The following is a 57,671-nucleotide window of genomic DNA, read 5'->3' as shown; positions in this document are numbered from 1 at the left end:
CAGCACGACGTCAACCAGTCGCGCCTCGCGAAGAGCCTGGATGCCGTCGTCGAGGACTGCGTGAACGCCGTCGGTGTCGACGTGAACACCGCCTCGGCGGCGCTCCTCGCGCGCATCTCCGGCCTCAACGCCACGCTCGCCGGCAACATCGTCGAGCACCGCGACGCCAACGGCCCCTTCGCGAGCCGCGACGCGCTGAAGAAGGTGCCGCGCCTCGGCCCCAAGACCTTCGAGCAGGCCGCCGGCTTCCTGCGCATCCCCAACGGCGACAACCCGCTGGACGCCTCGTCCGTGCACCCCGAAGCCTACCCGGTCGTCGAACGCATCCTCGCCAAGGTGAGCAAGAACGTGCGCGAGCTGATGGGCAACGCGAGCTTCCTGAAAACCCTGCGCCCGGTCGAATTCACCGACGAGCGCTTCGGCCTGCCGACCGTGCAGGACATCCTCGCCGAGCTCGAGAAACCCGGCCGCGACCCGCGCCCGGAATTCCGCACCGCCTCGTTCCGCGATGGCGTCGAGACACTCAAGGATCTCGCCCCGGGGATGATGCTCGAAGGCGTCGTTACGAACGTCACCAACTTTGGTGCCTTCGTCGACATCGGCGTCCATCAGGACGGCCTCGTGCATATCTCGGCGCTGTCCGAGCGCTTCGTGAAGGATCCGCACAGCGTCGTGAAGGCCGGCCAGGTCGTGAAGGTAAAGGTGCTGGAGGTCGACCTGCCGCGCAACCGCATCGCGCTGACGATGCGCATGAGCGACGAACCGTCCGCAGCCCGCCCGGCCGGCGGGGCGCGCGACAACGCCCCGCGTGGCCGCAGCGACGCACCGCGCCAGGACCGCAATGCGCAGCGCGGAACGTCGCGCGGCAACGACCGCCCCGCCGCCGCCGGCGCGATGGCCGACGCGCTGGCCCGCGCGCTGCGCAAGTAAGCGCCGCCGCCCCACCGAAAGCACGACGATGAACACGACGATCTACGGCATCAAGAACTGCGATACGATGAAAAAGGCCTTCGCCTGGCTCGACGCGCAGGGCATCGCCTACACTTTCCACGATTACCGCAAATCCGGCATCTCCCCCGATACGCTCGCGCGCTGGTGCGACCGCCTCGGCTGGGAGGCCCTGGTCAACACGCGCGGCACGACCTGGCGCAAGCTCGATCCCGCGCAGCAGACGATCGCCTGCGCCGCGGACGCCATCGCACTGATGGCCGCGCACACCAGCGTCATCCGCCGGCCGGTGATCGAGACCGCATCGGGCGAGACCATCGCCGGATTCGACCCCGAACGCCTCACGGCGCTGTTCGCCCGGGAAGGAGCCCGACCATGAAGGACCACAAGAGCTACGTGCGCCGTTTCCTGCTCGAAGACCTCGACATCCGCGGCGCCGTGGTGCGCCTGGACGACGTCTGGCAGGCGCTGCAGAAGGGGCGCAACTACCCGCGCAACGTCGGCACCCTGCTCGGCGAGATGAGCGCCGTGTCCGCGCTGATCTCCGCCAACCTCAAGCAGTCGGGCCGCCTCACCTTCCAGGTGCAGGGCCACGGCCCGGTGCGCCTGCTCGTCATCGACTGCAACGAGGCCCTGAACCTGCGCGGCTTCGCGGCCTTCGAAGACCACGTTCCCGACGGCGATCGCCTGTCGGAACTGGTCGGCGACGGCATCCTGCAACTCACGCTCGACGTCGCGGGCATGGACCAGCCGTACCAGAGCCTCGTCCCGCTCGAAGGCAACAGCATCGCCGCGGTGTTCGAGCATTACCTGCAGCAGTCCGAACAGCAGCCGGCCGGCCTGTGGCTCGCGTGCAGCAAGGACGCCGCCGCCGCGCTGTTCCTGCAGAAGCTGCCCGGCGCGGATGCGTGCGACGAGGACGGATGGTCACGCGCGCACCAGTTCGCGCAGACCGTCACGCGCGAGGAACTCCTCGCGCTCGATCCCGAGACCCTGCTCGGCCGCCTGTTCGCCGAGGAAACGGTGCGCCTGTACGACGCACGCCCGGTAATCCATGACTTCCCGCCCGACCGCGACAAGATCATCGCGATGCTGCGCGCACTCGGCGAAAGCGAAGTCCGCCGCATCTACGCCGAGCACGGCGAGCTGATCGTGCGCGACGACCTGTCGAACCACGAATACCGTTTCGAACCCGACGAAATAGACGAATTCTTCGACGCGGGCCCTGGCAGCATCGAATCGCCTCCGACCCTGCACTGAGACGCCCCGCAAGGTGCTGACGGCGCATGACAACATGCACCGCGAGAACCTTGCCCGATTCCCTTGTCGTCAGTAGACTTTAAAGCTTTTCGGCCTCTTCGCACCCATGTCCGCACCCAACGCCGCCCGTTCGATCGAGTTCCGCAACGCAACGCTCGGCGCCACCATCGCGGTCCTGCGCGAAACCGAACCGGCACGGCTCGCCGATGCCCTGCACCTGATGCTCGGCGGCATGCCCGACTTCTTCAACGGCGAAGCGGCCGTGCTGGATTTCTCCGGCGTGAGCGCGCATCCCGAACGCATCGACTGGGTCGGCCTCGCGAGCCTGTTCCGCCGCTACCGGCTGCAACCCGTCGGCGTGCGCAGCCTGCCCGAGGCGCTCGCCGCGTCGGCGCGTCAGGCAGGCCTGGCGATCCTGGACGACGCCGAACTGCGTGAGCGCCAGGGGGCCGCTCCCGCCCCACCGGCGCGCCCGGACCCTGCTCCGGCCGCACAGCCCGCGCCGGCTCCCGCCGCGGCGCCGGCACCCGGCGGGAACACGCTCTACATCGACCGCCCGCTGCGTTCCGGCCAGCAGGTGTATGCCCGCGGCGGCGACCTCGTGCTCCTCGCCGGCGTCAGCAACGGCTCCGAAGTCATCGCCGACGGCAGCATCCACTGTTACGGGCCACTGCGCGGCCGCGCACTGGCCGGCGCTCGCGGCGACACCGAAGCCCGCATCGTGACGACCAATTTCGGCCCCGAACTGGTGTCGATCGCAGGCATCTACCGCACCTTCGAACAAGGTATTCCCGCCTCCGTCGCGGGCCGGGCGGCACTCGTGCGCCTCACGGCCGGCGGCACCGAACAGAAACTTGACATCGAATCGCTGCAACTCGGCTGAGCGCAGCGCACACTTTCAGGAAGGACATACCGTGACTCGTGTCGTCGTCGTAACTTCGGGCAAGGGTGGCGTGGGCAAGACCACCACCAGCGCCGCCTTTTCCTCCGGCCTGGCCCTGCGGGGCTTCAAGACGGCCGTCATCGACTTCGACGTCGGCCTGCGCAACCTCGACCTGATCATGGGCTGCGAGCGCCGCGTCGTGTATGACCTCATCAATGTCATCAACGGCGACGCCAAGCTCAACCAGGCGCTCATCAAGGACAGGCACTGCGACAACCTCTTCGTGCTGCCCGCATCGCAGACGCGCGACAAGGATGCGCTGACCGAGGAAGGCGTCGAGAAGGTCATCCACGACCTCGAGCACATGGGTTTCGACTACATCGTGTGCGACTCCCCCGCCGGCATCGAACGCGGCGCGGTGCTCGCGCTGACCTTCGCCGACGAGGCGATCGTCACGACCAACCCGGAAGTCTCGTCGGTGCGCGACTCCGACCGCATCCTCGGCATCCTGCAGTCCAAGTCCCGCCGCGCCGCGGAAGGCAAGGAGCCGGTCAAGGAACACCTGCTCGTCACCCGTTACTCGCCCAAGCGCGTCGACGAGGGCGAGATGCTGTCCTACAAGGACGTGCAGGAACTGCTGCGCGTGCCGCTGATCGGCGTGATCCCCGAGTCCGAATCCGTGCTCCAGGCCTCGAACCAGGGCACGCCCGCCATCCACCTGAAGGGCTCCGACGTCTCCGAAGCCTACACCGACGTGGTCGCGCGCTTCCTCGGCGAAACCCGCGAACTGCGCTACGTGAACTACGAGAAGCCGGGCCTGATCAAGCGCCTGTTCGGAGGCAAGTAAGATGTCCTTCCTTGCCCGCCTCTTCGGCGAAAAGAAGAAGACGGCGGAAATCGCCAAGAACCGCCTGTCGCTGCTGATCGCGCACGAGCGCAGCGGCGATGCGGCCAAGGCCGACTTCCTGCCCGCGTTGCAGCGCGAGCTGATCGAGGTGATCTCGAAGTACGTCGCGGTCAATCCGGACGACATCAAGGTGCATCTCGACAAGCAGGAAAACTACGAGGTCCTGGAAGTCAACATCGTCCTGCCCGAACAGGCACGCTGACTCCACGCGCGGCAGACGCCGCACGCGACCGGGCGCGCGACGGCGCCCGGCGGTTCTCCCGCTTATCGTCCCGCGATCAGCGCCTCGGCCGTCAGGCCGACACGCACGTTGCCCCAGTGGCGACCGCCGACCATCACCGGCATCGCCAGATCGCACAGGATTTCGCCCGTATCGCGGCGGAACGTCTGCAGCAGCAGCGGTTCCGTATTGCGCGCCCCGCGGATCTCGGCGGGGCTGTCGAACTTGCGGCAGGTACGGTTGCCCGCGAGATCGGTGTCCCGGTTGCCCGTCAGGGGCTTCGAATACTTCAGGTTGTGCGCGGATAGGTAACCATCGGTGTTCACCGCCACCGCATAGACGCAACCGGGAATCGAGCCCAGGCACTCCTCGAGCAGCTTCTGGCAGCGACGGCCATACTCGTCACCCCAGGACACCTTGAATTTCTGCGGGAACGTATCCGGGATCGGCTGGTAGCGCCGATCGAACACATCCACACGGCCGTCCCGCATCTCATCCAGCTGAGCCTGGACGCGGTCGCGGAAGCTGCGCACCTGATCGACCGCATGATCGAACTCGCCGGTGCCGGTCTTGAAGCGCGACACCAGTTCCTGCACCGACTCGGTCGCGCGCGCGAGCTTCACCGCGCAGTCTTCCGATTCGTCCATGTGCTCCGCGACGGTGCCCGAAAGATCGTGGATCGCGGTGACGTTCTCATGCACCTGGGCATTCGTCGCCGACAGCTCCTCCATCGCGGTCGCAATCTGCAGCAACTGCTCGCCGGTCACCTCGAACTCGCCGACCATGTGCCGGAAATGCGTTGCCGAGCGCGTCACCACCTCGCGCGCCTGCAGCACGTCGGCGTTGATGATCTCGTTTTCGGCGCGCGTGGTCAGCACCCGGCCGATCATGCCGTCGATGTTCCCGGTAATCTCCACCGCCGCCGTATTGACCCGCTCCGCGAGCTTGCGCACCTCGTCGGCAACGACGGCGAAGCCCCGCCCCGCTTCCCCCGCGCGCGCCGCCTCGATCGCGGCATTGAGCGCCAGCAGATTGGTCTGATCGGCAATCTCGCGAATCAGCGAGGCGATCTTCTTGACGCTTTCCGAACGCACCGAAAGATCGTCGACGGTCGCGTTGAAGTGCAGCACCTTCTCGCTCACGTCGTTGATCTTGCTGGCGATTTCGTGCATCTCACCGAGCGAGTTGCGCGCGATCTCGAGATTCTTGGTCGTCGAAGCCGAAATCTGCTGGGTGCTCGCCGACACGCTTTCGATCGCGGAGGTCGATTCGGTACTGGCGCTGAACACAACCTCGGTCAACTGCCCCTGGCGACGGGCATCCCGCGCGGACTCCTCGACGCACGAGCGCACGATCACCGAATCGCGGGCGATGTTCACGCTCATCGTGCGCACATCGCCGATGATCTGCCGCATCTTCGTGGCGAAATCGTTGTACCCGCTCGCGAGGTCGCGCAGTTCGTCGTGCGTGACGAGCGGCAGGTCGCGCGAGAAGTCGCCCTCGCCACGCGCGATCTCGTTGAAGATGTCCGTGATGAGACGTACCGGCCGCACGATAAGGTGGCGCAGATAGAGGATCTGCCCGGTGCACGCGACCAGCGCGATCGCCGTCAGCCCGAGCATCAGGTACCACCCTGCATCGAGGGTCGTCATCGCCTGAGTGAGCAACTCCGGCGGAACGCGGCCCTTCTCGAGAAGCGTCCGGAGGTTCGCCTGCTGGCTGGCGTAGACGCCCAGGTAGACAAGATTGATGACCCATAGCAGCAGGAAGCTGCACAACTTTTTCGTGAGCGAATTCCAGAAGGTCTTCTCTATGGATACATACAGGCTCTCGGGCGAGCTCATGGGGACTCTCCGGCTTATTTTTGTCCAAACATGGCAGCCTCTATCGGCCGCAAAGGCGGACACTTTAGGCCAAATGCAAAAGCGACGCACCGCGCCGGCGCATGCCGCACGATCGCAGGGGCAAACGTCCCGCGCCGTCCTAATTTGCCCGGTATCCCGCGGCATGCCACAATTGCCTTTTTTCGCCGCAACCAGCCGATTCGATTCATGAGCGACCAGAACAACAACCCCGCCACCGCGCCCGACGAGAACCACATCATCGCCGAGCGGCGTGAAAAACTGGCCGCCTGGCGCGCCACCGGCCGCGCCTTCCCGAACGACTTCTCGCGCGAAAACACCGCCGGCAAGCTCGACGAGCTGTATGGCGACAAGGAGCCTGAAGCCCTGGACGCCAATCCGGTCGAAGTCCGGGTCGCCGGCCGCGTGATGCTCAAGCGCGTCATGGGCAAGGCCAGCTTCATCACGATCCAGGACCTGTCGGGCCGCATCCAGCTCTACGTCACCCGCGACGCCGTCGGCGAAGACGTCTACGCCGACTTCAAGCACTGGGACATCGGCGACATCGTCGGCGGGGTCGGTACGGTATTCAAGACGCGCACCGGCGAGCTGTCGGTCAAAGTGACGGAAGTGCGCCTGCTCACCAAGAGCCTGCGCCCGCTGCCCGACAAGTTCCACGGCCTCACCGACGTCGAGCAGAAGTACCGCCAGCGTTACGTCGACCTGATCATGAACGAGCAGACGCGCTTCACCTTCGTCGCGCGCAGCCGCATGGTGCAGTCGATCCGCAACTACATGGTCAGCCACGGCTTCCTCGAAGTCGAAACGCCGATGATGCACCCCATCCCCGGCGGCGCAGCGGCCAAGCCCTTCATCACCCACCACAACGCGCTGGACATGGAACTGTTCCTGCGCATCGCGCCCGAGCTCTACCTCAAGCGCCTGGTGGTCGGCGGCTTCGAGAAGGTGTTCGAGGTCAACCGCAACTTCCGTAACGAGGGCCTGAGCCCGCGCCACAACCCCGAATTCACGATGATGGAGTTCTACGAGGCCTACGCGGACTACCGCAGCCTGATGAACTTCACCGAAGGCCTGCTGCGCCAGGCGGCCCGCGAGGCGCTGGGCACCGAGGTGTTCGTGTATCAGGGGCGTGAGCTGGACCTGTCCAAGCCCTTTGCGCGCCTGACCATCGTCGAGGCGATCCGCAAGTATCACCCCGGCTACACCGTCGAGCAGCTCAACGACGCCGCCTGGGTGCGCAACAAGCTCAAGGACCTGAAGGCCGAACCGCGCGACGGCGCCGGCCTCGGCACGCTGCAGCTGATGCTGTTCGAAGAGACCACCGAGGCGGAGCTGTGGGAGCCGACCTTCATCATCGACTACCCGGCCGAAGTGTCGCCGCTCGCGCGCCGCAATGACGCGAACCCGGAGATCACCGAGCGTTTCGAGCTTTTCATCGTCGGCCGCGAAATCGCCAACGGCTTCTCCGAGCTGAACGACCCGGAAGACCAGGCCGCACGCTTCCTCGAGCAGGTCAAGGCAAAGGAAGCCGGCGACGAGGAAGCGATGTTCTTCGACGCAGACTACATCCGCGCGCTCGAGTTCGGCCTGCCCCCGACCGGCGGCTGCGGCATCGGCATCGACCGCCTCGTCATGCTGCTCACCGACAGCCCGAGCATCCGCGACGTGATCCTCTTCCCGCAGATGCGGATGGAGTAAGCCGGATATGGCAACGAAGACAGGGCGCCGAAAGGCGCCTTGTCTTTTTCGAGGCGCCCTTTTTCTTCACCGTTCTTCCCGACGCCCATGCCGATCGAACCCGCCCGCCTGAACTTCACCGAGGACGGCACGCCCTGCTCGGACGCCTTCGGCGACGTCTATCACTCGCGCGACGGCGGGCTCGAGCAGGCACGGCACGTGTTCATCGGTGGCAACGGCCTGCCGGAACGCTGGCGCGGGCGCGAGCGCTTCACCATCGTCGAGACCGGCTTCGGGCTGGGGCTCAACTTCCTTGCGACCTGGGCAGCGTGGCGTGATGATGAGCGGCGCTGTGACCGGCTGCACTTCGTGTCGGTCGAACGTCATCCCTTCCGTCGCGACGATCTCGCCGCACTGCACGCCCGCTGGCCCGTACTCGCGCCGCTCGCGGCGGAGCTGCAGGCACACTGGCCGGTGCTGACGCCGGGCATCCACCGCCTGCATCTCGACGGCGGCCGCGTCGTCCTGACGCTGCTGTTGGGCGACGCGCCGGACCTGATCCCCGAACTGCAGTGCCGCGCGGACGCCTTCTATCTTGACGGCTTCTCGCCCGCGACGAACCCGGACCTGTGGTCGGCCGGGCTGCTGCACGAGCTATCGCGCCTGGCCGCACCGGGCGCGACCCTCGCAACCTGGTCGGTGACGGGCGCAGTGCGCCGCGCGCTGGAAAAACTCGGTTTCCGCTGCGAGAGGGCCGCCGGGTTCGGCGGCAAGCGCCAGATGCTGCGTGCCCGGTTCGGTGACGCCGGCGACGCTACCGCAGCGGCCTCGCCCCGCCATGCGCTCGTGATCGGGGCCGGACTCGCCGGCAGCAGCATCGCAAACCGCCTTGCCGAGCGCGGCTGGACGGTCGACGTCGTCGACGCGGCCGCCGGGCCTGCGCAGGGCGCGTCGGGCAACCTCAGCGGCGTGCTGCGCCCGCTGCCCAGCCTCGACGACAACCGCCTCGCCCGCATCACCCGCGCCGGCGCCCTGTACGGCCTGCGCCACCTGCAGCGCCTGAGCGCCCGCGGCCTGGCCGTGCGCTGGGATGCCTGCGGCGTGCTGCATCTGGCACGCGACCCGGTGCATGAGGAAAAGCAACGGCGCGTCGTCGAAGCACAGCAGGCTCCCGCGGAGTACCTGAGATTCGTCGAGCACGACGAGGCGTCGCGCATCGCCGGCTGGCCGCTGCCGCTGGGCGGGTGGTGGTTTTCCGGCGGCGGCTGGGTCAATCCGCCCAGCTTGTGCAGGGCGAACCTGGCTGCCTTCCCGGACGCGATCCGCTGCCACTTCGGCCGCGGAGTCGCCGCGCTGGAATCGGGCGCCGGGGGCTGGCGCGCCCTCGACGCCACCGGTGACGTGATCGCCGCCGCACCCGTCGCGATACTCGCGAACGGCGTCGGCATCCGCCAGTTCCCGCAGGCCGCCGCCCTGCCCGTGCGCAGCGCACGCGGCCAGGTAAGCCATCTCCCGGCGCAGGCGGACAGCGCGCCGCGCGTGGTCGTGTGCCGCCTCGGCTACGTCAGCCCGGCCATCGACGGCGTGCGCTGCGCAGGCGCGACCTTTTCCGTCGACGACGAGGATCCGTCGCTGCGCGTCTCCGATCACCGCGAGAATCTCTCCAAGCTCGACTTCATCCTGCCGGGCTTCGCCGCCGGTTTCGACCCCGCCCGTCTCGACGGGCGGGTCGGCTTCCGCCCCGCATCGCCGGACCGGCTGCCGATGGTCGGCGCGGTTCCGTCCGTGCAGCAGGCCGATCGCGCGAGCCCGCTCTCGTCCATTCCGCGCCATCCCGGCCTCTACGCCGTCGAAGGCTTCGGTGCGCGCGGACTCGTCTGGGCGGCACTTGCCGCCGAACTGCTCTCGAGTGAGCTCGCAGGCGACCCCCTGCCGCTGGAGCGTTCGCTGGTCGAGGCGCTCGATCCGGCGCGCTACCTCCTGCGCCCGCCTCGCCGCGCCGTGGCCGACGAATGAGGCGCGCCGGGCGAAACATTGCGTTACGTTTTGCTACGGGGTTCCGGGTATAGGTCCGAGGTACTCCCGCCGGTATGATCGACCGCTTCGAAGCTGGCGCGGATGTCATTTTCTGCCATGCTGCACGAATGACATCGGAACGCGCCGCCGCGGGACACGCACCTCCGCAGGACGATGTGCGGCGCGCGGGCCCAGACTGTTCCCGATGTTGATGACGATGCGGCTGGACCGGACAGGCAGCCGCAGGCGTGCCACGTCCGTATCTTCCGGTCGCGGCGAACGTATCGGCAGGAGACCCGATCGAGTGCTTTGGACGAGTGCGATTCCTATAAATATTCCCGACCGGCGCACTAGAATGAAAGCGGTACCCCCGGATTTCGCGCCGCCCGGAGACGCGCACGCGAATGTCGGTGCGCGCGCGGACTCCGTCGCGGCGCCACGCGTTTTCATGTCCCCTGCGTCGATTTCGATGCAGTGAGGTTGTCATGCCCCGGGAGATTGCCGACCCACCCAATGCCGAAGAGGTTCTGCGCGCAAGCGAGGCTCGCCTGCACGAAGCGCAGGCCGTCGGACGCATGGGCGACTGGGAACTGGATCGCGACACCGGCGCGATGAGCTGGTCACCGCAGCTGTTCCGTCTTTTTGAGCGCTCCAGCGCGCAGGGCACACCCGACCTGAACGAGGCGCTGGGCTATTACTCGCTGGAGTCCGTGGAGCACACCCGTGCCGCGTTCTGGGAGGCGATCGACTTCGGCGCGCGGCAGGAGCTGGAACAGACCGTACTCCTGCCGTCGGGCGCCCGACGCTACCACGCGACCACGATCGTTCCGGTCAAGGATCTCCGCGGGCGTGTTTACAAGCTTTACGGTACGACGCAGGACATCACCGAACGCAAGCTCGCGGAACAGGAACTGCGGCGCCAGACCTTCGAGATCGAAGATCTCTATCAGAATGCCCCCTGCGGCTACTACTCGCTCGACGCGGACGGAATGATCATCCGCATCAACGACACGCAACTGCGCTGGCTGGGCTACGCGCGCGAAGAGGTCGTCGGGCGCATGCGGGCCTACGAACTGTTCTGCCCGGCGAGCCGGGCGCTGTTCGGACAAGTGTTCCGCCGATTCAAGAAGACCGGCCTCATGCACAACATGGATATGGAGCTGCTGCGCAAGGACGGCTCGTCGATGCCGGTGCTGCTCAGTTCGACGGCCATCTTCGACGCGCAGGGCGAATTCGTCGCGAGCCGGACCGTGCTTTCGGACAACTCCGACCGCAAACAGCTGGAACTCGAGCGCGCGGCCCACGCGACGCGACTCGCCGAGCTCTCGCGCCACATGGTCGATGTGCAGGAAAACGAGCGCCGCAAGTTCGCCGCGGAACTGCACGATCACACCAGCCCCAATCTGGCCGCGCTGCAGCTCACGCTCACGAACCTGGCGCACGCGCTGCCCGCGCCCGTTCACGCGGAACTCGAACCCCTGCTCGACGACGCGCAGGCCCTGCTGCTCGACACCACCACGGGCATTCGCGACATCTGCACCAACCTTCGCCCGGCAACACTGGACTATGCCGGCCTGATCCCGGCGGTACAGGACTACGCGCAGCAGTTCCGCCAGCGCACCGGCATCGCGGTACACCTCGACACCACCAACTTCACGATGCAGCTGCCTTCGAATGTCCAGTCCCTGCTCTTCCGCATCACCCAGGAGGCGCTCACGAATTGCGCGAAGCATGCGCACGCAAGGAACGTCCGCATTCATCTGGAGAATTGCGACACCCGCCTGCTCATGGAGATCGCCGACGACGGCATCGGCTTCGACCCCCGGCACCTCGGCGAGTCCGGAACCGCACCGGGATTGGGGCTGATCACCATGAAGGAACGCGCCGAATTCGCCGGGGGAACGTTCGCACTGACGTCTGGCCCGCGGACCGGTACCGGGATCCGGGTCAGCTTCGATCTCCAGGCAGGCGAATTCCGCAAGCAGCCGCGCCCGGCGAGAAGCCCGGCGAATGAGCGAACCGCAAACACGAGGTCGACATGAACAACCCGAAAGTGCATATCGCCCTGGCGGACGATCACCGCATGTTCCTGCATGCGTTGCGTGCGCTGCTGGAGAAGGAACCCGACATCGACGTGATCGGCGTCGCCGGCACCGGCGACGAACTGCTGGCCCTCGTTGCGGACAAGCCGGTCGACATTGCGTGCGTAGATATCGGCATGCCCGCGATGAACGGAATCGAGACGACCAGACGCCTGCTGGCCCTGCGGCCGAACCTCAAGGTGATCGGCGTGTCGGCCTTTTCCGACCGACAGTTCGTGCTCGACCTGCTCAATGCCGGCGCACGCGGTTACGTCACCAAGGCCGAGGCGGGCGAGGAGCTGCTGCGGGCGATCCACACCGTGCAGCTCGGCAAGACCTATCTCTGCCCCGACGTCGCCGCAACGGTCGCGAGCGCGCTGCTGGACCACACGCCGCGCGACACCTCGACGCCGCGCATCACCGCACGCGAGCGCCAGGTGCTGCAGCTGATCGCGGAGGGGCACACCTCGGGACGCATTGCCGAACGCCTGCACCTGGCCGCATCCACGGTCGAGGTGCATCGCCGCAACATCATGCGCAAACTCGACCTGCATAGCGTCGCGGAGCTCACCAAATATGCCATCCGCAACGGCCTCACGACAATTTCAGGATAACGCCCGTGGCGGGAAAAATACCTGAAAGCAGGTATCCAAAACACGCGGAAAGATGTATGTCACCGGCAAGGCCCGCAACGTAGGATGCCTGTTCCGCACTGCCGGGCGCCCAGACGACGGAGATCCGAGAGCGCCCACGATCACCTACAGCCGAGGAGAGCTTGACGTGAATAACCTGGTAAACACGCAGAAACTGGCGAAAGCCGCGAACGGCAACATCGAAGCCTTCCAGTCCCTCGCGGACACCATCCTGAACGCGACCGAACGCCTGATGGCGCTCAACATCGACGCCGCACGCAGCGCCTGCGCGTGCGTGTCGGTAAGCGCTGCGCCGCTGGTCGAGGGTGACATGCGCGAGCAGTTCTCCTCGCGCCTCGCCGCCCAGAACAAGTCGCTGGAACAGGCCGCCGACTACTTCCGCAACGTGAACGAGTTGTTCATCCAGACCCAGGGCGAGATCGCCGCCTTCGGCACCCGCCAGTTCGACGAAGCCGCGCGCGGCCTGGGCGAATTCGTGGAGCATTTCGCCCACACCGCCCCTGCCGGTACCAACGACTTCGTCAATGCGATCAAGACCGCGATGAGCAATGCCAGCGCGGCCTACGAGAGCTTCGTCAAGACCAGCCGCGACGTGGCCGAGACCAATCTGGCCGCGGCCAGCAACGCGATGCAGCCCATCCTGACGGCGCAGGCGAGCAACGCGAAGAGCCGCAAGGCTGCCTGAGCGGGCGCCTGAGGCATCGACACGAGGGGGCCGCCGGCCCCCTTTTTCATGCCTGCGCGGCGCTCAAGCCCGCGACGGGGAATCCGCCGGTTCGAGCTTCAGCAGCTCGATACGGAAGGTCGGCTCGTAGGGCGGCACGTTGCATTCGACGACATCCGGCGGCGCGACCTGCAAGCGGACGCCCACGACATCGGCGTGGATCGGCAAACGCGTGACGCAGCGGTCCGCCAGCGTGACGACCAGGATCCGCCGCGGCTGTTTCTGCGCCAGCCAGGCCACCGCCCGCAGCATCGAATTCCCCGTATATAGCACGTCATCGACGACGACGACGGTGTAGTCCTGCAAGTCCAGCGCGCGCTGTTCCTCGTTCTCTTCCAGGCGGGTTTCCGGGTGCAGCAGCGTCAGGTCGTCCTCGTAGCGCTTGATCCCGAGATCGAGGCGCAGCGGCGCCGGCAGGCCGTGATGGCGCTGCAGGGCGGCAACCAGGCGGTCCGCGAGCGGGGCGCCGCGACGCAGGATGCCGACGACTGCGACAGGATCGGCGCGGTCAAGGCGCGTGACGAGCCCTTGCGCCATTTCCGCGAGGACCAGTTCGAGCTGGGTCTCGTCGTACAGGCAGGTACGCAATCCATGTGGGCGTTCCATGGGCGACTCCAGGCTGGCCCGCGTATGCTGCAGGCAATACGAATACTATAGCGCCGCTCGCGCAGTGCTGCGCGCCGTCGTCGCCCCTGTGCCGGAAGCCCGGCTTTTTTGCTTGACCTCAAACGGTTTTACTTCCATCCTGCAGACATTCCGTGACACTTCCGCAGGATCCGCATGAAGACCCTCGACAGCAGGACGACGCTGGCGCTTCTCGCCGGTTGCCTCGCCTCGGCCCAGGTCGGCAAGATGCCTCCCGCACTCGCCGAAATCAGGGATCAGCTCGGGGTGGGCCTCGTTCATGCCGGCTGGATCGCGACAGCGATCAATGCCGCAGCCGCTACGCTCGGTGTGCTCGTCGGGCTGGCGCTCGCACGCATCGGGGCGCAGCGCGGACTTCTGGCGGGGCTGCTGTTCCTGGGGCTGGGCTCGGCGCTCGGCGCAGCGGCGGCCGACGGGCTGGCCCTGATCGCGGCGCGCGCGTGCGAGGGCGCGGGATTCGTGCTGCTCGTCGTCGCGGCCCCTTCGCTGCTGGCCGCCGCCGCGGCCGACAACCCTGCGCGGCGCAGACGACTGCTGACGCTGTGGAGTTGCTACATGCCGGCCGGGATGGGGCTGATGATGGCCGTCGCGCCATACATCCTCGAACACCACGGCTGGCGCGGCCTGTGGTCGGCGAATGCATTCGCGATCGCCGCGTGCCTGCTCGTCGCACTGTCCCTGCACCGCGGGACGGAACGGGCAAGCGGCCCGCGTCCGCTACCGGTGGCGATGTTCACGCGCGCGCGCCTCTCGCAGCCGGCGCCCTGGCTGATGGGGGTGTGCTTCGGCTGCTATGCGGCGATCTGGTTCATGATCGCGACCTGGCTGCCCACGTTCGCCGTCGAGCACATGGGCTACACACGGGACGGCGCGACCTGGCTTACGGCCCTCGCTGTGGGCGGCAACATCCTCGGCAACCTGACGACCGATTTCTGGCTGGCGCGGGGCGCTCCGCGATGGGCGCTGCTCGCCGGCGTCATGATCATGATGGGTGCATTCGGCTGGTTCGTGTTCACGTCCGGCTACGATCCGGTGTTGCGCTCGGTCGCTGCGGTGTTCGTCTGCAGCGCCGGGGGGGTACTGCCGGCCGCAGCGATGGGGGGGATTCCGCTGGTCGCGCGCACGCCAGCCGACATCGCGATCGCCAACGGTATCCTGATGCAGTGCGCGAACGTCGGCACCTTCGTGGGGGTTCCCGCCATCGCCGCGCTGGCGACCGCGCTCGGCGGCTGGGACGGCGGCCGCTGGCTGATCCCCGTGCTCGCGGGCATCGGGGTGCTGGCAGCGTGGGCGTTTCGCGGGGTCGAGCTGCGCCCCGCTGCGGATCCGGTCCGGGAGTCGCCGGCGGGAATGCTGGCGGAGCAGAACTGAAGCGGATGTATCGGTGGCCTGCCGGACAAGCCCCTACGGCGGGTTGAAGCACTCGACGGCTTCGCGGCGGCCGAAGCCGGCCGAGTTGTCGATGAAGTACAGGCTTTCGGGGTCGAAGCGGTACCAGCGCACCTTCGCCAGCGCTTTCACGATGAAGGCGGGCGCCTGGGCGATCTTGCCGACCACCGGATACTTTTCGCCGTAGAGCTCGCGAGCACGGCTTTCCTCGGCGCCGCTGACTTCGACCGCCCGCCCTTCGGCCTGGATGCCCTTGATCTCGGGCCAGTCCGCACAGTCTTCCTGGATGGTGATCGCGATCCGGCCGTCGTGGGCGATATTGCGGCTGTGGCGCGTGGTCGGCGCGGACAGGAAATACAGCCGGAAACCGTCGTGCACATAGAACACCGTCGCCGCCCAGACGCCCTCCTCGCCATGTGAGGCGATGGTCATCGAATGGCGCGCCATCAGGTAGTCGAGCACCTTTTCGCGCAATGCGCTCATCTCATGTCGTCCCCTCTGCGCCCCCCGGAGCCGCGTCGCGTGTCGCGGCCTCCTCCTGCAGGCGCTTGAGGCGATAGGCGAGCTGGGGACGGGTCAGGCCGAGCATGCGGGCAGCCGAAGACAGATTGCCGCGCGCCTTGTCCATCGCGGCCTCAAGCAGCATCGCCTCGACCTCGTCGAGCGTCATCGCGCCGTCGCACACCGCATCGCACAGCGCACGGCCAACCGTCGGGCCGTTGATGTCGAGCTTGCCGTCGGAGTCGAGGCCCAGTTCCTGCACCTCGTCCTCGCTGCGCGACAGGAACAGGTGCTCGATCTCGACGCGCCCGCCGTGGGGTGCGAGGATCACGCCGCGCTCGATGGTGTTCTGCAGCTCGCGGATGTTGCCCGGCCAGGCGTAGCCGACCAGCGCCTTCTTCGCCTTGTCGGTGAAGCCGAGCAGCTTCTTGCCGTTGATCGCGGCGTATTTCTCGAGGAAGTGCCTGGCCAGCGGCGAGATGTCGTCGCGCCGCTCGCGCAGCGCCGGGATGTCGATCTGGAAGGCGTTGAGGCGGTAGTAGAGGTCGGCGCGGAAGCGCCCTTCCTTGACGAGCTGCGCAAGGCCGGCGTTGGTCGCGGCGACGAGGCGGACGTTGATCTTGCGCACCTTGTCGTCGCCGAGGCGCTCGACTTCGCCTTCCTGCAGCACGCGCAGCAGCTTGCTCTGCGCGGTGAGCGGCAGATCGCCGATCTCGTCGAGGAACAGGGTGCCGCCGTCGGCGCGCTCGAAGCGCCCCGGGCGCGAGACCTGCGCGCCGGTGTAGGCGCCCTTTTCGACGCCGAAGAGTTCGGATTCGACGAGGTCGTGCGGAATCGCAGCGCAGTTGATCGCCACCAGCGGCTTGTCGCGGCGGTTGCTCATTTCGTGCAGCGCGCGGGCGAAGAGCTCCTTGCCGACGCCGGTCTCGCCCAGCAGCAGGACCGTGATCTGGCCGGCGGCGGCCTGCTTGAGGAGGTCGAGCGCGTGCCGGAAGCCCGGTGAATTGCCGATCATGTCGGCGGGAAGGTTTTCCTTCTCGGCGATCGTCGAGCGCAGTTGCACGACCTGGGTCTGCAGGTCGATGAGCTGGTCCGCGATGGGATCGGGGGCGAAGTAGCGCATGTGCTCGTCGGCGTCTTCCCATTCCTCGATGGGCTTGCCGACGATGCGGCAGCAGTCGTCGCCCATGCCGGCGCATTCGACTTCCTTGAACAGGATCCGGCGCCCCATGAAGGCGGAGGAGTAGCCGCAGGCGTAGCCGATCTGCGTCCAGCACACGGGTTCGTGGTGGGTGCCGAAATGGCGCCGGTGCGAGTGGCCTTCCCACGAGTTGATCCAGCGGAATTCGCAGTGGAACTTCCCCGCCTCGCGGTCGACTTCGACGCGGATCGGGATCACGCCGACGATGCCTTCGAGCGAGTGCAGCTGCGGGCCCGTCATGAAGGCGTCCGTCTCGCTGAGTTCGGGCATGCGCGTGCGCACGAGTTCGGCGTCGCGCATGCCCGACGCGTAGCCCATGCGCAGCAGCAGACCGCGCGCGCGGTTCATGCCGAGCGTGTCGATCAGCTCCTTGCGCAGCGAGGACTGGGCCTCGGCGTGCACGAGGAGCATGCGGTGTTCGTGAAGCCAGATCTGGCCGGTTTCGGCGCAGAAATGGACGCGCGCGCGCAGGTCGTCCGCCTTGATGCACGGCTTGGCATGGGCCCTGGTCATTGCCTGGTCCTCATTGGCTGTCTCCTCCTGGATCGTACCTTCTACGCGTCGCCGGAGGGGGTTGTATTGACAAAGGTCAAACGATTGGAAGTCGCTCTATAACACCCGTCGCAGAGGGCCCCGCCGCGGCTTTCACCAAATGATGAGATCGCTCCGGAACGAGCGAAAAAACTCATCAAATGATCAAGCGATGCAAAACGCCGACGAGCCTGAACCCCGCATGATTACTGGCTAAACGCGCGATTTTCGACCCGATTTTCCGCACCTGCACCAAGTGCGCGACTTCCCCGCCCACAGGCGATCCGCGCGCCCCGGAACATTCCATTTGCATTGTCATTTGCTGCACTGCGCGATGGCGTGGTGGCACACCGCTTGCGATGGCTGTCCGGCAACCGGTCGCAAAACGAGTCCGGCCACACCCAAAAAACTACAGCACGAGGGGACACACGATGAAGTTTCCTGTTCCGCACGACGTGAAGGGCAAGACGATCCCGGGGACCGAGGGTTGGGAGCGGATGTATCCGTACCAGTACCAGTTCGTGTCCGACGATCCGCAGCGCAACCAGTACGAGAAGGAGACGTTCTGGTTCTACGACGGCCTGCATTACCCGGAGCCGCTCTACCCCTTCGACACGATCTGGGACGAGGCCTGGTACCTCGCGCTGTCGCAGTTCAACAACCGCATCTTCCAGGTGCCGCCGGTGCGCGGCGTCGACCACCGCATCATCAATGGCTACGTCTATATCTCGCCGGTGCCGGTGAAGGACCCCGAGGAGATCGGCCGCCGCGTGCCGAACTTCATGGAGCGCGCCGGCTACTACTACAAGAACTGGGACGAGCTCGAAGCGAAGTGGAAGGTGAAGATGGAGGCCACCATCGCCGAGCTCGAGGCGCTGCAGATCCCGCGCCTGCCGGAGGTCGAGGAGCTGCGCGTGGTGACGGACGGGGTCGGCGAATCGACCGGCTATCACCTGATCAAGAACTACGACGACCTGATCAACCTCGGTATCAAGTGCTGGCAGTACCACTTCGAATTCCTGAACCTGGGCTACGCGGCCTACGTGTTCTTCATGGATTTCACGCAGAAGCTGTTCCCGAGCATTCCGCTGCAGCGCGTGACGCAAATGATCTCGGGCATCGACGTGATCATGTACAAGTCCGACGACGAGCTGAAGGAGCTGGCGAAGAAGGCGGTCGCGCTGGAAGTCGATGACATCGTGACCGGCCATCGCGACTGGGCGGACGTGAAGGCGGCGCTGCAGGGTCGCCGCCACGGCGACGAGTGGCTGGCGGCCTTCGAGAAGGCGCGCTACCCGTGGTTCAACATCTCGTCCGGCACGGGCTGGTTCCACACCGACCGCAGCTGGAACGACAACCTCAACATCCCGCTCGACGGCATCCAGACCTACATCTCGAAGCTGCGCACCGGCGTGACGATCGACCGGCCGATGGAGGCCGTGCGCGCCGAGCGCGACCGCGTCACCGCCGAGTACCGCGACCTGATCGACAACGACGAGGACCGCAAGCAGTTCGACGAGCTGCTGGGCTGCGCGCGCACGGTGTTCCCCTACGTCGAGAACCACCTGTTCTACGTCGAGCATTGGTTCCACTCGGTGTTCTGGAACAAGATGCGCGAAGTGGCCGCGGTCATGCAGGAACACGGCCTCATCGCCGAGATCGAGGACATCTGGTACCTGCGCCGCGACGAGATCAAGCAGGCGCTGTGGGACATCGTCACCGCCTGGGCCACGGGGGTGACCCCGCGCGGCACCGCGACCTGGCCGGCCGAGATCGAGTGGCGCAAGGGCGTGATGCAGAAATTCCGTGAGTGGGCGCCGCCGCCGGCGATCGGCATCGCGCCGGAGGTGATCCAGGAGCCCTTCACGATCGTGCTGTGGGGTGTGACCAACAGCTCGCTCTCCGCCTGGGCCTCGGTGCAGGACGTCGCCGATCCCGACAGCATCACCGAGATGAAGGGCTTCCCCGCCAGCGCCGGCATCGTCGAGGGCAAGGCGCGCGTGTGCCGCAGCGCGGAGGACATCCGCGACCTGCTGGAAGGGGAAATCCTCGTCGCGCCGACGACCTCGCCGTCCTGGGCGCCCGCCTTCGCCAAGATCAAGGCCTGCATCACCGACGTCGGCGGCGTGATGAGCCACGCCGCAATCGTGTGCCGCGAGTACGGCATGCCGGCGGTCGTCGGCACCGGCCATTCCACGCGGGTGATCAAGACCGGCATGACGCTGCGCGTCGATGGTTCGTCCGGAATCGTGACCATTGTCCAGTAAGCGGGAGACCAGCATGGGAAGCGCTCTGATGGTCGAGGAAGCTCGCCTCGCGCCCGGCATCGACAGCCGGGCCCCGAAGGTGTGCTTCTTCGAGGACTGCAACAAGGACTCGGTGCCGCTCGTGGGAGGCAAGTGCGCCTCACTCGGCGAACTGATCAATGCCGGCGTGCGGGTGCCGCCCGGCTTCGCCCTGACCACCGCCGGCTACGGGCAATTCATGCGTGACGCGGGTATCCAGGACGAGGTGAACGGGCTACTGCAGGGGCTCGACCACGACGACATGGACAAGCTGGAGGCCGCCTCCCGCGCGATTCGCGAAATGATCGAGTCGCGGCCGATCTCGATCGAACTGGAGGACCTGATCGCGGAGGCCTACCGCAAGCTGTCGGTGCGCTGCTACCTGCCGGCAGTGCCGGTGGCGGTGCGCTCCAGCGCGACGGCCGAGGACCTGCCGGGCGCGAGCTTCGCCGGGCAGCAGGACACCTACCTGTGGATCCGCGGCATCGATGACGTGATGCACCACGTGCGCAAGTGCATCTCCAGCCTGTACACGGCACGCGCCATCGCCTACCGCATCCGCATGGGCTTCCCGCACGAGCAGGTGGCGATCAGCGTGGGCGTGCAGAAGATGGCGAACGCCTACACCGCGGGGGTGATGTTCACGCTGCATCCATCGACCGGCGACCGCTCGGTGATCGTCATCGACTCGAACTTCGGCTTCGGCGAATCGGTGGTGTCGGGCGAGGTGACGCCGGACAACTTCGTGGTCAACAAGGTCACGCTGGACATCATCGACCGCACGATCTCGACCAAGACGGTCTGCTACACGGCCGACCTCAAGCTGCAGCGCTCGGTCGCGATGGAGGTGCCGGTCGAGCGCCAGAACATCCAGTCGATCCTCGACGACGAGATCACCGAGCTGGCGTGGATGGCCAAGAAGATCGAGAAGCACTACGGCCGTCCGATGGACATCGAGTGGGCGATCGACAAGAACCTGCCGGCCGGCGGCAACGTTTTCATCCTGCAGGCCCGTCCCGAGACCATCTGGAGCAACAGGCAGAAGGCGCCGGCAACGACCGGGGCGACTTCGGCGATGGATTACATCGTCTCGAACCTGCTCGTCGGCAAGCGCCTGGCCTGAGGAGGACATCATCATGATCGTGCGCAACTGGATGCAAGCCAACCCCGCTGTGCTCGGCAGCAACACGCTGCTGTCGGAAGCGAAGCGGATTCTCTCCGAAACCAACCTGCATGCGCTGCCGGTCGTCGATGACGGCCGCCTGCGCGGACTGATCACCCGCGCCGGCTGCCTGCGCGCCGCCCACGCGGCGATCCGCAGCCAGAGTCCGGATGAGCTCAACTACTTCTCCAACCACGTGAAGGTGAAGGACATCATGGTGCGCAACCCCGCCACCATCGATGCCAACGACACGATGGAGCGCTGCCTGCAGGTCGGCCAGCAAGCGGGCGTCGGCCAGCTACCCGTGCTGGACGACGGCCATGTCGTGGGGATGATCTCGGCGATCGAGATGTTCTCGCTCGCGGCGCATTTCCTCGGCGCCTGGGAGCGCCGCAGCGGCGTGACGCTCGCGCCGACGCGCATCGGCCCGGGCACGATCGGCCGCATCGCCGACATCGTCGAGGGCACCGGCGCCGAAGTGCATGCGATCTATCCCATCAGCCTTGGCCCGAAGGGCGTCGCGAGCGGCGACCAGGAGCGCAAGGTCATCGTCCGCTTCCATCACGCCGATACCGCCGAAGTCACGCGCGCGCTCACTGCCGCCGGCTACGAGGTCATCGAATCGGTGCAGGCCACGCACTGATTCCCGTCACTTTCAAATCCCGCTTTCCCGCCAAGGAGTCATCCGAATGGATCTGAGATATTTCATCAACCAGTGCGCCGAAGCCAAGGAACTCAAGCGCGTCACGACCGAGGTCGACTGGAATCTGGAGCTGTCGCACGTCTCCAAGCTCACCGAGGAGAAGAAAGGCCCGGCGCTGCTGTTCGAGAGCGTGAAAGGCTACGACACGCCGGTCTTCACGGGCGCCTTCGCGACGACCAAGCGCCTGGCGATCATGCTCGGCCTGCCGCACGACCTGACGCTGTGCCAGTCGGCGCAGCAGTGGATGAAGAAGACGATCACCTCCGAGGGCCTGATCAAGGCCAAGGAAGTGAAGGACGGGCCGGTGCTGGAAAACGTTCTCACCGGCGACAAGGTCGATCTGAACATGTTCCCGGTGCCGAAGTTCTTCCCGCTCGACGGCGGGCGCTACATCGGCACGATGGTATCGGTGGTGCTGAAGGACCCCGAAACGGGCGAGGTGAACCTCGGCACCTACCGCATGCAGATGCTCGACGACAAGCGCTGCGGCGTGCAGATCCTGCCCGGCAAGCGCGGCGAGCGGATCATGAAGAAGTACGCCAAGATGGGCAAGAAGATGCCCGCGGCGGCGATCATCGGCTGCGATCCGCTGATCTTCATGGCCGGCACGCTGATGCACAAGGGCGCGAGCGACTACGACATCACGGGCACGGTGCGCGGCCAGCAGGCCGAGTTCCTGATGGCGCCGCTGACCGGCCTGCCGGTGCCGGCGGGTGCGGAGATCGTGCTCGAAGGCGAGATCGACCCGAACAACTTCCTGCCGGAAGGCCCGTTCGCGGAATACACCGGCTACTACACCGACGAGCTGCACAAGCCGATCCCGAAGCCGGTGCTGGAAGTGCAGCAGATCCTGCATCGCAACAACCCGATCCTGTGGGCGACGGGCCAGGGCCGTCCGGTGACCGACGTGCATATGCTCCTCGCCTTCACGCGTACGGCGACGCTGTGGACCGAACTCGAGCAGATGCGCATCCCGGGCGTGCAGTCGGTATGCGTGCTGCCCGAATCGGCGGGACGCTTCTGGACGGTGGTGTCGTTGAAGCAGGCCTATCCGGGCCACTCCCGCCAGGTCGCGGACGCCGTGCTCGGAACCAACACCGGCAACTACGGCATGAAGGGCGTCATCACGGTCGATGAGGACATCCAGGCCGACGACCTGCAGCGCGTGTTCTGGGCGCTGTCGTGCCGCTACGACCCCATGCGCGGTACCGAGCTCATCAAGCGCGGGCGCTCGACGCCGCTGGATCCCGCGCTGGATCCCGACTCCGACAAGCTCATGACCTCTCGCATCCTGATGGACGCCTGCATTCCGTACGAATGGAAGCAGAAGCCGGTCGAGGCGCGCATGGACGAGGAGACGCTCGCGAAGATCCGCGCGCGCTGGCACGAGTACGGGATCGGGATCTGACAAGGAATCGAAGACATGGAAAAGGCCAAGAACATCAAGCTGGTGATCCTCGACGTTGACGGCGTCATGACCGACGGCCGCATCGTCATCAACGACGAGGGCGTCGAGTCGCGCAACTTCGACATCAAGGACGGCATGGGCGTGATCGTGCTGCAACTGTGCGGCGTCGAGGTCGCGATCATCACGTCGAAGAAGTCCGGCGCGGTGCGCCATCGCGCCGAGGAGCTGAAGATCAAGCGCTTCCACGAAGGCATCAAGAAGAAGACCGAGCCCTACGCGCAGATGCTCGAGGAGATGAACATCTCCGACGCCGAAGTCTGCTACGTCGGCGACGACCTCGTCGATCTGTCGATGATGAAGCGCGTCGGCCTGCCGATCGCGGTCGGCGATGCGGTGGCGGACGTCAAGGAAGCGGCCGCCTATGTGACGACCGCGCGCGGCGGCCACGGCGCGGTGCGCGAGGTCGCGGAGCTGATCCTGAAGGCACAGGGCAAGTGGGACGCAATGCTCTCGAAGATCCACTGATTCACCCAGACCACACCAGCAAGGAGATCGACGTGGGAAAGATTTCAGCACCGAAAAGCAACCGCGAGTTCATCGAGGCGTGCGTCAAGTCCGGCGACGCGGTACGCATCAAGCAGGAAGTGGATTGGGATAACGAGGCCGGTGCGATCGTGCGCCGCGTGTGCGAGCTCGGTGAAGCCGCGCCCTTCATGGAGAACATCAAGGACTACCCGGGCTTCAGCTACTTCGGCGCGCCCTTGTCGACCTACCGCCGCATGGCGATCGCGCTCGGCATGGACCCGGCTTCCACCTTGCCGCAGATCGGCGCGGAATACCTCAAGCGTACCAACAGCGAGCCCATCGCCCCGGTCGTCATCGACAAGCGCGATGCGCCGTGCAAGGAGAACATCCTGCTCGGCGACGACGTGGACTTGTGCAAGCTGCCCGTGCCGCTGGTGCATGACGGCGACGGCGGGCGCTACGTCGGCACCTGGCACGGGGTCATCACCAAGCATCCGGTGCGCGGCGACGTGAACTGGGGCATGTACCGCCAGATGATGTGGGACGGCCGCACGATGTCGGGCGCGGTGTTCCCGTTTTCGGACCTCGGCAAGACGCTGACCGACTACTACCTGCCCCGCGGCGAGGGCTGCCCGTTCGCCACCGCGATCGGCCTGTCGCCGCTGGCCGCGATGGCGGCGTGCGCGCCCTCCCCGATCCCCGAGCCGGAACTGTGTGGCATGTTGTCGGGCGAAGCGGTGCGACTCGTGAAGTGCGAGACCAACGACCTCGAAGTCCCGGCCGACGCCGAGATCATCATCGAGGGCGTGATCCTGCCCGACTACAAGGTCGAGGAAGGCCCGTTCGGCGAATACACCGGCTACCGCACCAGCCCGCGCGACTTCCGCGTGACCTTCCGCGTCGATGCGATCACCTATCGCAACAACGCGACGATGACGATCTCGAACATGGGCGTGCCGCAGGACGAGGGTCAGCTGCTGCGCTCCTTCTCGCTCGGCCTGGAGCTGGAGAAGCTGCTAAAGAGCCAGGGCATCCCGGTGACGGGAGTGTACATGCACCCGCGTTCGACGCACCACATGATGATCGTCGGCGTGAAGCCGACCTACGCCGGCATCGCGATGCAGATCGCGCAGCTCGCGTTCGGCTCGAAGCTCGGCCCGTGGTTCCACATGGTGATGGTGGTCGACGACCAGACCGACATCTTCAACTGGGACGAGGTCTATCACGCGTTCTGCACGCGCTGCAATCCGGAGCGCGGCATCCATGTGTTCAAGAACACGACCGGCACGGCGCTCTACCCGCACGCGACGCCACATGACCGCAAGTACTCGATCGGCTCGCAGGTGCTGTTCGACTGCCTGTGGCCGGTCGATTGGGACAAGACCAACGACGTGCCGACGCTCGTGAGCTTCAAGAACGTCTATCCCAAGAACATCCAGGAACGGGTTCTCAACAGCTGGGCCGATTACGGCTTCCGCGGCGCGAAGAAATAAGGAGCGGTCATGGCAAACAAGTGGGAAGTGTTCGTGATGGACCTCGGGGAACTGGCCGAGGGCAAGGAGCTGGAGCTGACGATCCGCACGCTCAACGACGGGCTGCACAAGTACACCTACCAGCGCGCGAAGGTGGAGGTGTCGAGCAAGCTCGACCAGTTCCCCGACAGCCTGCAGGTGCGGCTGGGGCGTGGGCAGCTGAGTGACCGCAAGTTCTCGATCCGCGTGATCGAGCGCGTCGAGCGCATGCCGGCGCGGTATCTGTAAGTGCTAGGGCCCTTCGACAGGCTCAGGGCGAACGGAGGTTCCTACCCCTCGTCAGCCCTGGCAGCTCGCGGCTCAGTTAGCCGTTCGGGCTGAGCCTGTCGAAGCCCCGCCCTGACCTTCGACGAGCCTGTCCGAAGCAAAGGCGAAGGACTCACGGCAAACGCACGTAGCTGAACCAGAAGGAACACGGAAACAATGGCCTACCCCGACCTGCGCAGCTTCCTGACCGACCTCGGCGACGACCTGCTGCACGTGCGCGAGGAATTCGACCCGAAGTTCGAGATCGCCGCGGTGCTGCGCAGCCTGCCTGCGGACGCACCTGCGGCGTTGTTCGAGAACGTGCGCGGATACCCGGGTGCGCGCGTCGCGGGCAACCTGTTTGGCGGTCGCCGCCGCGTCGCCCGCGCCTTCGGCACCACTGAAGAACACCTCGCGCAGACCTGGCTCGACAACAAGCAGCGCGCGATCGCGCCGGTCGGGGCGAAATCGGCGCCGGTGCAGCAAGTCGTGCATCGCGCACCGGACGAGGTGCTGCCGCTGCTGCCCGTCCTGACGCACCATGAGAAGGACGGCGCGCCCTTCATCACGACCGGCGTGGTGCTGTGCACCGATCCGGTGACCGGGCGCCGCGGCATGGGCATCCACCGCATGATGATCAAGGGCGGCAACCGCCTCGGCATCCTGCTCGCAAACCCGCCGCTATCGCAATTCCACGCGAACGCCGAAGCCAAGGGCGAAGCCCTCGACGTCGCGATCGCGCTGGGGCTGGAGCCCGCGACGCTGCTCGCATCCGTCGTGCGCAGCGGCCCGCTGGGGCCGGACAAGATGGCGGTGGCGGGCGGGCTGCGCGGCGATCCGGTGGAGCTCGTGCGCGCGCTGACCGTGAATGTCGAAGTCCCCGCACGCGCCGAGATCGTCATCGAAGGCCGGATCCTGCCGGGCGTGCGCGAACCGGAAGGCCCCTTCGGCGAGAACACCGGCTACTACTTCTCCAACGTCAGCCCGGTGGTCGAAGTCACGGCGGTCACGCACCGCGACAACTTCATCTACCCCGGCCTGTGTCCGTGGTCGGGCGACGTCGACACCCTGCTCTCGCTCGCAGCCGGCACCGAGCTGCTGGGCCAGCTGCAGACCATGGTCGCCGGTGTCGTCGATCTGGACCTCACCGGCGGCACCGCCGGCTTCGCGGCGGCGATCGCCGTCAGGAACTGCCCGCGCCACGAGGTGCGGCGCCTGATCATGCTCGCGCTGAACCTCGACAAGCGCCTCAAGACCGTGACCGTCGTCGATGACGACGTGGACATCCGCGACCCGCGCGAAGTCGCGTGGGCGATGGCCACGCGCTACCTGCCCGAGCGCGACACCGTGATCATCGGCGGCGCCGAAGGCTACGTCATCGACCCCTCTTCCGCCGGCACCAGCACCGGCTCCAAGGCCGGATTTGTCGCCACGCGCGGCGCCGGCCCCGAATTCGACCGCATCGCCCTGCCCGCCGCCGCGCTGGCGAAGGCGCAGGCCCTCCTCGCAACGCTGCGCAATTGATGGAGACACGCACCATGAGAATCGTCGTCGGCATTTCCGGAGCAAGCGGTGCGATCTACGGCATCCGCATCCTCGAAGCCCTCAAGCACATCGGCGTCGAGACCGACCTCGTGATGTCGGACTCGGCCAAGCGCACGATCGTGTACGAGACCGACTATTCGATCAACGACGTCAAGCGGCTGGCCTCCTGCGTGCATGACAACAACGACGTCGGCGCGTCGATCGCGAGCGGCTCGTTCAAGCACGCCGGCATGATCATCGCCCCCTGCTCGATCAAGACGCTCTCGGCCGTCGCCAACTGCTTCAACACCAACCTGCTGATCCGCGCCGCCGACGTCACACTGAAGGAGCGCCGCAAGCTCGTGCTGATGCTGCGCGAAACGCCGCTGCACCTCGGCCACCTGCGCCTGATGACGCAGGCGACCGAGACCGGCGCCGTGCTGGTGCCGCCGCTGCCGGCCTTCTACCACCGGCCCAAGACCATCGACGACATCATCAACCAGTCGGTGACCAAGGTACTGGACCAGTTCGATCTCGACGTCGATCTCTTCGGGCGCTGGACCGGCAACGAGGAACGCGAGCACGCCAAGGCGCAGCAGGGGCAGCCGACATGCTGAGCACCGCCACCAGCCTCGAACTCGAAGGCGAAGTCGCGCCGGGGCTCGGCGAAGGCTCGCGCTTCACGGCGATCGACTGGGTGATCGCGGAATTCCGCCGCAAGCTCGGTTTCATCCCGTGGCCCGGCACCTTCAACCTGCGCATGCGCGGTGACGCCTGGGATTGGGCACGCACGCGCCTGCGTACTGCAACCGGTATCGCCATCACGCCGCGGGACGGCTTCTGCGCGGCGAAATGCTTCGGGGTGCATATCGCGGGCCATCTCACCGGCGCAGTGGTGTTCCCGGAAATGCCCGACTACCCCGACGACAAGTTCGAGATCGTCGCGCCGCTGCCGATCCGCGAAGCGCTCGGGCTGCAGGACGGCGACCTCGTGAACCTGCGCCTCGACCTCGCCATGTCCGCCCGCTCCAATGCGGCGGCGGCCTGAGCCAAATCCAAGGAGACCATGATGGCCCCCAAGTTCTGCCCGCAATGCAGCACGCCGCTGGTCCTCGCGAAGATCCACAACCGCGAGCGCGAAACCTGTCCGGCCTGCGGCGAGACGTTCTTCCACAAGCCCGCGCCGGTCGTGGTGGCGGTGATCGAGCACGCCGACAAACTGGTCCTGATCCGCCGCAATCTCGACCCGCTCGGCGGCTACTGGGCGCCGCCCGGAGGTTATGTCGAGCAGGGCGAATCGCTCGCGGAAGCCGTCGTGCGCGAGGCGCGCGAGGAGACCGGGCTGGAAGTCGCCGTCGATGGGCTGATCGGCGTGTATTCGCAGACCGGCGTGCGCGCGGTGATCCTCGCGTACCGCGCGCACTCGCTCGCGGGCGAACCGGTTGCGGGCGACGACGCCGGCGAAATCGCCCTCATCGCACCGGGGCAACTGCCGCTGCAGACGCCGCCCGAAGGCGCACCGCTGATCGACCGCTGGTTCTACGACGTCATCCAGGAAGTCACCGCACCATGGAAATGGGGGCGCCGGACGAGCGCCAGAACAATGATGAGGAGATAGCCATGTTCATAGCGACAGCACGTCCCTCGGGCTGAGCGCCCGCAGCCCGCGCGACGCGGGCTCGACCGACAAATCCGCAGCATCCGCCCGTACGGCAATGCCCGCTCCCGAGCCCGGACGGCATCGCCGCGGGGCGGTTCGTCCAGAATTTCGAGGAAGACAGACATGGCGTATTTCGATCAGGCTACCGAAACCCTCCCGCGCGACCAGCTCGCCGCACTGCAACTGGAGAAACTGCAGGCGATGATGACCGAGCTGTGGGGCAAGAACCGCTTCTACAGCAACAAGTGGAAAGCCGCCGGCATCGAGCCGCGCGACATCCGCTCGCTCGACGACCTTGCGCGCCTGCCGCTGACGACGAAGGCCGAGCTGATGGAAGACCAGGCGGCGAACGGCCCCTTCGGCACCAACCTCACCTACCCGGTCGAACAGTACACGCGCCTGCACCAGACCTCCGGCACCACCGGCGTACCGCTGAAGGTGCTCGACACCGCGGACTCGTGGGACTGGTGGGCGAAGTGCTGGGCGCACGTGCTCGCGGGTTCGGGCGTGGATGCGAGCGACCGCGTCTTCCTCGCCTTCGCCTTCGGCCCCTTCATCGGTTTCTGGGCGGCACTCGAGGGGGCGCGCAAGCTCGGCGCGGTGATGATTCCCGGCGGCGGGCGCGATTCGCTGCAGCGCCTGGAACTGATGCGCGAGACCGGTGCGACGGTGCTGTGCTGCACGCCGACCTACGCGCTGCGGCTGGCCGAAGTCGCGCGCGAGCACGGCTTCGACATGAGTTCGCTGGCGATGAAATCGACCGTCCACGCGGGCGAACCGGGCGCCAACATCCCTTCCACGAAGCAGCGCATCGAATCGTCGTGGTCGGCGAAATGCTTCGACCACGCGGGCGCGTCCGAGATCGGCGCGCATTCCTTCGAATGCGAGAAGCAGCCCGGCGGCACACACCTGATCGAGAGCGAATTCATCGCCGAAGTCATCGACCCGAAGACCGGCGAAGCGGTGAATCCGGGCGAACGCGGCGAACTCGTGATCACCAACCTCGGCCGCTGGGGCTTCCCGCTGATCCGCTACCGCACCGGCGACCTCGTCGAGGTGAATCTCGACCCCTGTTCCTGCGGCCGGACCTTCATGCGCTTCCAGGGCGGCATCCTCGGCCGCGCCGACGACATGGTCACGGTGCGCGGCGTGAACGTCTTCCCGGCGGGCGTCGAGAACATCATCCGCAAGTTCACCGAGGTCGACGAGTTCCGCATCACCGTCAGCAAGGTCAAGCACATGGACGAGATGGACATCGAGGTCGAGCTGTGCGAAGGCGCCGACCCCGCGGTCGTGCATTCGATCGCCGAACGGCTCGATTCGGTGCTCGCGTTCCGTCCGCGCGTGCATAGCGTCGGGCGCAACATCCTGCCGCGCTTCGACATGAAGGCGAAACGCTTCCACGTGAATCGCGCGGCCTGAGCCCGTTTCCGCAACAGTTATCGGCAATGGCCCGGCCGAGGCCAGGGACGGCAACGCCTCGATTCGGCCAACGACGGCATCGCATACAAGAAACCAAGGAGGAGGAAGCATGAGACTGAAGCAGATCTGCGTGGCGGCGGCCCTGTCCGGACTGGTCGTCGGCGGCGCATTCGCGAAGGAAGGCGGCGACCAGTACCCACATGGAAGCGAGAACTGGGTGGCGGGCGCACTGCCGCCACCCGGAAACTACTTCCTCAACTACTTCGGCTACTACCATGCGGACGATCTGCGCGACGGCGACGGTGACAAGGTGCCCGGCACCGGCGTCAGCGCCTGGTTCGATGCGATGCGCGTCGTCAAGGTAACGAACACGAAGATCCTCGGCGGAGACTGGGCGGTACAGGCCATCCTGCCCGTAGTACAGCAAAAGCTGACCCTCGGCGACAGCAAGACCGTCACCGGCATCGGCGACATGCTGTTCTCGCCGCTCGTGATCGGCTGGCACGCCGGCAACCTGCACTGGGTGTTCGCCCTCGACTTCTTCGCCCCGACGGGGGAATACAAATCGGGGCAGCCGCTCAAGAGTATCGGTGCCAACTACTGGAGCGTGGAACCGGTCCTTGCGGTGACCTGGATCTCGGATGCGGGCTGGGAGCTGTCGGGCAAGTTCATGTACAACATCAAGACGAAGAACAAGGACTTCCGCCCCGCGCCGGGTGCGCCGAAGATGGACTACGAGTCGGGCGACGAGTTTCGCGTCGACTACCTGGCCGGCAAGCGCTTCGGGCCGTGGGGCGTGGGCCTCTCGGGCTACTACGTGAAGCAGACGACCAACGACAAGCTCGACGGCGAAACGATCTCGTCGGCCCTCGGGCCGTGGTCTTCGGGGCGCAAGGGCGAGGTGTTCGCGGTCGGACCGAGCGTGAGTTACACGACCAAGGGCGGCACGATGCTGATCGGCCAGTGGCAGCACGAATCCGGGGCGGAAAACCGCTTCCAGGGCGACAAGGCCTGGTTCCGGTTGATCATGCCGTTCTGATAGGCGCGTGACGCGCCGCCGCCCGGAATCACGGGTGGCGGCGTGCCGCGGAGAATTGCTGCTCGAAATCGTCCAGCGGCACCGGACGACTGAAGAAATAGCCCTGGAAGTTGGCGCAGCCATGCACCGCGAGGAAATTGCGCTGTTCGGCGGTCTCGACGCCTTCGGCGATCACTTCCAGGCCCAGGCTCTGGCCGAGTGCGATGATGGTGCGGACGATGGCGGCGTCGTTGGCGTTCTCCGTGACGTCGCGCACGAAGGACTGGTCGATCTTGAGCTGATCGAGCGGCAGCCGCCGCAAGCAGGACAGCGACGAGAAGCCGGTACCGAAATCGTCGAGCGAGAACTGGATGCCCGTCGCCTTGAGCGTCGCCATCTTGTCGACCACTTGGTCGATGTTCTCGACGACCATGCTCTCGGTCAGCTCGAGCTTGAGGTTCGCGGGGTCCGCCCCCGTCGCCCGGACGACATCGAGCACCTCGCGGACGAAATCCTCCTGCCGGAACTGCCGCGCACTGACGTTCACCGCGAGCTTGAGATGGCGCATGGCCACGTCGGCCTCCCACGCCTTGAGCTGCCGGCACGCCGTTTCCAGCACCCAGCGGCCGATCGGCTGGATCATCCCCGTCTCCTCGGCCAGCGGGATGAATTCGCTCGGCGGAATCATGCCGCGCTCGGGGTGCAGCCAGCGGATCAACACCTCGGCCCCCTGGATCGCGCCGGCACCGTCCACCTGCATCTGGTAGTAGAGGCGAAACTGGTCGGGCAGCGCCTTGTGCAGCCAGTCTTCCAGCCGCACCCGTTCCTCCAGCGCCGCCTGCATCGTGGCATCGAAGAAACGGATGCCGCCGCGCCCGAGGCTGCGCGCCTCGAACATCGAGGCGTCGGCCTGCTTGAGCAGCTCGTCGACGGTACCGTCGGCACCCGAGAACATGCTGATGCCGATGCTCACCGAGCTCTGAATCTCATGTCCATGGACCTCGAACGGCTGCCCGACCACGGCCTGGATGCGCTCGCCGATCTCGCGCGCGGCGACCGCCGCGGCATCCTTTTCCGGGCTCAGGCCATTGACGACCACGACGAACTCGTCGCTGCCGACGCGCGCGACGGTGTCCTCGCGGTGAACGTTGGCGGCAACCCGGCGCGCGATCTCGACCAGCAGGCTGTCGCCGACCTCGTGTCCGCGTGTGTCGTTAAGCGCCCGGAAACCGTCGAGGTCGATGAACAGCACCGCGCCGCGCGTTTCGCTGCGGCGCCCGGCGAGCAGCGATTGCCCGAGGCGGTCGAACAGCAGGCGGCGATTCGGCAGGCCGGTCAGCGAATCGTAAAAGGACAGGTTATGCACCTGTTCCTCAGCGTGCCGGCGTTCGGTCTCCGATGCGAGTTCGCGCCGCAGGCTCTGCTCCAGCCTCCCGACCAGACGCGTCAGCAGGCCGTACAGCAGCAGCGCCGTGACTGCGACGAAGACCCAGCCCTTGGCCTGGCTGACCTTCACGATGAGGTCGGGGTCGCGGACCAGGAAACCCACGGTTTCGTCGGAAAGCAGGATCCACAGCGACGCAAAAGCCGCATACGCCAGGACGACCTTGCGTACGCCTGCCTTCGCATCCTGCCTGATCTCCTGCTCTCCCATCGGCGATTTCCTCAAAGCGACTGGCGCCACGATGTCGCAGCAGCCGGAATGAGGATCATTAGATCGCGAACCGGCCGTATGACGGCAGGAAAAAATTCCCGCCGGACATCACACGCGTTGCCGGTATGGCGTGCAGGGGCTCAGAAGGGCAGGCGACGCTTCGGAGGCTGGGGCGGTTTTTTCTCCGCGGGAGCCGGCACTGCCTTGACGGGCTTGCGCGGCCGGTTCATCTCCTCGCGGGCGAAACGCACCTTGCCTTCGAGCACGCAGCCGCGCATGCCGGGTTCGCACACCGCGCCCTGTACGCGCTGGCACACGCCATCGAGGTCGTGCGGACAACTCCATGCGCCGCTGCTCATGTCGAAACGCTCCCTCTCGTCGCCGAAAGGACAACCATAGCGCAGGATGGACGCCTTCCCCATGAGGAATGTCAATTCGCGGGACGGCACGGTTGCGCGCCCGCGGTGCGCCGCGCATCATGACCGCAACATCCACCCGACGCCAGTGCGCCCATGTTCATCCCCGGACACCTCTCGCCCGACCCGCTCGCCGACGACGACCTGTGCTTCGTATTCCGCAACAACGCCCTGCTCGTGTTCGCCGCCGAGGGCGAAACGCGGGTGCCGGTGCGCAGCGAGCCGGGCGGACTGGATCCGTCGGGCCCGCAGCACTACGTCGGACACCTCGCCGGACGGCATTGCTACGCCGCTGCGGTCGGGGCGGAAGCGCCGCCCCCGGAAGGGATGGAATGGCGCGACCTGCGCGCGCTGTTCGGCCGGCTTGACGACATGGTGTTCGGGGTCGCGGGCCGGGCGGTCCAGATCGTGCAGTGGGACCTCACGCATCGCTACTGCGGGCGCTGCGGCACGGCGACCGAACCGCATGCGAGCGAGCGTTCGCGCGTGTGCCCGGGTTGCGGCCTGGTCCACTATCCGCGCCTCGCCCCGGCGGTGATGGCGCTGGTGCGGCGCGGCGACGAACTGCTGCTCGCGCGTTCGCCGCACTTTCCCGAAGGCATGTTCAGCGCGCTCGCCGGGTTCGTGGAGCCGGGCGAATCGCTGGAGCAGACGCTGGCGCGCGAGGTGCGCGAGGAGGTCGGCATCGAGATCGCCAACGTGCGCTATTTCGGCAGCCAGCCCTGGCCTTTCCCGCATTCCCTGATGATCGCCTTCGTCGCCGATTACGCCGGCGGCGAGCTCGCGCTGCAGGCCGACGAGATCGAGGCCGCGGACTGGTTCGCGATCGACCGGCTGCCGCGCCTGCCGCACCGCATCAGCATCGCGCGCAGGCTGATCGATGCGACGGTGAACGAGATCGCCGCGCCCCGCGGCTGACGACCACAATCGCATTCAGCTATCGAGTTTATTTTTTCATTCAATTGGAGCTATCGCACCCCGGTCGATAGAGTGACATCCATCGAGCGAGACACACCGCCCGGTCCTCTTCCCCACTACGACTCAGGAGTGCGACATGTCCCAGATCAACCAGCAGATCAAGTCCTTCAAGGCCACCGCTTTCCACAACGGCAAATTCGTTCCGGTCAGCGACGAATCGCTCAAGGGCCAGTGGTCCGTGGTGTTCTTCTACCCGGCCGACTTCACCTTCGTGTGCCCGACCGAGCTCGGCGACCTCGCCGACAACTACGCCGAGTTCCAGAAGCTGGGCGTCGAGATCTACAGCGTTTCGACCGACACCCACTTCACCCACAAGGCGTGGCACGACAGCTCGGAGACGATCGGCAAGATCCGCTACCCGATGGTCGGCGACCCGACCGGCACGATCGCCCGCAACTTCGACGTGATGATCGAATCGGAAGGCCTGGCCGACCGCGGCACTTTCGTCATCGATCCGCAAGGCCGCATCCAGATCGTCGAGATCACCGCCGGCGGCATCGGCCGCGACGCCTCCGAGCTGCTGCGCAAGGTCAAGGCCGCGCAGTACGTCGCCAACCACCCGGGTGAAGTCTGCCCGGCCAAGTGGAAGGAAGGCGACGCGACGCTGGCCCCCTCGCTGGACCTCGTCGGCAAGATCTGATCCCCGAAGCACCCTCCCCGGGCTCCGCCCCGGGGCGCGGGGGCGCCACAAGCGCCCGCCGCCGGCTTCCCCTGCATTTCACGGATGACCCCGCCATGCTCGACGCGAATATCAAGAACCAGTTGAAGACCTACCTCGAACGCCTCATCCAGCCGATCGAAATCGTCGCTTCGCTGGACGACAGCGACAAGTCGCGCGAGATGCAGGCTCTGCTCGGCGACATCGCCGAACAGTCCGACCGCATCACCATCGTCGAACGCCGCGACGACGCCGAACGCAAGCCCTCCTTCGCGATCAACCGCCAAGGCGAGGACACCGGCGTACGCTTCGCCGGCCTGCCGATGGGCCATGAATTCACCTCGCTGATCCTCGCGCTGCTGCAGGTCGGGGGCCACCCGCCCAAGGTCGGGCAGGACGTCATCGAGCAGATCCGCGCGATCGAAGGCAGTTACGAGTTCGAGACCTTCATCTCGCTCTCGTGCCACAACTGCCCGGACGTCGTGCAGGCGCTCAACCTGATGTCGGTGATCAACCCCAACATCCGCCACACCATGATCGACGGCGCGCTGTTCCAGGACGAGGTCGACGTTCGTCAGGTGATGGCGGTGCCGACGGTGTTCCTCAACGGCCGGCACTTCGGCCAGGGCCGCATGGAGCTCGCCGAGATCGTCGCCAAGATCGACACCGGCGCCCAGGCGCGCGCGGCCGAGAAGATCGCCGCGAAGGGCGAATTCGACGTGCTCGTCGTCGGCGGCGGGCCGGCCGGCGCGGCCGCCGCGATCTACGCCGCGCGCAAGGGCATCCGCACCGGCGTCGTCGCCGAGCGCTTCGGCGGCCAGGTGATGGACACGCTCGCGATCGAGAACTTCATCTCGGCGAAGGCCACCGAAGGCCCGAAGCTCGCGATGGCGCTCGAGGAGCACGTCAAGGAATACGAGGTCGACATCATGAACCTGCAGCGCGCCGCGGCGGTGATCCCGCAGGAGCGCGGCTTCGAGGTCAGGCTCGAGAACGGCGCGGCGCTGCAGGCGCGGTCGGTGATCCTGGCGACCGGCGCGCGCTGGCGCGAGATGAACGTGCCGGGCGAGAAGGAATTCCGCGGCAAGGGCGTCGCCTACTGTCCGCACTGCGACGGCCCGCTGTTCAAGGGCAAGCGTGTCGCGGTGATCGGTGGTGGCAACTCGGGCGTGGAGGCGGCGATCGACCTCGCCGGCATCGTCGCGCACGTCACGCTGCTCGAATTCGCCGACACGCTGCGTGCCGACGCGGTGCTGCAGAAGAAGCTCGCGAGCCTGCCCAACGTCACGGTGATCACGAACGCGCAGACCACCGAAGTGACGGGCGACGCGAAGGTGAACGGCCTGGTCTACAAGGACCGCCTGTCGGGCGAATCACAACGCCTCGCGCTCGAAGGCATCTTCGTGCAGATCGGCCTGCTGCCGAACACGGACTTCGTGAAGGACACGGTCGAGCGCACGAAATTCGGCGAGATCGTCGTCGATGCGCGCGGCCAGACTTCGGTGCCGGGCCTGTTCGCGGCCGGCGACTGCACGACGGTTCCCTTCAAGCAGATCGTCATCGCGATGGGCGAAGGCGCGAAAGCCTCGCTGGCGGCCTTCGATCACCTGATCAGGGAATCGGTCGCGGCCTGACGACGCGGGACGACTGCGGCAGAAGAAACTCCCGGCGCGACAGATGACCGTGCGCGCCGGGAGTGCGAGTGACGCAGGACATGCATCACCCGCGAAAACTCACGCGGCGGCGCGACGGTCCGGGAAGTCGATGAGCGCGTTGCGCTGGCGGCGCTCGGCGTGCAACGATTCCTCCAGCCCGGCTCGGCCAGAGGTGGCAGAGTCGGCGGCATACCCGGCCGGCACTTTGCCCGCCACCGCGGCAAGGTTGCCCTGTGCCCCGGCCAGCAGTTCGTAGCAGGACGCGGCGAGCGCCTCGATCCGGCGCGCGTTCTGGGCGTGCAGCGGCGAGAACGCATCTTCGGACGACGCTGCGGGATCGGACTGCTGCCGCAATGCCAGCTCGGAGATCGCGATGTTCGCGGCCTCGTTCTGGATCTGGTAGAGCCGCTCGCGCAGCGCCACGAGGGCGGTGTTCATGCGCGCGATCGTGCGCATCGTCGGCAGGCGCCGCGAGGCGCCCTCCGCGGCCCGGTCCGTCCATTGCGCGAGACCGTCATCGACAGTCTCACGTGCGAGCTGCCACGCCACTTCGGCATTCAGGCGCTGCTCCCACGCGATGTCGCGCGGCGCGGTTTCGCCGATCGGCGGAATGAATTCGTTCTCCAGCTCGTTCAGGGGAACTCGTTCGGTCGTTGCTGTAGCCATGGTTGTCTCCTCCATTGAAACCTGTCCGGTTGCGGTCTGACGCCGATTGCCCGGTCGATATTAAGACTTCGATTTTGCAGAATTATTATCGAAATCAATGGCCTCGCCGATACCTCCCTATCGGTAGCGGCACTACCCGCTTTCGGGCGGTTCGATGATTGCGTATCTTTTTTTGAGCCCATTGCGCCGCGAAGGTTCGCAGCACGGCAAAGATATCCGGTCCCGGCGGGTTGTCGCGGACGAGGCTAGCGCAAGGCCCGCTCGATGAAATTGCGCGGCACGCGGGGGCGCGGCACGCGGTCGGAGAACCAGCTGCGCACGTCCTGTTCCAGCCCGATGCCGTGCATGTAGTTGTACAGCGCCTTGTTCAGCGCCACGCCCAGTTGGTCGTGATCGACGCCGGTCGGGTCGATGAAGCGCACATCGTTTTTCGCGAAGCTCACGGGTGGCAGCGGGACGAGCTTCACGCCGTATTCGTCGGGGTTCTGGCCGACCGGGGAATGCACCGTGCACGCGAAGCGGTGGAAGAAGCCGGACTGGATGCAGCCGGATTCGAACAGCTGGCGCACGTATTCGAGGGCGTCGACGGTGTCCTGCACGGTCTGGGTCGGGAAGCCGTACATCAGGTAGGCGTGCACGAGGATGCCGGCTTCGGTGAACGCGTTGGTGACGCGCGCGACCTGGTCCACCGACACGCCCTTCTTCATGAGCTGCAGCAGGCGGTCCGAGGCGACCTCCAGCCCGCCCGACACGGCGATGCAGCCGCTCTCGGCGAGCAGGCGGCACAGCTCCGGGGTGAAGGACTTCTCGAAGCGGATGTTGCCCCACCACGAGATCGCCACGCCGCGCTCGAGGAGTTCCTGCGCGAGCGCCTTCAGCGCCTTGGGCGGTGCGGCCTCGTCGACGAAATGGAAGCCGGTCTGGCCCGTCTCGGCGATGATCGCCTCGATGCGGTCGACCAGCGTCTTCGCGCTCGCGCCGTCGTAGCGCGAGATGTAGTCGAGGCTCACGTCGCAGAAGCTGCATTTCTTCCAGTAGCAGCCGTGCGCGACGGTGAGCTTGTTCCAGCGTCCGTCGGACCACAGGCGATGCATCGGGTTGAGCATGTCGAGCACCGACAGGTAGCGGTCGAGCGGCAGACCGTCCCAGGTCGGGGTGCCGACTTCGGCGAAGGCGATGTCGGCCTCGCCGATATTCACGTAGCGCACTTCGCCCGATTCGGCGTCGCGGAAGAAGGTGCGCACGAGGCGCGATCGCCCGCGGCCGCCCTGCAGGTGGTCGAGCAGCGCGAGGACGGGCCGTTCGCCGTCGTCGAGCGTGACGTAATCGAAGTAGTCGAAGACGCGCGGCTCCTTCAGTTCGCGCAGCTCGGTGTTGACGAAGCCGCCGCCCAGCACGGTGACGATCTGCGGGTCGCGCGCCTTGATCGCCTGCGCGATGCGGAAGGCGCCATACACCGCGCCGGGGAAGGGCACCGACAGCAGCACGAGCTGCGGCGTGTGGCGGGCGATCGCATCGAGCGCGAGTGCGCGCAGCGTCTCGTCGACGAGGTTGAGCGGCTCGGCGAGCGCCAGCGCCAGCGGCTCGAAGCTCGCCTGGCTCTGCGCCAGCGATTCGGCGTAGCGGACGAACTCGAAGCGCGGATCGACCGCTTCGCGCAGCACGTCGGCGACGTCGTTGAGGTACAGCGTCGCGAGGTGGCGGGCGCGGTCTTCCAGCCCCAGCGCGCCGAAGGCCCACGCGAGCGGGTCGCCGCCTTCCGGGTCGATGTAGACGTCCAGCGATCCGAAGCGCGAGCCTTCGGGCAGGAAGTTGCGCCCGCAGATGCGGTTCGCGAGCGTGGGATCGCGGCCCTGCAGGAAGGCGACGGCCGGGCCTATCGTGATGCGGTAGCGCTCGAACTGCGCGAGGAAGGCCCTCACGCGCGGGCTGCGCTCGCGCTCGGGCGTCGCCTCGATGCGGCCGCGGATGGCCGTGAGGCCGTCGCGCGACAAGAGGCGCAGCACGAGCGCGAGGGCGAGATCCTCCTGCACCGCATCGGCGCCGCGCGAACGCAGGAAGCCGGTGAGATAGGCCGTAGAGGGATACGGGGTATTGAGTTGCGTCATCGGCGGAATCACCGACAGGACGCGCAGGGAAGTTTCGGACATGGTGGGCGGCGGCGGAAGGAAAGCGGAGAGTGCCGGGTAGCGTTTGCGTTCCGCGGGGCCGATGTGTTCGCGTGGGCTCGGACACGAATTCTATGGCGAACGCGCCGCGCGCGGGGCAGTCGGCGGGGATTTCACGCGTATTGCCGCGGCGGACTCAATTCCGTTCGGGCTGAGCTTGTCTAAGCCTTGGCAGCGCCCTGCGACAGGCTCAAGGGCAAACGGTTGTCTGTGATCGCCGCTTCAATGGTGCAGACGGCCCGCGGCCGGCAACGGCAGGCATCCCCCTCCGCGCAGGATATCGGCGAAGTCCGCGGCGGGAATCGCACGGCTGCACAGGAAGCCCTGCATCTCGTCGCAGCGGTGGCGGCGCAGGAAATCGAGCTGTGCCTCGGTCTCGACGCCTTCGGCAACGACGGTCTGGTTGAGGCTGTGCGCGAGCGAAATGACCATGCGCGCGATCGCGGCGTCCTCCGAAGAAGTCGTGAGGTCGGCGACGAAGGACTGATCGATCTTGACGCTGTCGATGAGGAAGCGCTTGAGGTAGTTGAGGCTGGAATAGCCGGTGCCGAAGTCGTCGAGCGAGACCAGCACGCCGATGTCCTTGAGCGTGCGCAGGATCACGATGGTGCGCTCCGGGTTGCTCATCACGCCGCTCTCGGTGACTTCGAGGTGCAGGCTCCGCGCCGGCACCCCGGACGCACGCAGAGCCTCGCCCAGCACGCCGACGAGGTCCTCCTGCTGGAACTGCCGCGCCGAGACATTGACCGCGACGCTGACACCCGTCAGCCCTTCTTCGCGCCAGGCCTTCAACTGGCGGCACGCGGTGTTGATGACCCATTCGCCGATCGGCACGATGAGGCCCGTTTCCTCGGCCAGCGGGATGAAATCGGCGGGCGACACCATGCCCAGCACCGGATGGCGCCAGCGGATCAGCGCCTCGGCACCGACCACGCGCCCGTTGGCGAGCTCGACCTTGGGCTGGTAGTGCAGTTCCAGCTCGCCCTGGTCGAGCGCGCGGCGCAGGCCGTTTTCGAGTTCCAGCCGTTCGAGCATGCGTGCGTTCATCTCGGGCGCGTAGAAGCGGAAGTCGTTGCGGCCCTGCTCCTTCGCCCGGTACATCGCGACATCGGCATTCTTCACCAGCAGGGCCGCCGATTCGCCATCGCGCGGAAACAGCGCGACGCCGAGGCTGCCGGTAACGACCATCTCGTGGCCCGAAAGCCTCATCGGCGCCGACACGGCCTGCAGCACCTTGGCGGCGAGCGACGCGGCATCGCTTTCGGCCCACAGCTCGGACATCACGATCATGAACTCGTCGCCGCCGAGGCGCGCCACGGTGTCGCCCTGGCGCACGCAGGCTGCGAGGCGCCGCGCCACCTCGCAGATCAGCTCGTCGCCGACGGCATGGCCGAGGCTGTCGTTGATGAGCTTGAAGCGGTCGAGGTCGAGCAGCATCACGGCGACCGCGCCGGCGTTGCGCTGCGCATGGATCATTGCCTGCTGCAGGCGGTCGTTGAGCAGGTTGCGGTTGGCGAGTCCGGTCAGGGCGTCGTGGTTGGCCTGCTGTTCGAGCTCGGCCTCGTAGCGCTTGCGGTCGGTGAGGTCGTTGAAGATCGAGATGAAGTGCGACACGCGCCCGCTCGGGTCGTGCATCGACGCGAGCGAGACCTCGTTCCAGAACAGCGAACCGTCCTTGCGATAGCAGCGCAGCACCACGCGCGCATCGCGCCCGCGGCGCACGGCCTCGCGCAGGCGCTCGATATCGGGCTGGTCCCAGTCGCTGCCGATCAGCACGCGCGAGTTGCGGCCGATGACCTCCTCCGGCGCGTAGCCGGTCATCAGCGTGAAGGCGGGGTTCACGTAGAGCACCGGATTGTCGGCGTCGCGGTCGGCGGCGCTGATCACGATGGCGTTGATGCTCTCGTCGATGGCGCGATTGCGCAGGCGCAACGTCTCCTCGGTGCGCTGCTGCACGACGCGCGCGCGCAGCGTGTGGATGCCGTAGGCGATGTCGTCGGCGAGCTCGCCGAGCAGTTCGAGTTCGTCCGCGTCGAAGGCTTCCTTCTCGCGCGTGACGATGCACAGCACGCCGTAGATCTCGCGCTCGAACACGAGCGGCAGCACCGCGGCCGCCTGGAAGCCGCGCCCGAGCGCCGCCTCGCGCCAGCGTCCCAGGCGCGGGTCCGAGGCAATGTCGTGCACGACCTGCGCTTCGCGCGTGCGCACCGCCTCGCCCACCGGGCCGTCGCCGCAGGCGTTGTCGCCCCACGAAAAGCGGAAGGATTTCAGCAGCGCGGCGCCCTCGCCCGCGGCGGCAACCGTCTCCACGGTGCAGTCGGCGTCGTGCCACGCCAGGCTCACCCAGGCGACGCCGTAATTCCCGAGCTCGACGAGGAAGCGGCACATGTCGGCGAGCAGCCGCCGCTCGTCGGAGGCGCGCACCAGCGTGCGGTTGCACTCGGCCATCACCTTGCGCGCACGCAGCACGCGCCGCAGCTGCGCCTCGACGAGCTTGCGGCTCTCGACCTCGCCCGCGAGATCCGCCGCGCGGCGCTCGAGCTCCTCGGCCTTGGCGGCGAGCTTGTCGGTGAGCACGCGCAGGTGTTCGCGCTCGAATTCGGCGTCGCTGGCGGGCGGCAGTTCCTTCGCAGCCTGGCGGAGCGTGTCGTCGATGGCGCGCACGATATCGTCGGGGTTGCAGGGCTTCACGAGGATGCGCGACACGCCCAGGATGCCGGCGAGGTTGCGCACTTCGCGCTCGTGGTAATTGGCCGTGTAGAAGATCACCGGCGTGTCGGCGATCACCGGATCCGCGCGCAGCCGGCGCACGAACTCGTATCCGTCCATGTTGGGCATGAGGATGTCGCAGATGACCAGCTGCGGACGCCGCTCGCGCACGAGGGCGAGCCCCTCGGCGCCATCGCCCGCCTCCAGCGCCTCGTGCCCCTCGTAGCCGGCCAGGGCCACGATGAGCTCGCGATTCACGGCATGGTCATCTATGACAAGGATCTTCGCCATCGGCATCCATCCTCATGGGTCGGAAGCAGGACCGGCCTTGCGCCGTCCGGCCTTCAGGTAGCCTTCGACCTCGACGACGAAGGTCTCGGGAACGATGGGCTTGGAAATGTACCCGTCGAAGCCCGCGAGCATCACGCGAGTCTGGTCGCCCGACATCGAGAACGCTGTGACCGCGATCACGGGGACGTCGTTCAGGGCGGCGTCCATACGGATGTGTCGAAGCATTTCGAAGCCGTCCATCACGGGCATGCGCAGGTCGCTCAAGATGAGGTCGGGGGGAGGCTCCTTGCGGGCGAGTTCCAGCCCCTGCCGGCCGTCCTCGGCGATCAGCACGATGTGCCCGGCCGCTTCGAGCAGGTAGCTGACGAGTTCGAGATTCGCGGGGTTGTCCTCGACGAGGAGAATGCGCGCCGCCATGGTCATCCCTCCCGCAACACGAGCGCGAAGGTGCTGCCGACGCCCGGTTCGCTCTCGACGGTGATCCGGCCGCCCATGTGCCCAGCCAGCTTCTGGCTCAGGTGCAGGCCGAGACCGGTCCCCTCGGCAAACTTGCCGCTGCGCGGCGTGATGCGCGAGAACGGGGCGAACAGGCGTTGCAGGTCCTCCTCGCCGATGCCCGTGCCGGTGTCGCGGACGCTCACCTCGACCAGCGCGAGGTCACCCTCCGAGCGCCGCGCCAGCCGGATCGTGACGCTTCCGCGCTCGGTGAACTTGATCGCGTTCTGCACCAGGTTGATCAGGATCTGGCTGAAGGCGCGGCGGTCGGTCGACAGCCGCAAGGGCTCGTCGACCACCTCGACGGCGAAGGCAATCCCCTTGGCCTCCGCCGCAGGGCGCAGCGTCGCAGCGACGTCCTCGACCAACGCCCGGCAATCCACGGGCTCCACGACCAGCTCGATCTTGCCGGCCTCGATCTTCGCGATGTCGAGCAGATCGTTGATGAGCTCGAGCAGGTGCTGGCCGCTCGACTGGACGCGGCGCAGCTGCTTTTCCTGCACCTCGTTCAGGGGGCCCGGCAGCTTCATCAGCAGCGTGCCGGTGAAGCCGATGATCGCGTTGAGCGGCGTGCGCAGCTCGTGGCTCATGCTCGCGAGGAAACGGTCCTTCGCGGCGTTGGCCTTTGCGAGCTCGGCGTTCTTCTCATGCAGCACCTGCTCGATACGCTTGCGTTCGGTGATGTCGCGGATCGCACTGGTCACCAGCGTGCCCTCCCCCGTCTCCAGCGGACTGAGGCCGATCTCGACCGGAAACTCGCTGCCGTCCCGACGCAGGCCGTGCAGCTCCAGCCCCATGCCCATCGCCCGCGTGCGCAGCTGGCCGAAGTAGGCCGAACGATGCGCGACGTGCCCGCCGCGCAGGCGCTCGGGCAACAGCACTTCGACCGGCAGGCCGCGCAGGCGCCCCGCTTCGTAGCCGAACATGGCCTCGGCCTGGCTGTTCGCGAACACGATGCGCCCCGACGCGTTGATCAGCACGATCCCGTCGGGCATCGACTCGAGCAACGTGCCGTAGCGCGCCTCGACGAGCTTCGCGTCGCGCATCACCTTGAGCTGCGTGACGTCCTGCATGCCGATGATCAGGTACTGCGGCCGTCCCTTGTCGTCGCGCACGGTCTTCGCGCTGATCGAGACGTAGACCAGGGAACCGCCCTTGCAGCGCCGCAGCGATTCGATCGCGGCAAGGCCGTTCTCCAGCGACTCGCGACGCATGCCGCGCTCCTCGTCGGCCCGGTCGGGGGGCACGACGAGGTCGAGCAGGTCCCGCCCGACGACTTCGTCTGCCGGATAACCGAAGATGGTTTCGGCGCTCCTGCTCCAGTGCAGGACAATCCCTTCCGGCGATTGCACCACGAATGCATCGGGCGCCTCGTCCAGCAGGAGACTGCAAACGTCCATCGTCATATCCACTCCACTCCCCGGTTCGCGAATGCGGCCAGCCCTCGGGGAGGTGGGAGCGTACTTGCGGCAATACATCCCCGTCGATGACGTATCTATAGCAAATCGGCGCCCTATATCCAACTAAATCGGTCGGATAAAAACCATTATGAAAGAACGGCTTTCAGCGACCTGCATTCATCTTCGGCCCCTGTGACGATCGCCGTCGGCCAGCGTGCGCAGCACCCGCCGATAGCAGGAAGCGGCTGCCGCATTGCCAACCGCATAAACGGAGCACAGGATTTCCCGCAGCGCGCGGCACACGAAGTCGCGCTCGAGGCGGCCCGGCGTGCGGCGCATTCCGAAGGGCTTGAACAGCAGGTGCAGACGTTCGGGCGCCCCGCCCGGCGACTCCTCGCCCACCGCCGGCGGACGGTAGTCGCACGGCACGTCGACGAAACCGATGTGCCGGAACACCGCCACCGCTTCGGCTCCGCATTCGATGAACCAGCCTTCCGCAGACGTCCCGTCCTGCCTCATGCGCGCCTCGATGCGTGCGACCACCCGGCGCAGCAGGCCGCGCCCGCGCAGGCTTCCCGCAAGGACGAGATAGCCGCCGAAGCCGGCCGTCGGCAGCGTGAAGAAACTCGCCATGCCCTCGGCCGGGGCGTCCGCTGACGCACGCAGCAGCCACAGGTGGTAGTGCGCCGCGCCGCTCTCACCGACCGCGAAGGCGGCGGCAAAATCCTGCGGCGCGGCGACGCGGCCGGGGACGGGAATCGCCGCGCGGGCGATCGCGGCCGCCGTCGCGATGCCGTCCGGGGGCCGATCCGGCGACGACACGACGTCGATCTCCAATCCGTCCGTCCGGTCCTGGCCTGCGTAGCGACCGAGCGGAACCAGCGCGACGCGCGGACGCGATGCGAGTGCGTCGGACATCGCGAGGAAATCGCGGTCCGCCGCGGGCTCCTCGATGCGCATCGCCCAGCGCAGATACTCCGCGACGACAAGTCCGACCCATTGCGAGCGGAAGCCCGAGCGCGGCACGCGTCCGAACGGGCGCATGATCAGCAGCAGGCAGTCGACCGGCTGCTGTCCCGCCGACAGCGCGGGCTGCACGTAGGGGAATTCGAGCACGCCGAAGCCCCAGCGGCCCCAGATCGCCGCGCGCCGGAACGGGTCCATGTTGTCCGGTGCCGCGGGGCGGCGGAACGGATCGTTCATCTCGGCGACCACGGCGGCCAGGCGCGCGCCGTGCCGACGGGCGTCCCGGCGCAGGAGGCGGATCGCCTCGTCCAGCAGTGCGCGGCCGATGCCCGACTCGCGCCGGTTCGAAGCGACGAACAGGAACTCGATCACGCCCGCACGCGGCATGGCGAGATAGTCGAACACGACGCCCCCGACCGCTTCGCCGTCGAGTTCGGCGACGACGATGTGGTAGTTGTTGCTCCCGTACCAACCCTGCGCCTTCAGCGCGAGATAGCGGCGCATGTTGTCGAGCGATTCGCGTTCGTCGGGGTCGGGGAACTCGGCGACGTAGCGCTCGCGGTAGAAGCGCTCCAGCGCGGCGAGACCGCCGGCCGACGCGTCGAGCTCGCGAAAATGCCGGCTAGCGGCGCGGCTTCTGCCGCTGGAGCTTGTCGACATAGCCGAAGTAGTCCGCCACCAGCTCGGGCAGGTGACAGGAGGAGAAATAGCCGGCGAGCCCCCACGGTCGCTGCGCGGGGTTGTCGGAACTGCCCGGCACGACCACCGCCGCGGCAAAGTCGCGATCGCTCTCCGCCTCGAGACGCTGGCGCAGCAACTCGGGCAAGGGGTCGGCCGAGGCGTAGCGGATCGCACAGTCGCAACCGGAGTAATCCGAACTGCACACGAGGTGGAAGCGGATGCCGCTGGCAACGTCGTCGGCGTCGAAGAACTCGTTCCGCCGCTCCCACACCTGGCGCAGCAACTGGACGCTGTTCTCGACCACCGCGCGCCGCTGGAAGTGCAGCGCCGCCGGGTCGGCTACGTTGGCGTGCACGAAGACCGGCAGCAGGTTCTCCCACAGGCGGGCGTCGCCGACGCGCACGCGCTCGGCCGGACTCTCCGGCCATGACGGATAGGACTTGCGGCGCAGCAGGCGCGGCCCGATGTCCGGATCGGTCGGGTCGGGCCGGGCGAGCGCGACGAGAAACATCATCCACAGGTAGGCGGAGAAGTACACGCGCGTCTCCTCGACGGCGTGGTCGACGGACTCCAGCTGCAGCACGAGACCGTCGGCGTGATGCGCGTGCTGCGGACCGTCGCCGCACCACAGGCTCGCCTGCGCGGCCGCCATCGGATACTTGCGCGGCGGCGGTTCCTCGCCGGAATCGTCGCGTTCCAGCTCGTCGATGAGGTCGAGCGTCGCTTCGTCGTCTGCAGCCTTGCCGCCCTCGGCGTCGCCTTCACGCAGGAAATCCGGCCCCCAGCGCAGCCGCCCGGTGAGTTGCACCAGCTTCGCGCCGCGCCCCTCGGCGGCGAGATCCGACACCAGGGGGCCGAGGGTGCGCGGTTCGCCGTTGTCGGCGAGGTCGAGCTCGATCAACGGCAGCGAGTTGTTTTCATCTCCGTACCCGTACTGGTACGCAAAACGCCCCTGCCACTGCGCACAGCGGCAGATCGGGATGCTGGGCCCCCATACCAGCCAGCAGTTCCACTGCGAGGCCTGCAGGCTCTCGAACGCCCCCGAGCGCCCGCCCGCCTTGGGAATCGAATGCCGGTACGCGTTGAGGACCGGTCGCCAGTCGTCCTCGAAGCGCGACAGCAGTCCGGCGACGAGGAATTGCGGCGCGATGAAGCCGAGGTTCACGCGGATGCGCGCGAGGGTCGCGATGGCATCGCGCGCCGGGGTATCGCGTGCGGTCCGCGCAACCGCATCGAAGTAGCTTTCCCACAGTGCCTCGCGCTCCCGTGCAAGCATGAAGAACAGCGACTTCATCTCGATCACGCTGCCGCTGAAGTCGCCATCGTGCGCGCCGCGCTTCAGCTCGCCGGCGAGACGCTGCGCGGTCTCGTCGTTGTCGAGGCCGTCCAGCGACGCCTGCAGCTCCAGTACCGAGGTGGGCGCATCGGCACGCAGCAGCTGATACTCGACGAAAAGGCGCACCGCGCTGAGAAGCGCCTCGCCCGACAGCTTGCAGAACTCCGCCAGGCGTTCGACGCTCCGCCGCGCGAAGGGCTCGCGCTCCTCGACGGGAGTCTCCTGCAGCAGCGTCGCCACGAGCAGCGACGCGGCCGCGCGCGCATGTGCATCATCGTTTGCCGGCGTGCGACCGTTCCCGGCGACCGCTTTCGCGTCGCTCGCGTCGTCCTGGAGGATTCCCGCGATCTCGACCATCAGGTCACTGAGCCTGCGGCTCACCGCGACCGATTTCTCGTTGCCGAACTCCGCCAGCGCCTTGATCTTGCGCGTCTTCTCGTCCCTTACCTTGGGCCGCAGCTCGGTTTCCCTGAGCCAGCCGATCACTTCCCACGCGCTCGGGAGGATCTGCACCGGAATCACGCGCAGTCCTTCCTTGCTGCGCGCGAGCAGCTTGGGCAGTTCGGTCTTGCGGATGAAATCGGAGCTCAGGAAGGACGGGCTGATCAGCAGCAGCGCGAGGTCCGCCTGCGCGAGCGCGGTCTCGATCTCCGGCAGCCACTTGTCGCCGGCGCGGATGCCCTTGCGGTCGATCCACACCTCGACCTCGATCGGGTCGTGAAGGCCCTGCAGATGCTTCACGACGACGTCGCACCATGCGCCGTCGTCGTGACTGTAGCTGACAAATACGTTCACGATCCGGCTCATGGGGCCCCCGCCTGGTCAGGTCATCCATTGCTCACGATAGACCACGACCGCACGGCCGGCTTGCCCGCGCACACACGGGCGCGATGCCCTCCCCTTATTGAACTGGCAAGCAAATACCGTTCGGGCTGAGCCTGTCGAAGCCCTGCCAATGCCCTTCGACAGGCTCAGGGCGAACGGTTGTATTTAATTGCCGCCTTAATAGAAGGCCGTGTCGTCGAAGGCTGCGAGGGGCGCCCCGGCGGACTGTACCGTGCGCAGGTGCGCCGCGGCATGGGGCGCGAAGGTGGCCATCCAGAAACACGCCAGCTCGACCAGGCTCGCGTGGTAGGCCGCATCCCCCTCGCCCGCCGCGAGGCACCGGCGCGCGGCGAGCGCGAGGCGCGCCATCTGCCAGCTGCCGCAGACGGTGCCGAGCAGATGCAGGAAAGGCACGGCCGCCGCGAGCGCCTCGGCGTGGCGCTCCTTGCCGGCCGCGAGCAGCCAGTGCGTCGCTTCGCTCAGCGCCCCGACGTTCTCGGCGAGCCCGTCGACGATGGGACCGAAGCCGGGCTCGGCACGCAGCGCCGTAATCGTCGCACGCAGTTCCGCGATCAGCTCGCGCAGCGTCTCGCCGCCTTCGCGCAGGATCTTGCGGCCGACCAGATCGTTCGCCTGGATGCCGGTCGTGCCCTCGTAGATCGTGATGATGCGCGAATCGCGCGCGAACTGCGCGATGCCGGTCTCCTCGACGAAGCCCATGCCGCCGAACACCTGGATCGCATCCCAGCAGGCCTGCTGGCCGACCTCGGTGCACCAGCCCTTCGCGACCGGCATCAGCAGGTCCACGTAGCGCTGCGCCTTGCCCGCAACCGTCGCGTCGGGGTGATGGTGAGCGGTGTCGAACCACGCCGCCGCCGTGTACAGCAGCGCCCGCATCGCCATCACGCGCGCGCGCAGCGACAGCAGCATGCGCTTGACGTCGGGGTGGCACAGGATGGGCTTGCCGGCCTCGCCGGTGATCGCATCGCGCCCCTGCACGCGTTCGCGCGCATAGGCGAGCGCCATCTGGTAGGCGCGCTCGCCGAGGCCCGCGCCCTGCACGCCGACGCCGAAGCGCGCCTCGTTCATCATGATGAACATGGTTTCCAGCCCGCGATTCGGCTCGCCGACCAGCCAGCCGACCGCCCCGCCCGCATCGCCGTAGCTCATCGTGCAGGTCGGGCTGCCGTGGATGCCCAGCTTGTGTTCGATCGAAATGCAGCGCACGTCGTTCTTCGCGCCGGGTCTGCCGTCGGCGTCGAGCAGGAACTTCGGCACCAGGAACAGCGACAGCCCCTTCACCCCCGCCGGCGCATCCGGCAGGCGTGCGAGCACGAGATGGACGATGTTTTCCGTGAGCTCATGCTCGCCCCAGGAGATGAAGATCTTCTGCCCGAACACGCGGTACGTGCCGTCCGCCGCCGGCTCGGCGCGGGCGCGCGTCGCCGCGAGGTCCGAGCCCGCCTGCGGCTCGGTGAGGTTCATCGTGCTGCCCCACTCGCCGCTCACGACCTTGGGCAGCCAGGTCTGCTTCAGGGTGTCGCTCGCGGCGATGCGCAGCGCCTCGGCCTGGCTCACATTGAGCTGCGGCAGCATCGTGAAGGCCATGTTGGTCGAGAACCACATCTCCCACACGGGCGTGGACACCAGCTTGGGCAGCCCCTGCCCGCCGTAGTCGACCGGCAGCGACAGCCCGATCCAGCCGGCCTCGACGTATTGCTGCCACGCCTCCTTCCAGCCTTCGGGGGTCGTCACGCGCCCGTCCGCCTCCAGCCGGCAGCCCTGCAAGTCGCCGGCACGGTTGATCGGCGCGAGCACCCCGGCGGCGAACTTGCCGGCTTCGTCGAGGATGGCCTCGACGACGTCCGGCGTCGCCTCCTCGCAGCCCGGCAGGGCGGTGACGGCGTCGAGCCCGGCGAGCTCGCGCAGGATGAAGTGCATGTCGCGCAGCGGCGCGGCGTATTCGGTCATGCTTCAGTCTCCGGAGCCTGGCGTAGGGCGGATGAGCCGAGGGCGTTATCCGCCGCATGGTGCGCAGCCACTGGCCCACGCATGCGGCGGAAGGCGCTTCGCTTTTCCGCCCTACAATTTTGACGATTCACCGCGGCGCGAGCCGGATCGCCCCATCCAGCCGGATCGTCTCGCCGTTGAGCATCGCGTTCTCGACGATGGAGCGCGCGAGCTGCGCGTACTCCGCCGGCTCGCCCAGCCGCGGCGGGAAGGGCACGGACTCGCCGAGCGACTTCTGCACGTCCTCGGGCAGGCCCTTCATCATCGGCGTCAGGAACAGGCCCGGCGCGACCGTCACCACGCGGATGCCGAAGCGCGCCAGTTCGCGCGCGATCGGCAGGGTCATCGACACGATGCCGCCCTTCGACGCCGCGTAGCCCGCCTGCCCGATCTGGCCGTCGTAGGCGGCGACCGAAGCGGTGTTGATGATCACGCCGCGCTCGCCGCCGGCGTTGGCCGCGCCCTGCGCCATCGCTTCGGAGGCGATGCGGATCATGTTGAAGGTGCCGACGAGGTTCACATTCACGATGCGGCTGAAGGCGTCGAGCGGATGCGGGCCGTCCTTGCCCAGCACCTTCGCGGCGGTGCCGATGCCGGCGCAGTTCACGAGCCCCTGCAGGCCGCCGAAGCGCGACACGGCGAGTCCGACGCAGCCGCGCGCGTCGCCCTCCGTGGCGACGTCGGTGCGATGGAAGGCCGCGCGCGGGCCGAGTTCGTCGGCGAGCTTCTCGCCCGCCGCGGTGTTGAGGTCGGCGATGACCACATTGGCGCCGGCGGCGTGGAACGCGCGCGCGGTCGCTTCACCGAGGCCGGAAGCGCCGCCGGTGACAATGAAGGTGCTGTTTTCGAGTTGCATTTGATGTCCCTTATGTTCCCGCCAACAATCGCTTGATCTCGAATTGACGGCCGGTGTTCACTCCCTCCCCTTCAAGGGGAGGGTTGGGGTGGGGATGGGTTAAGCAGACGCGGCCGAAACCCATCGCCCCTTACCTCCCCCTTCAGGGCGAGGAACAGGGCGCCCGGGAAGCGTTCATGTATTCGTCGCCACATCAATAATTCCCGTTCTCGACCACGATCGCCACGCCCTGCCCGCCGCCGCAGCACGCGGACGACACGCCGAACTGCAGCCCGGCCTCGCGCAGCTCGCGCGCCACCGTCGTCGTCAGGCGCACGCCCGACGCGCCCAGCGGATGGCCGATCGCGATCGCGCCGCCATGCACGTTGCAGCGCTCGCGGTCCAACTCCAGCTCCCGCTCGCACGCGAGGTACTGCGCGCCGAAGGCTTCGTTGATCTCGACGCGCCCCAGGTCGCCGACTGTCAGCCCGGCCCGCGCCGCGGCGACGCGGATCGACGGCGCCGGCCCGATGCCCATGATCTCCGGCGGCACCGCGACCGAAGCGCCGGCGACGATGCGCGCGAGCGGCTTCACGCCGTGTGCCCGCACCCAGTCGCCGTGCGCGACGATCACCGCGGCCGCGCCGTCGACGATCGCCGAGCTGTTGCCGCCCGTCTGCACGCCGCCGAATGCCGGCTTCAGTTTCTGCAGGGTTGCCAGCGACGTCGGGCGCACGTGGCCGTCGCGATCCACGCACTCGACGCGATCAGCGAGCTTCAGCGCACGCGGGTTGTAACCCGGGAGCACCCAATTCGCATTGACGACTGACGCGACCTCGTCGGCGAAATACCCCGAATCCCATGCCGCGCACGCGCGCGCGAAGCTCTGCGCGGCGAAGTGGTCCACCTCTTCGCGCGAGATGCCGTAGCGCTTGGCGAGATTCTCGGCGGTGTCGCCCATGCTGTCGCCCGGCGCGGTGTCCTTGGTCGCCTCCCACAGGAAATCGCGGAAGTCGAGCTGCCCCATGCGAAAGCCCGCGCGGTGCGTGTAGGCGGCGATCGGGTTGCGCGACATCGACTCGGTGCCCACGCACAGCGCGACCTTCGCCTTGCCCAGCGTGATCTGGTCGGCGGCGGCGAGGATGGTCTCGAAGCCGGTGCCGCACAGGCGCTGCACCAGCAGCGCCGGCACGGCCGGGTTCACGCCCGCATACAGGCCGATGTGGCGCGGCAGGAAGTAGGCATCGAAGCTCGCCTGCGCCATGTTGCCGGCGACGATCGCATCGACCTCGCCGGCCGGGATGCCGCTGCGCTCGAACAGCGCACGCGCGGCGAAGATGCCCAGATCGGTCGGCGACACGTCGCGCAGCGGGCCGTTGTAGTCGGCGAAGGGCGTGCGCTGCCCCGCCACCAGCCAGATGTCGTCGTAGGCGCGCGCTTGCGCCGCGGCTTCGGATGCTGCGTAAGGATTCGTCATCGCTGCGGTCCCTGTCCCTTGCGTTGCAGGAAATGCCCGATGCGCTCGGCGACTTCCGGGCTGGTCTGTGTCAGTGCGGCGGTCAGCGATTCGACGAAGAGGCCGTCGTCGCTCGCCAGGTTGTCGATGCGCTGGACCGCGCTGACCATCGCCCAGTTCGCCATCGGCGCGTTCTCGGCGATGCGGCGCGCGAGCTGCTGCGCCTTCGCCAGCGCCTCGCCGGGGCCGACGAGGTAGTGCGACAGACCGAGACGCTGGCCTTCGTCGGATTCGAGGATGCGTCCGGTCAGCATCATTTCGCACATGCGCCCCGCGCCGATGATCTTCGCGACGCGCACCGACGCGCCGCCGCCGACGAAGATGCCGTGCCGCCCTTCCGGCAGCTGGTAGATCGTGTTCGGCTCGGCCACGCGCACGTGGGCCGAGGTCGCCAGCTCCAGCCCGCCGCCGATCACCGCGCCGTGCAGCGCCGCGACAACGGGAATGCCGCCGTTCTGGACGCGGTCGAACACGCGGTGCCAGCTGCGCGAGTGCTGCATCACGCCGAAGGGGTCGCGGTGCTGGTGCTCGGAGAGATCCAGCCCGGCGCAGAAGTGCTCGCCCTCGCCGCCGAGGACGATGGCCCGCGTCCCTTCGGGTACGGCCGCGAAAGCGGCATCGATCGCATTGAGCAGACGGTCGCTGATCGCGTTGCGCTTCGCAGGCCGCGCCAGCATCACCGTGTAGATGTTGTTTTCGAATGAAGTCTTAACCAGTTCTTCGCTCATGGGGCGATCCTTTCCACTTGTCGTGCCGCCTTTGACCGGGCGGCTCCGGTTCATGCAGTGACGACGGTCTTGTCCGGCATTTCCGCGTACAAGGCCGCAACGAGATCCTTGCGCCGCGCCAGCACCGCGCGCTGGTTGATGTAGCCCTTGTCGGTGATCTCGCCCGCCTCCACCGACGGCGGTTCCGCCATCAGCAGTGCGCGCGTCGGCACCGTCGAGGATCCGCCTCCGCCCTGCGCCAGCGCCGTCATCCCGAGACGCACCCGCGCCAGCACCGCCGGATTCGTCAGCACCTGCTCGACCGGTGCATCGGCGGGCAGGCCGGGGCACAGCGAGCGGCATTCGGAGACGTTCGGGAACACGAGGAAGCCGATCTCGTCGCGGTCGTGGCCGGTCACGACGATGTCCTGGGCGACCGGCTTCAGGGCGTCGATGCCCTTCACCCGCAGCGATCCCACATGCACCCAGGTGCCGGTCAGCAGCTTGAAGTCCTCGCCGACGCGGCCGTCGAACAGCAAGCCCTGCTCAGGCTGCGCCGGATCGACGAACTCGACCGCGTCGCCGATCAGGTAAAAGCCTTCCTCGTCGAAGGACTTGGCCGTGAGCTCGGGCTGCTTCCAGTAGCCGGGGAACACGTTCGGCCCTCTCACGCGCACTTCGAGCTTGTCCGCCGACGGCACCAGTTTCAGTTCGACGCCCGGCACCGGCACGCCGATCACGCCCGAGCGCACCGCCTGGAAGTGGCAGTCGGTCGCGAGCGGCGCGGTCTCGGTCGAACCCCACGACGACACCATCGTGACGCGGCGGCCGGTGGATTCCTCCGAGAGGTTCTCCAGTTCCGCCCACAGGTGCTGCGGCAGCGCGGCACCGGCGTAGAAGATCAGCTTCAGGCGCCCGAAGAAGGCCTCGCGCAGTTCCGCATCCCGGCGCAGTTCGGGCACCAGCATGTCGTAGGCGCGCGGCACGCTGAAGTAGATCGTCGGCGACACGTCCTTGAGGTTGCGCAGCGTCTTGCCCAGCAGCGCCGGCACCGGCTTGCCGTCGTCGATGTAGAGGCTGCCGCCGCAACGCAGCACCATGTTCAGGTTGTGGTTGCTGCCGAAGGTGTGGCTCCACGGCAGCCAGTCCACCAGCACCGGCGGCTCGTCCTTGAGGAAGGGCCACACCAGCTCCTTCGCGAGCTGGCTCGCACACAGCATGCGCTGCGTGTTGATGACGGCCTTCGGCGTACCGACCGAACCCGACGTGAACAGGAACTTGGCCGTCGTGTCCGGCGTGATGCGGTCGAAGGCGCGCATCACCGCGGCTTCGTCGCTGCTTGCCTCGCCATCACTTGCCTCGATATCCGCGAACCCCACGCACCCCGGCGCCTGCCCGCTGCGCCGGCCCGCCACCACGACGCCGTCGTGCAGCGGCCGGATCGCCTCGATCGCCGCGCCGAATCGCGCCACGTCATCCGCATACACGACGCCCGGCCGCATCAGCTCGATGTTGCCCTTGAGCTTGGCGAAGTCTTTCGACATCAGCGAGTTGCCGGTCGATATCGCGCACGAAGGCACACCGACATGCATCGCCGCATACATCAGCAGCGCATGCTCGATGGAGTTGTCGGACAGGATCACGACCGGCCGCTCCGCGGACAGGTTCTGCCCCAGCAGCCAGGTCGCGATCGCGACCACGCGCCGGCGCGCCTCGCCGTAGCTCACCCGGTCCCACTCGCCCGCCGCATTGCGCTCGGCGAGGAAGACGCGCTCCGGTGCTTCGCGCGCCCAATGCTCCAGCCACTCGCCGACGCAGCGCGCGTACGTCTGCGGCAGCGGGATGCCCGAGCGCAGGATGCGGCTGCCGTCGGGCCGTTCTTCGACATTGACGACCGGGCGCGCGAACATCGCCTCGGTCTCGTTGATCGCAGTGCTCATGAATCGTCCCCGCGTGCGCTGCTTACTTGATCAGCTTGTAGTTGCCGCTGTCGATCTTCACCAGCACGTGCGAGCGCTCGTCCAGGCCGAAATGGTCGTTGGCGTTCATGTTGTACACGCCGTGGCTCGCGATGACCTCCTTGTTCCCCTCGAGCGCGTCGCGCAGGGCCGCGCGGAATTCCGGGGTGCCGGGCTTGGCGCTCTTCAGCGCGACCGGTACCGCCTGCTCGATCAGCCGCCACGCGTCGAAGGCATGGCCGGCGAAGGACGAGAACGAGCCGCCGCCGTACTTTTCCTCGTACTTCGTCACGAGGCTCTTGCCCATCGCCTTGGACGGATGCGAATCGGCAATCTGGTCCACCACCACGACCGGCCCGACCGGGATGATCACGCCGTCGGCCGCCTTGCCCGCGACCTTGAGGAAGGCCTGATTCGCGACCGCGTGGGTCTGATACACCTGCCCCTTGTAGCCGCGTTCGACCAGCGTGGTCTGCGGCAGGGCGGCGGGGCTGCCGGAACCGGCAACGAGAATCGCGTCCGGCCGCGCCGACACCAGCTTCAGGATCTGGCCGCTCACCGAAGTGTCCGCACGCGCATAACGCTCGGTCGCGACCAGCTTGATCCCGGCCGCTTCCGCCTTGGCGGTCACCGAAGTCAGCCAGTCCTCGCCATACGCATCCGAGAAGCCGATGAAGCCGAGCGTCTTCACCCCGTTCTGCTTCATGTGCCCGACGACTGCAGCGGCCATCACGCTGTTCTGCTGCGGGGTGCGGAACACCCATTTGTTGCGCTCCGCAGGCAGCGACACCGGGCTGATCGTGACCTGCGGCGTGGCACTCTCGTTGGCCACCTCGGCCATCGCGGCGGTCGCCGGTGTCGTCGAGGAGCCGATCAGTACGTCCACCTTGTCCTCGCTGACCAGCCTGCGAGCGTTCTTGGTGGCCATGGTGGGATCGGTCGCATCGTCGAGTACGATGAAATTGACCTTCTCGCTGCCGATCTGTGCCGGCAGCAGCGCGAATACGTTCTTCTCCGGAATCCCGAGCGAAGCGCCCGGTCCGGTTGCCGACAGCGAGATGCCGATCGTGATGTCGGCCAGGGCCGGCGAGACGTACGAGGCAGCAGCCAGCGAGCACAGCACTGCGAGTTTCTTGACCTGCATGTTCACTCACTCCTTTGGTGTCTTTGCGCCCGACGGTGTCGGGTCGATTGGGTGGCGGTTCTGGCCGCTCTGTCGCCGGACCTCGCACGGAGCCGGCATGGTGTGAAAGTTAGCAGCGCTATTGTCACTTGTCAAACACTTGTTCGACTAGTTTGTTAACTTCCTTGTGCACTCCCGCGCACGACGTTCCGGCAAACGGAGATCCGCAACCGGAACCTCGCGTAAATCTCAGAAACTGTGCCGCATGCCGACGCCGATCAACCTCGTCGCCCCGCCACGCTCGGCCAACCCGTTATAGACGCTGCGCGCCACCGCATCGTCGTTGTCGGCGCGGATCACGCGCCCGTACAGCGCCGTGCGCTTCGAAAGGTCATGGCTGTAACCGAGGGCCCAGGAACGCGAATCCGACTGGCTCGCATCCGACCTGTAGGCAGCGTAGGCGACCTGCACGTTGCCCGCCGCGCCCACGGGGATGCGCACGCCGAGGTTCCACAGCCGTGCCTCCGCCGCCACGTCGCCGTCCAGCGACTGGTAGCTGCCGATCACTTTCACGAGCTTGAAGTCGTAGGACGCGCCGAGCATGTGCTCGCGCTGGCGCCGGTCCACGATGGGCGCGGCGACGGTGCTGGTGTCGAGGCGATGGAACACGTAGCCGACCGACAGCGGGCCGTTCGCATAGTTGATGCTCGCGCCGGCGAACTCGCCCGCGTTGCGGTTCACCGTGCTCTCCTGCCCCAGGCCGTACATCGCGCTGACCGTCAGCCCGCCCCAGTTCGGCGAGTTGTAGTTGATCGAGTTGTTCATCCGCCCCGGGCCGGTCGACACGATGCTCATGCTCCCCTGTGCCGCGAGCGCGGTGACCGGCGAAAACGGCCCGCCCATCAGCGCGTCGTAGCGCAACAGCGACATCCAGTACCCCGGCGAGTGCTGGCGCCCCGCCGTGACGGTCCCGAAGCCGCCCTGCAGGCCGACCAGCGACTGCCGGCTGAACAGCACACCCAGCGGCACGGTGCCGCCCGTATCGACGGCGATGCCGCTTTCCAGCCGGAACAGCGCCTTCAAACCGTTGCCCAGATCCTCGGTGCCATAAAAGCCGATGCGACTCGGCTCCAGCCCGCCGCTGTCGACCACCGTGAGGCTCTTGTGCTCCCCGCGCGCCTGCCCCACGAACATGTCCATCGCACCGTAGATCGTGACGTTCGACTGTGCGAACGCCGGTCCGGCAACCACCGCCAGCGCGGCAAACCCTGCAGCCATTCCAAGACCCTTCATGCCTCCTCCTTTGCCGTATCGATATATTTATGAGCGGACGACGGGCACAACACTGCGCCGCCCGCGTCGTCCGGCGCAGGCGGTCGAAAGCAATGAATGAGGGGATCAGGCCGCGAGCCTGTCCTGGTGCTTGCCGCCCAGCCCGAGATACGCCTCGATCACGCGCGGATCATCGGCGAGCTGCTTGGCCGGGCCTTCCATCGAGATCTCGCCGGTCTCCAGCACGTACGCGTAGTCGGCGACCTGCAGCGCCGCGCGCGCGTTCTGCTCGACCAGCAGGATCGACACCCCGCGCCGGCGCAGCTCGCTGATGATGCGGAAGATCTCGCGCACGATCAGCGGCGCGAG

At 67.0% G+C, this 57,671-nt stretch carries 48 protein-coding genes and 1 pseudogene (1 of these 49 running past the window's edge); 28 read left to right on the top strand and 21 right to left on the bottom strand.

Annotated features, from left to right (window positions below; translation table 11 throughout):
* The 6 genes from BW991_RS19220 to minE all read left to right on the top strand — a co-directional run.
* A protein-coding gene (locus BW991_RS19220) for a Tex family protein (RefSeq protein WP_076603739.1) crosses the window boundary here: on the top strand, window positions 1–930 show its 3' portion. Its footprint begins 1,407 nt before the window's first position; 930 of the gene's 2,337 nt are visible here — the last part of the coding sequence; the start codon falls outside the window, past its left edge; the stop codon is at window positions 928–930.
* 28 nt (window positions 931–958) lie between these two features.
* Window positions 959–1,327 (top strand): ArsC family reductase, encoded by a 369-nt coding sequence (locus BW991_RS19215; protein ID WP_076603738.1) that lies wholly within the window; start codon window positions 959–961, stop codon window positions 1,325–1,327.
* Complete coding sequence (gene hslO / locus BW991_RS19210; protein ID WP_076603737.1) at window positions 1,324–2,208, top strand: Hsp33 family molecular chaperone HslO; 885 nt, start codon at window positions 1,324–1,326, stop codon at window positions 2,206–2,208. The genes BW991_RS19215 and hslO overlap by 4 nt, the downstream gene beginning before the upstream one ends.
* 106 nt (window positions 2,209–2,314) lie before the next feature.
* The gene (gene minC / locus BW991_RS19205) at window positions 2,315–3,091 is read left to right on the top strand and encodes a septum site-determining protein MinC (protein WP_076603736.1); all 777 of its coding nucleotides are present in this window, start codon (window positions 2,315–2,317) and stop codon (window positions 3,089–3,091) included.
* Between the two features lie 31 nt (window positions 3,092–3,122).
* Window positions 3,123–3,938: a septum site-determining protein MinD gene (minD, locus tag BW991_RS19200; RefSeq protein WP_076603735.1), complete on the top strand. Its 816-nt coding sequence runs from the start codon at window positions 3,123–3,125 to the stop codon at window positions 3,936–3,938.
* A gap of 1 nt (window position 3,939) precedes the next feature.
* Entirely contained in the window at window positions 3,940–4,200 is a 261-nt protein-coding gene (gene minE / locus BW991_RS19195) for a cell division topological specificity factor MinE (RefSeq protein ID WP_076603734.1), read from the top strand.
* Between the two features lie 62 nt (window positions 4,201–4,262).
* On the opposite strand, the gene BW991_RS19190 is transcribed toward minE, so the two are convergent.
* Window positions 4,263–6,062, bottom strand: coding sequence for a methyl-accepting chemotaxis protein (locus BW991_RS19190; protein ID WP_076603733.1), 1,800 nt, complete (start codon window positions 6,060–6,062; stop codon window positions 4,263–4,265).
* Between the two features lie 207 nt (window positions 6,063–6,269).
* Here BW991_RS19190 and lysS point away from each other — a divergent pair, with 207 nt between their 5' ends.
* From lysS to BW991_RS19165, 5 genes are all read left to right on the top strand, one after another.
* Window positions 6,270–7,778: a lysine--tRNA ligase gene (gene lysS, locus BW991_RS19185; protein WP_076603732.1), complete on the top strand. Its 1,509-nt coding sequence runs from the start codon at window positions 6,270–6,272 to the stop codon at window positions 7,776–7,778.
* An 87-nt stretch (window positions 7,779–7,865) separates the two neighbouring features.
* Window positions 7,866–9,773: a bifunctional tRNA (5-methylaminomethyl-2-thiouridine)(34)-methyltransferase MnmC2/FAD-dependent 5-carboxymethylaminomethyl-2-thiouridine(34) oxidoreductase MnmC1 gene (mnmC, locus tag BW991_RS19180; RefSeq protein WP_076603731.1), complete on the top strand. Its 1,908-nt coding sequence runs from the start codon at window positions 7,866–7,868 to the stop codon at window positions 9,771–9,773.
* A 485-nt stretch (window positions 9,774–10,258) separates the two neighbouring features.
* Window positions 10,259–11,815, top strand: a complete 1,557-nt coding sequence (locus tag BW991_RS19175) for a PAS domain-containing sensor histidine kinase (protein WP_076603730.1) — start codon at window positions 10,259–10,261, stop codon at window positions 11,813–11,815.
* Window positions 11,812–12,468, top strand: coding sequence for a response regulator (locus tag BW991_RS19170; RefSeq protein WP_076603729.1), 657 nt, complete (start codon window positions 11,812–11,814; stop codon window positions 12,466–12,468). Before BW991_RS19175 ends, BW991_RS19170 begins: the two co-directional genes overlap by 4 nt.
* A gap of 166 nt (window positions 12,469–12,634) precedes the next feature.
* Entirely contained in the window at window positions 12,635–13,192 is a 558-nt protein-coding gene (locus BW991_RS19165; protein ID WP_076603728.1) for a phasin family protein, read from the top strand.
* A gap of 63 nt (window positions 13,193–13,255) precedes the next feature.
* Here the strand turns inward: BW991_RS19165 and BW991_RS19160 are convergent, their stop codons facing one another.
* Window positions 13,256–13,837 carry a phosphoribosyltransferase family protein gene (locus tag BW991_RS19160; RefSeq protein WP_076603727.1) on the bottom strand — a complete coding sequence of 194 codons (582 nt, stop codon included), beginning with the start codon at window positions 13,835–13,837 and terminating at the stop codon, window positions 13,256–13,258.
* A 174-nt stretch (window positions 13,838–14,011) separates the two neighbouring features.
* On the opposite strand from BW991_RS19160, the gene BW991_RS19155 reads away from it, so the two are divergent.
* Window positions 14,012–15,247, top strand: a complete 1,236-nt coding sequence (locus BW991_RS19155; RefSeq protein WP_076603726.1) for an MFS transporter — start codon at window positions 14,012–14,014, stop codon at window positions 15,245–15,247.
* A 33-nt stretch (window positions 15,248–15,280) separates the two neighbouring features.
* Here BW991_RS19155 and BW991_RS19150 read toward each other — a convergent pair whose 3' ends face one another.
* Both BW991_RS19150 and BW991_RS19145 read right to left on the bottom strand, forming a co-directional pair.
* Window positions 15,281–15,748 (bottom strand): pyridoxamine 5'-phosphate oxidase family protein, encoded by a 468-nt coding sequence (locus BW991_RS19150; protein WP_076603725.1) that lies wholly within the window; start codon window positions 15,746–15,748, stop codon window positions 15,281–15,283.
* 1 nt (window position 15,749) lies between these two features.
* Entirely contained in the window at window positions 15,750–17,480 is a 1,731-nt protein-coding gene (locus BW991_RS19145) for a sigma-54-dependent Fis family transcriptional regulator (protein WP_076603724.1), read from the bottom strand.
* 449 nt (window positions 17,481–17,929) lie between these two features.
* On the opposite strand from BW991_RS19145, the gene BW991_RS19140 reads away from it, so the two are divergent.
* From BW991_RS19140 to BW991_RS19080, 13 genes are all read left to right on the top strand, one after another.
* Window positions 17,930–19,765: a PEP-utilizing enzyme gene (locus BW991_RS19140; RefSeq protein ID WP_076603723.1), complete on the top strand. Its 1,836-nt coding sequence runs from the start codon at window positions 17,930–17,932 to the stop codon at window positions 19,763–19,765.
* Between the two features lie 13 nt (window positions 19,766–19,778).
* Window positions 19,779–20,906 (top strand): PEP/pyruvate-binding domain-containing protein, encoded by a 1,128-nt coding sequence (locus tag BW991_RS19135; protein ID WP_076603722.1) that lies wholly within the window; start codon window positions 19,779–19,781, stop codon window positions 20,904–20,906.
* Between the two features lie 13 nt (window positions 20,907–20,919).
* Window positions 20,920–21,588, top strand: a complete 669-nt coding sequence (locus BW991_RS19130; RefSeq protein ID WP_076603721.1) for a CBS domain-containing protein — start codon at window positions 20,920–20,922, stop codon at window positions 21,586–21,588.
* 46 nt (window positions 21,589–21,634) lie between these two features.
* Window positions 21,635–23,056, top strand: coding sequence for a phenylphosphate carboxylase subunit beta (gene ppcB / locus BW991_RS19125; RefSeq protein WP_076603720.1), 1,422 nt, complete (start codon window positions 21,635–21,637; stop codon window positions 23,054–23,056).
* Window positions 23,057–23,071: 15 nt separating this feature from the next.
* Window positions 23,072–23,581 carry a phenylphosphate carboxylase subunit delta gene (gene ppcD / locus BW991_RS19120; RefSeq protein ID WP_076603719.1) on the top strand — a complete coding sequence of 170 codons (510 nt, stop codon included), beginning with the start codon at window positions 23,072–23,074 and terminating at the stop codon, window positions 23,579–23,581.
* A 32-nt stretch (window positions 23,582–23,613) separates the two neighbouring features.
* Window positions 23,614–25,074 carry a phenylphosphate carboxylase subunit alpha gene (gene ppcA / locus BW991_RS19115; RefSeq protein WP_076603718.1) on the top strand — a complete coding sequence of 487 codons (1,461 nt, stop codon included), beginning with the start codon at window positions 23,614–23,616 and terminating at the stop codon, window positions 25,072–25,074.
* Between the two features lie 9 nt (window positions 25,075–25,083).
* A complete protein-coding gene (gene ppcG, locus BW991_RS19110) occupies window positions 25,084–25,341 on the top strand; it encodes a phenylphosphate carboxylase subunit gamma (RefSeq protein ID WP_076603717.1) in 258 nt (85 codons plus the stop codon).
* A gap of 195 nt (window positions 25,342–25,536) precedes the next feature.
* Window positions 25,537–26,883: a UbiD family decarboxylase gene (locus BW991_RS19105; RefSeq protein WP_076603716.1), complete on the top strand. Its 1,347-nt coding sequence runs from the start codon at window positions 25,537–25,539 to the stop codon at window positions 26,881–26,883.
* Between the two features lie 14 nt (window positions 26,884–26,897).
* Window positions 26,898–27,500, top strand: coding sequence for a UbiX family flavin prenyltransferase (locus tag BW991_RS19100; protein ID WP_076603715.1), 603 nt, complete (start codon window positions 26,898–26,900; stop codon window positions 27,498–27,500).
* Window positions 27,494–27,931: a DUF120 domain-containing protein gene (locus BW991_RS19095; protein ID WP_076603714.1), complete on the top strand. Its 438-nt coding sequence runs from the start codon at window positions 27,494–27,496 to the stop codon at window positions 27,929–27,931. The genes BW991_RS19100 and BW991_RS19095 overlap by 7 nt, the downstream gene beginning before the upstream one ends.
* Before the next feature lie 21 nt (window positions 27,932–27,952).
* Window positions 27,953–28,501, top strand: coding sequence for an NUDIX hydrolase (locus BW991_RS19090; protein WP_076603713.1), 549 nt, complete (start codon window positions 27,953–27,955; stop codon window positions 28,499–28,501).
* 165 nt (window positions 28,502–28,666) lie between these two features.
* Window positions 28,667–29,965 (top strand): phenylacetate--CoA ligase family protein, encoded by a 1,299-nt coding sequence (locus tag BW991_RS19085; RefSeq protein ID WP_076603712.1) that lies wholly within the window; start codon window positions 28,667–28,669, stop codon window positions 29,963–29,965.
* 109 nt (window positions 29,966–30,074) lie between these two features.
* On the top strand, window positions 30,075–31,004 hold the full coding sequence (locus tag BW991_RS19080; RefSeq protein ID WP_076603711.1) for a SphA family protein: 930 nt from the start codon (window positions 30,075–30,077) through the stop codon (window positions 31,002–31,004).
* Window positions 31,005–31,032: 28 nt separating this feature from the next.
* Here BW991_RS19080 and BW991_RS19075 read toward each other — a convergent pair whose 3' ends face one another.
* Entirely contained in the window at window positions 31,033–32,637 is a 1,605-nt protein-coding gene (locus BW991_RS19075) for a putative bifunctional diguanylate cyclase/phosphodiesterase (RefSeq protein WP_076603710.1), read from the bottom strand.
* A gap of 140 nt (window positions 32,638–32,777) precedes the next feature.
* Window positions 32,778–33,059, bottom strand: coding sequence for a hypothetical protein (locus BW991_RS19070; protein ID WP_244551763.1), 282 nt, complete (start codon window positions 33,057–33,059; stop codon window positions 32,778–32,780).
* Window positions 33,060–33,149: 90 nt separating this feature from the next.
* Here BW991_RS19070 and nudC point away from each other — a divergent pair, with 90 nt between their 5' ends.
* The 3 genes from nudC to ahpF all read left to right on the top strand — a co-directional run bounded on the left by nudC (window position 33,150) and on the right by ahpF (window position 36,323).
* Window positions 33,150–33,971: an NAD(+) diphosphatase gene (gene nudC, locus BW991_RS19065; protein WP_076603709.1), complete on the top strand. Its 822-nt coding sequence runs from the start codon at window positions 33,150–33,152 to the stop codon at window positions 33,969–33,971.
* Window positions 33,972–34,107: 136 nt separating this feature from the next.
* Window positions 34,108–34,671, top strand: a complete 564-nt coding sequence (ahpC, locus tag BW991_RS19060) for an alkyl hydroperoxide reductase subunit C (RefSeq protein WP_076603708.1) — start codon at window positions 34,108–34,110, stop codon at window positions 34,669–34,671.
* Between the two features lie 95 nt (window positions 34,672–34,766).
* The gene (ahpF, locus tag BW991_RS19055) at window positions 34,767–36,323 is read left to right on the top strand and encodes an alkyl hydroperoxide reductase subunit F (protein WP_076603707.1); all 1,557 of its coding nucleotides are present in this window, start codon (window positions 34,767–34,769) and stop codon (window positions 36,321–36,323) included.
* Window positions 36,324–36,422: 99 nt separating this feature from the next.
* Here ahpF and BW991_RS19050 read toward each other — a convergent pair whose 3' ends face one another.
* The 15 genes and pseudogenes from BW991_RS19050 to BW991_RS18980 form a co-directional block, all read right to left on the bottom strand.
* Complete coding sequence (locus BW991_RS19050) at window positions 36,423–37,010, bottom strand: hypothetical protein (RefSeq protein ID WP_076603706.1); 588 nt, start codon at window positions 37,008–37,010, stop codon at window positions 36,423–36,425.
* A gap of 245 nt (window positions 37,011–37,255) precedes the next feature.
* Window positions 37,256–39,160, bottom strand: a complete 1,905-nt coding sequence (locus tag BW991_RS19045) for a B12-binding domain-containing radical SAM protein (protein ID WP_076603705.1) — start codon at window positions 39,158–39,160, stop codon at window positions 37,256–37,258.
* Window positions 39,161–39,400: 240 nt separating this feature from the next.
* Window positions 39,401–42,178 carry a two-component system response regulator gene (locus BW991_RS19040; RefSeq protein WP_076603783.1) on the bottom strand — a complete coding sequence of 926 codons (2,778 nt, stop codon included), beginning with the start codon at window positions 42,176–42,178 and terminating at the stop codon, window positions 39,401–39,403.
* Window positions 42,179–42,190: 12 nt separating this feature from the next.
* The gene (locus tag BW991_RS19035; RefSeq protein WP_076603704.1) at window positions 42,191–42,595 is read right to left on the bottom strand and encodes a response regulator; all 405 of its coding nucleotides are present in this window, start codon (window positions 42,593–42,595) and stop codon (window positions 42,191–42,193) included.
* Window positions 42,596–42,597: 2 nt separating this feature from the next.
* The gene (locus tag BW991_RS19030; RefSeq protein WP_244551762.1) at window positions 42,598–44,073 is read right to left on the bottom strand and encodes a PAS domain S-box protein; all 1,476 of its coding nucleotides are present in this window, start codon (window positions 44,071–44,073) and stop codon (window positions 42,598–42,600) included.
* Window positions 44,074–44,250: 177 nt separating this feature from the next.
* The gene (locus BW991_RS19025; RefSeq protein WP_076603702.1) at window positions 44,251–45,699 is read right to left on the bottom strand and encodes a GNAT family N-acetyltransferase; all 1,449 of its coding nucleotides are present in this window, start codon (window positions 45,697–45,699) and stop codon (window positions 44,251–44,253) included.
* Window positions 45,662–47,863 carry a toll/interleukin-1 receptor domain-containing protein gene (locus tag BW991_RS19020; RefSeq protein ID WP_076603701.1) on the bottom strand — a complete coding sequence of 734 codons (2,202 nt, stop codon included), beginning with the start codon at window positions 47,861–47,863 and terminating at the stop codon, window positions 45,662–45,664. The genes BW991_RS19025 and BW991_RS19020 overlap by 38 nt, the downstream gene beginning before the upstream one ends.
* A 195-nt stretch (window positions 47,864–48,058) precedes the next feature.
* A complete protein-coding gene (locus tag BW991_RS19015) occupies window positions 48,059–49,852 on the bottom strand; it encodes an acyl-CoA dehydrogenase (RefSeq protein ID WP_076603700.1) in 1,794 nt (597 codons plus the stop codon).
* A 127-nt stretch (window positions 49,853–49,979) separates the two neighbouring features.
* A complete protein-coding gene (locus BW991_RS19010) occupies window positions 49,980–50,747 on the bottom strand; it encodes a 3-hydroxyacyl-CoA dehydrogenase (RefSeq protein WP_076603699.1) in 768 nt (255 codons plus the stop codon).
* Between the two features lie 193 nt (window positions 50,748–50,940).
* Window positions 50,941–52,203 (bottom strand): thiolase family protein, encoded by a 1,263-nt coding sequence (locus BW991_RS19005; protein ID WP_076603698.1) that lies wholly within the window; start codon window positions 52,201–52,203, stop codon window positions 50,941–50,943.
* Window positions 52,200–52,970 carry a crotonase/enoyl-CoA hydratase family protein gene (locus tag BW991_RS19000; RefSeq protein ID WP_076603697.1) on the bottom strand — a complete coding sequence of 257 codons (771 nt, stop codon included), beginning with the start codon at window positions 52,968–52,970 and terminating at the stop codon, window positions 52,200–52,202. The genes BW991_RS19005 and BW991_RS19000 overlap by 4 nt, the downstream gene beginning before the upstream one ends.
* Before the next feature lie 50 nt (window positions 52,971–53,020).
* Entirely contained in the window at window positions 53,021–54,889 is a 1,869-nt protein-coding gene (locus BW991_RS18995) for a feruloyl-CoA synthase (RefSeq protein ID WP_076603696.1), read from the bottom strand.
* A gap of 22 nt (window positions 54,890–54,911) precedes the next feature.
* Complete coding sequence (locus BW991_RS18990; RefSeq protein WP_076603695.1) at window positions 54,912–56,051, bottom strand: ABC transporter substrate-binding protein; 1,140 nt, start codon at window positions 56,049–56,051, stop codon at window positions 54,912–54,914.
* A gap of 228 nt (window positions 56,052–56,279) precedes the next feature.
* Entirely contained in the window at window positions 56,280–57,323 is a 1,044-nt protein-coding gene (locus BW991_RS18985; protein ID WP_084205156.1) for a porin, read from the bottom strand.
* Window positions 57,324–57,428: 105 nt separating this feature from the next.
* Window positions 57,429–57,671 (bottom strand): annotated as a pseudogene (locus BW991_RS18980) (ABC transporter ATP-binding protein); the annotation flags it as partial.

Source organism: Aromatoleum tolulyticum (assembly GCF_900156155.1).
Lineage (GTDB): Bacteria > Pseudomonadota > Gammaproteobacteria > Burkholderiales > Rhodocyclaceae > Aromatoleum > Aromatoleum tolulyticum.
Note: the sequence above shows the minus strand (reverse complement) of the source record. Positions and strands in the feature narration are given on the sequence as shown.

Coding starts and splice junctions, on each gene's coding strand:
- BW991_RS19215 (WP_076603738.1), top strand. CDS start 959: ATGAACACGACGATCTACGGCATCAAGAACTGCGATACGATGAAAAAG.
- hslO (WP_076603737.1), top strand. CDS start 1,324: ATGAAGGACCACAAGAGCTACGTGCGCCGTTTCCTGCTCGAAGACCTC.
- minC (WP_076603736.1), top strand. CDS start 2,315: ATGTCCGCACCCAACGCCGCCCGTTCGATCGAGTTCCGCAACGCAACG.
- minE (WP_076603734.1), top strand. CDS start 3,940: ATGTCCTTCCTTGCCCGCCTCTTCGGCGAAAAGAAGAAGACGGCGGAA.
- BW991_RS19190 (WP_076603733.1), bottom strand. CDS start 6,062: ATGAGCTCGCCCGAGAGCCTGTATGTATCCATAGAGAAGACCTTCTGG.
- lysS (WP_076603732.1), top strand. CDS start 6,270: ATGAGCGACCAGAACAACAACCCCGCCACCGCGCCCGACGAGAACCAC.
- mnmC (WP_076603731.1), top strand. CDS start 7,866: ATGCCGATCGAACCCGCCCGCCTGAACTTCACCGAGGACGGCACGCCC.
- BW991_RS19175 (WP_076603730.1), top strand. CDS start 10,259: ATGCCCCGGGAGATTGCCGACCCACCCAATGCCGAAGAGGTTCTGCGC.
- BW991_RS19170 (WP_076603729.1), top strand. CDS start 11,812: ATGAACAACCCGAAAGTGCATATCGCCCTGGCGGACGATCACCGCATG.
- BW991_RS19160 (WP_076603727.1), bottom strand. CDS start 13,837: ATGGAACGCCCACATGGATTGCGTACCTGCCTGTACGACGAGACCCAG.
- BW991_RS19155 (WP_076603726.1), top strand. CDS start 14,012: ATGAAGACCCTCGACAGCAGGACGACGCTGGCGCTTCTCGCCGGTTGC.
- BW991_RS19150 (WP_076603725.1), bottom strand. CDS start 15,748: ATGAGCGCATTGCGCGAAAAGGTGCTCGACTACCTGATGGCGCGCCAT.
- BW991_RS19145 (WP_076603724.1), bottom strand. CDS start 17,480: ATGACCAGGGCCCATGCCAAGCCGTGCATCAAGGCGGACGACCTGCGC.
- BW991_RS19140 (WP_076603723.1), top strand. CDS start 17,930: ATGAAGTTTCCTGTTCCGCACGACGTGAAGGGCAAGACGATCCCGGGG.
- BW991_RS19135 (WP_076603722.1), top strand. CDS start 19,779: ATGGGAAGCGCTCTGATGGTCGAGGAAGCTCGCCTCGCGCCCGGCATC.
- BW991_RS19130 (WP_076603721.1), top strand. CDS start 20,920: ATGATCGTGCGCAACTGGATGCAAGCCAACCCCGCTGTGCTCGGCAGC.
- ppcB (WP_076603720.1), top strand. CDS start 21,635: ATGGATCTGAGATATTTCATCAACCAGTGCGCCGAAGCCAAGGAACTC.
- ppcD (WP_076603719.1), top strand. CDS start 23,072: ATGGAAAAGGCCAAGAACATCAAGCTGGTGATCCTCGACGTTGACGGC.
- ppcG (WP_076603717.1), top strand. CDS start 25,084: ATGGCAAACAAGTGGGAAGTGTTCGTGATGGACCTCGGGGAACTGGCC.
- BW991_RS19105 (WP_076603716.1), top strand. CDS start 25,537: ATGGCCTACCCCGACCTGCGCAGCTTCCTGACCGACCTCGGCGACGAC.
- BW991_RS19100 (WP_076603715.1), top strand. CDS start 26,898: ATGAGAATCGTCGTCGGCATTTCCGGAGCAAGCGGTGCGATCTACGGC.
- BW991_RS19095 (WP_076603714.1), top strand. CDS start 27,494: ATGCTGAGCACCGCCACCAGCCTCGAACTCGAAGGCGAAGTCGCGCCG.
- BW991_RS19090 (WP_076603713.1), top strand. CDS start 27,953: ATGGCCCCCAAGTTCTGCCCGCAATGCAGCACGCCGCTGGTCCTCGCG.
- BW991_RS19085 (WP_076603712.1), top strand. CDS start 28,667: ATGGCGTATTTCGATCAGGCTACCGAAACCCTCCCGCGCGACCAGCTC.
- BW991_RS19080 (WP_076603711.1), top strand. CDS start 30,075: ATGAGACTGAAGCAGATCTGCGTGGCGGCGGCCCTGTCCGGACTGGTC.
- BW991_RS19075 (WP_076603710.1), bottom strand. CDS start 32,637: ATGGGAGAGCAGGAGATCAGGCAGGATGCGAAGGCAGGCGTACGCAAG.
- BW991_RS19070 (WP_244551763.1), bottom strand. CDS start 33,059: ATGGGGAAGGCGTCCATCCTGCGCTATGGTTGTCCTTTCGGCGACGAG.
- nudC (WP_076603709.1), top strand. CDS start 33,150: ATGTTCATCCCCGGACACCTCTCGCCCGACCCGCTCGCCGACGACGAC.
- ahpC (WP_076603708.1), top strand. CDS start 34,108: ATGTCCCAGATCAACCAGCAGATCAAGTCCTTCAAGGCCACCGCTTTC.
- ahpF (WP_076603707.1), top strand. CDS start 34,767: ATGCTCGACGCGAATATCAAGAACCAGTTGAAGACCTACCTCGAACGC.
- BW991_RS19050 (WP_076603706.1), bottom strand. CDS start 37,010: ATGGCTACAGCAACGACCGAACGAGTTCCCCTGAACGAGCTGGAGAAC.
- BW991_RS19045 (WP_076603705.1), bottom strand. CDS start 39,160: ATGTCCGAAACTTCCCTGCGCGTCCTGTCGGTGATTCCGCCGATGACG.
- BW991_RS19040 (WP_076603783.1), bottom strand. CDS start 42,178: ATGGCGAAGATCCTTGTCATAGATGACCATGCCGTGAATCGCGAGCTC.
- BW991_RS19035 (WP_076603704.1), bottom strand. CDS start 42,595: ATGGCGGCGCGCATTCTCCTCGTCGAGGACAACCCCGCGAATCTCGAA.
- BW991_RS19030 (WP_244551762.1), bottom strand. CDS start 44,073: ATGGACGTTTGCAGTCTCCTGCTGGACGAGGCGCCCGATGCATTCGTG.
- BW991_RS19025 (WP_076603702.1), bottom strand. CDS start 45,699: ATGTCGACAAGCTCCAGCGGCAGAAGCCGCGCCGCTAGCCGGCATTTT.
- BW991_RS19020 (WP_076603701.1), bottom strand. CDS start 47,863: ATGAGCCGGATCGTGAACGTATTTGTCAGCTACAGTCACGACGACGGC.
- BW991_RS19015 (WP_076603700.1), bottom strand. CDS start 49,852: ATGACCGAATACGCCGCGCCGCTGCGCGACATGCACTTCATCCTGCGC.
- BW991_RS19010 (WP_076603699.1), bottom strand. CDS start 50,747: ATGCAACTCGAAAACAGCACCTTCATTGTCACCGGCGGCGCTTCCGGC.
- BW991_RS19005 (WP_076603698.1), bottom strand. CDS start 52,203: ATGACGAATCCTTACGCAGCATCCGAAGCCGCGGCGCAAGCGCGCGCC.
- BW991_RS19000 (WP_076603697.1), bottom strand. CDS start 52,970: ATGAGCGAAGAACTGGTTAAGACTTCATTCGAAAACAACATCTACACG.
- BW991_RS18995 (WP_076603696.1), bottom strand. CDS start 54,889: ATGAGCACTGCGATCAACGAGACCGAGGCGATGTTCGCGCGCCCGGTC.
- BW991_RS18990 (WP_076603695.1), bottom strand. CDS start 56,051: ATGCAGGTCAAGAAACTCGCAGTGCTGTGCTCGCTGGCTGCTGCCTCG.
- BW991_RS18985 (WP_084205156.1), bottom strand. CDS start 57,323: ATGAAGGGTCTTGGAATGGCTGCAGGGTTTGCCGCGCTGGCGGTGGTT.